This is a genomic window from Tritonibacter litoralis (assembly GCF_009496005.1).
In the GTDB taxonomy this organism is placed as follows: Bacteria; Pseudomonadota; Alphaproteobacteria; order Rhodobacterales; family Rhodobacteraceae; genus Epibacterium; species Epibacterium litoralis.
This window is the reverse complement of the sequence record NZ_WIBF01000008.1, coordinates 114,177-171,847: the sequence shown is the minus strand read 5'-3', so window position 1 is coordinate 171,847 and position 57,671 is coordinate 114,177. Positions and strand designations below refer to the sequence as shown.

50 protein-coding genes (2 of these 50 cut by a window edge) are annotated in these 57,671 nt (G+C 56.1%); 10 read left to right on the top strand and 40 right to left on the bottom strand.

Annotated elements, in window-relative coordinates; all coding sequences use genetic code 11:
- The 7 genes from GFB49_RS13695 to GFB49_RS13660 form a co-directional block, all read right to left on the bottom strand.
- A protein-coding gene (locus GFB49_RS13695) for a TniQ family protein (protein ID WP_153216450.1) crosses the window boundary here: on the bottom strand, positions 1-98 show its 5' end (the start). 1,744 nt of this gene lie to the left of the window's left edge; the window shows 98 of its 1,842 coding nt (coding positions 1-98); the start codon lies at positions 96-98; the stop codon falls past the left edge of the window.
- Positions 95-1,078 (bottom strand): TniB family NTP-binding protein, encoded by a 984-nt coding sequence (locus GFB49_RS13690; protein ID WP_153216449.1) that lies wholly within the window; start codon positions 1,076-1,078, stop codon positions 95-97. The genes GFB49_RS13695 and GFB49_RS13690 overlap by 4 nt, the downstream gene beginning before the upstream one ends.
- On the bottom strand, positions 1,079-3,190 hold the full coding sequence (locus GFB49_RS13685) for a DDE-type integrase/transposase/recombinase (RefSeq protein WP_194269347.1): 2,112 nt from the start codon (positions 3,188-3,190) through the stop codon (positions 1,079-1,081). It abuts the gene before it with no gap.
- The gene (locus GFB49_RS13680; protein WP_194269346.1) at positions 3,187-3,774 is read right to left on the bottom strand and encodes a PDDEXK family nuclease; all 588 of its coding nucleotides are present in this window, start codon (positions 3,772-3,774) and stop codon (positions 3,187-3,189) included. The genes GFB49_RS13685 and GFB49_RS13680 overlap by 4 nt, the downstream gene beginning before the upstream one ends.
- Positions 3,775-5,465: 1,691 nt before the next feature.
- Positions 5,466-5,855 (bottom strand): hypothetical protein, encoded by a 390-nt coding sequence (locus GFB49_RS13670; RefSeq protein WP_153216445.1) that lies wholly within the window; start codon positions 5,853-5,855, stop codon positions 5,466-5,468.
- A 258-nt stretch (positions 5,856-6,113) separates the two neighbouring features.
- The gene (locus GFB49_RS13665) at positions 6,114-6,968 is read right to left on the bottom strand and encodes an ImmA/IrrE family metallo-endopeptidase (RefSeq protein WP_153216444.1); all 855 of its coding nucleotides are present in this window, start codon (positions 6,966-6,968) and stop codon (positions 6,114-6,116) included.
- Positions 6,955-7,290, bottom strand: a complete 336-nt coding sequence (locus GFB49_RS13660) for a helix-turn-helix domain-containing protein (RefSeq protein WP_153216443.1) — start codon at positions 7,288-7,290, stop codon at positions 6,955-6,957. The genes GFB49_RS13665 and GFB49_RS13660 overlap by 14 nt, the downstream gene beginning before the upstream one ends.
- Before the next feature lie 158 nt (positions 7,291-7,448).
- Between GFB49_RS13660 and GFB49_RS13655 the strand changes: the two genes are divergently transcribed.
- Both GFB49_RS13655 and GFB49_RS13650 read left to right on the top strand, forming a co-directional pair.
- Positions 7,449-7,670 (top strand): DUF2188 domain-containing protein, encoded by a 222-nt coding sequence (locus tag GFB49_RS13655; protein WP_102856492.1) that lies wholly within the window; start codon positions 7,449-7,451, stop codon positions 7,668-7,670.
- A 281-nt stretch (positions 7,671-7,951) separates the two neighbouring features.
- Complete coding sequence (locus GFB49_RS13650) at positions 7,952-8,434, top strand: toll/interleukin-1 receptor domain-containing protein (protein ID WP_343032578.1); 483 nt, start codon at positions 7,952-7,954, stop codon at positions 8,432-8,434.
- A gap of 287 nt (positions 8,435-8,721) precedes the next feature.
- Here the strand turns inward: GFB49_RS13650 and GFB49_RS13645 are convergent, their stop codons facing one another.
- Positions 8,722-9,120 carry a hypothetical protein gene (locus GFB49_RS13645; protein ID WP_153216441.1) on the bottom strand — a complete coding sequence of 133 codons (399 nt, stop codon included), beginning with the start codon at positions 9,118-9,120 and terminating at the stop codon, positions 8,722-8,724.
- 618 nt (positions 9,121-9,738) lie between these two features.
- On the opposite strand from GFB49_RS13645, the gene GFB49_RS13640 reads away from it, so the two are divergent.
- Positions 9,739-10,554 carry an SAM-dependent methyltransferase gene (locus tag GFB49_RS13640; protein WP_153216440.1) on the top strand — a complete coding sequence of 272 codons (816 nt, stop codon included), beginning with the start codon at positions 9,739-9,741 and terminating at the stop codon, positions 10,552-10,554.
- Positions 10,555-10,898: 344 nt separating this feature from the next.
- On the opposite strand, the gene GFB49_RS13635 is transcribed toward GFB49_RS13640, so the two are convergent.
- From GFB49_RS13635 to GFB49_RS13615, 5 genes are all read right to left on the bottom strand, one after another.
- Entirely contained in the window at positions 10,899-11,846 is a 948-nt protein-coding gene (locus GFB49_RS13635; RefSeq protein WP_153216439.1) for a hypothetical protein, read from the bottom strand.
- A gap of 1 nt (position 11,847) precedes the next feature.
- Positions 11,848-13,662: an ORC-CDC6 family AAA ATPase gene (locus GFB49_RS13630; protein WP_153216438.1), complete on the bottom strand. Its 1,815-nt coding sequence runs from the start codon at positions 13,660-13,662 to the stop codon at positions 11,848-11,850.
- Complete coding sequence (locus GFB49_RS13625; RefSeq protein ID WP_153216437.1) at positions 13,662-14,900, bottom strand: metallophosphoesterase family protein; 1,239 nt, start codon at positions 14,898-14,900, stop codon at positions 13,662-13,664. The genes GFB49_RS13630 and GFB49_RS13625 overlap by 1 nt, the downstream gene beginning before the upstream one ends.
- Positions 14,901-15,701, bottom strand: coding sequence for a DNA adenine methylase (locus GFB49_RS13620; RefSeq protein WP_153216436.1), 801 nt, complete (start codon positions 15,699-15,701; stop codon positions 14,901-14,903).
- A 343-nt stretch (positions 15,702-16,044) separates the two neighbouring features.
- The gene (locus tag GFB49_RS13615; RefSeq protein WP_153216435.1) at positions 16,045-18,330 is read right to left on the bottom strand and encodes an adenosylcobalamin-dependent ribonucleoside-diphosphate reductase; all 2,286 of its coding nucleotides are present in this window, start codon (positions 18,328-18,330) and stop codon (positions 16,045-16,047) included.
- Between the two features lie 186 nt (positions 18,331-18,516).
- On the opposite strand from GFB49_RS13615, the gene GFB49_RS13610 reads away from it, so the two are divergent.
- Entirely contained in the window at positions 18,517-18,948 is a 432-nt protein-coding gene (locus GFB49_RS13610; RefSeq protein WP_343032577.1) for a DUF1489 family protein, read from the top strand.
- Positions 18,949-19,017: 69 nt separating this feature from the next.
- A complete protein-coding gene (locus tag GFB49_RS13605) occupies positions 19,018-19,545 on the top strand; it encodes a DUF3291 domain-containing protein (RefSeq protein ID WP_153216433.1) in 528 nt (175 codons plus the stop codon).
- On the opposite strand, the gene GFB49_RS13600 is transcribed toward GFB49_RS13605, so the two are convergent.
- From GFB49_RS13600 to GFB49_RS13550, 11 genes are all read right to left on the bottom strand, one after another.
- Positions 19,542-20,645, bottom strand: a complete 1,104-nt coding sequence (locus tag GFB49_RS13600; RefSeq protein WP_153216432.1) for a cystathionine gamma-lyase — start codon at positions 20,643-20,645, stop codon at positions 19,542-19,544. The two genes, GFB49_RS13605 and GFB49_RS13600, sit on opposite strands and share 4 nt — an antisense overlap.
- Positions 20,646-20,828: 183 nt before the next feature.
- Positions 20,829-21,521, bottom strand: coding sequence for an ATP phosphoribosyltransferase (gene hisG, locus GFB49_RS13595; RefSeq protein WP_153216431.1), 693 nt, complete (start codon positions 21,519-21,521; stop codon positions 20,829-20,831).
- The gene (locus tag GFB49_RS13590) at positions 21,518-22,606 is read right to left on the bottom strand and encodes an ATP phosphoribosyltransferase regulatory subunit (RefSeq protein ID WP_153216430.1); all 1,089 of its coding nucleotides are present in this window, start codon (positions 22,604-22,606) and stop codon (positions 21,518-21,520) included. Before GFB49_RS13590 ends, hisG begins: the two co-directional genes overlap by 4 nt.
- 2 nt (positions 22,607-22,608) lie before the next feature.
- Positions 22,609-24,099 carry a histidine--tRNA ligase gene (gene hisS, locus GFB49_RS13585; protein WP_153216429.1) on the bottom strand — a complete coding sequence of 497 codons (1,491 nt, stop codon included), beginning with the start codon at positions 24,097-24,099 and terminating at the stop codon, positions 22,609-22,611.
- Positions 24,100-24,279: 180 nt separating this feature from the next.
- On the bottom strand, positions 24,280-26,349 hold the full coding sequence (locus GFB49_RS21260) for a methyl-accepting chemotaxis protein (RefSeq protein ID WP_246149724.1): 2,070 nt from the start codon (positions 26,347-26,349) through the stop codon (positions 24,280-24,282).
- Between the two features lie 371 nt (positions 26,350-26,720).
- The gene (locus GFB49_RS13575; RefSeq protein WP_153216427.1) at positions 26,721-27,131 is read right to left on the bottom strand and encodes a F0F1 ATP synthase subunit epsilon; all 411 of its coding nucleotides are present in this window, start codon (positions 27,129-27,131) and stop codon (positions 26,721-26,723) included.
- 11 nt (positions 27,132-27,142) lie between these two features.
- Complete coding sequence (gene atpD, locus GFB49_RS13570) at positions 27,143-28,567, bottom strand: F0F1 ATP synthase subunit beta (protein ID WP_153216426.1); 1,425 nt, start codon at positions 28,565-28,567, stop codon at positions 27,143-27,145.
- 21 nt (positions 28,568-28,588) lie between these two features.
- A complete protein-coding gene (locus GFB49_RS13565; protein WP_153216425.1) occupies positions 28,589-29,464 on the bottom strand; it encodes a F0F1 ATP synthase subunit gamma in 876 nt (291 codons plus the stop codon).
- 14 nt (positions 29,465-29,478) lie between these two features.
- Entirely contained in the window at positions 29,479-31,020 is a 1,542-nt protein-coding gene (atpA, locus tag GFB49_RS13560; RefSeq protein WP_153216424.1) for a F0F1 ATP synthase subunit alpha, read from the bottom strand.
- Entirely contained in the window at positions 31,021-31,581 is a 561-nt protein-coding gene (locus tag GFB49_RS13555; protein WP_343032576.1) for a F0F1 ATP synthase subunit delta, read from the bottom strand.
- Between the two features lie 332 nt (positions 31,582-31,913).
- Complete coding sequence (locus tag GFB49_RS13550) at positions 31,914-32,693, bottom strand: class I SAM-dependent methyltransferase (protein ID WP_153216423.1); 780 nt, start codon at positions 32,691-32,693, stop codon at positions 31,914-31,916.
- 61 nt (positions 32,694-32,754) lie between these two features.
- Between GFB49_RS13550 and gloB the strand changes: the two genes are divergently transcribed.
- From gloB to GFB49_RS13535, 3 genes are all read left to right on the top strand, one after another.
- A complete protein-coding gene (gene gloB, locus GFB49_RS13545; RefSeq protein ID WP_153216422.1) occupies positions 32,755-33,522 on the top strand; it encodes a hydroxyacylglutathione hydrolase in 768 nt (255 codons plus the stop codon).
- A gap of 194 nt (positions 33,523-33,716) precedes the next feature.
- Positions 33,717-36,047: an ATP-dependent Clp protease ATP-binding subunit ClpA gene (clpA, locus tag GFB49_RS13540; protein ID WP_343032575.1), complete on the top strand. Its 2,331-nt coding sequence runs from the start codon at positions 33,717-33,719 to the stop codon at positions 36,045-36,047.
- A gap of 4 nt (positions 36,048-36,051) precedes the next feature.
- Positions 36,052-37,020, top strand: coding sequence for a M23 family metallopeptidase (locus tag GFB49_RS13535; RefSeq protein ID WP_153216421.1), 969 nt, complete (start codon positions 36,052-36,054; stop codon positions 37,018-37,020).
- A gap of 104 nt (positions 37,021-37,124) precedes the next feature.
- Here the strand turns inward: GFB49_RS13535 and GFB49_RS13530 are convergent, their stop codons facing one another.
- From GFB49_RS13530 to GFB49_RS13520, 3 genes are all read right to left on the bottom strand, one after another.
- A complete protein-coding gene (locus tag GFB49_RS13530; protein WP_153216420.1) occupies positions 37,125-39,500 on the bottom strand; it encodes a peptidoglycan -binding protein in 2,376 nt (791 codons plus the stop codon).
- A 3-nt stretch (positions 39,501-39,503) separates the two neighbouring features.
- Positions 39,504-40,679 (bottom strand): biopolymer transporter ExbB, encoded by a 1,176-nt coding sequence (locus tag GFB49_RS13525; RefSeq protein WP_153216419.1) that lies wholly within the window; start codon positions 40,677-40,679, stop codon positions 39,504-39,506.
- Between the two features lie 89 nt (positions 40,680-40,768).
- On the bottom strand, positions 40,769-41,299 hold the full coding sequence (locus GFB49_RS13520) for a gamma-glutamylcyclotransferase (RefSeq protein WP_153216418.1): 531 nt from the start codon (positions 41,297-41,299) through the stop codon (positions 40,769-40,771).
- A 64-nt stretch (positions 41,300-41,363) separates the two neighbouring features.
- On the opposite strand from GFB49_RS13520, the gene GFB49_RS13515 reads away from it, so the two are divergent.
- Positions 41,364-42,365 carry a DUF2125 domain-containing protein gene (locus GFB49_RS13515; protein ID WP_153216417.1) on the top strand — a complete coding sequence of 334 codons (1,002 nt, stop codon included), beginning with the start codon at positions 41,364-41,366 and terminating at the stop codon, positions 42,363-42,365.
- A gap of 109 nt (positions 42,366-42,474) precedes the next feature.
- Here the strand turns inward: GFB49_RS13515 and GFB49_RS13510 are convergent, their stop codons facing one another.
- From GFB49_RS13510 to GFB49_RS13490, 5 genes are all read right to left on the bottom strand, one after another.
- Positions 42,475-43,197: an extensin-like domain-containing protein gene (locus tag GFB49_RS13510; protein ID WP_343032574.1), complete on the bottom strand. Its 723-nt coding sequence runs from the start codon at positions 43,195-43,197 to the stop codon at positions 42,475-42,477.
- A complete protein-coding gene (locus GFB49_RS13505) occupies positions 43,194-44,108 on the bottom strand; it encodes a prephenate/arogenate dehydrogenase family protein (protein ID WP_153216416.1) in 915 nt (304 codons plus the stop codon). The genes GFB49_RS13510 and GFB49_RS13505 overlap by 4 nt, the downstream gene beginning before the upstream one ends.
- Positions 44,105-45,202, bottom strand: a complete 1,098-nt coding sequence (gene hisC, locus GFB49_RS13500) for a histidinol-phosphate transaminase (protein WP_153216415.1) — start codon at positions 45,200-45,202, stop codon at positions 44,105-44,107. The genes GFB49_RS13505 and hisC overlap by 4 nt, the downstream gene beginning before the upstream one ends.
- A 73-nt stretch (positions 45,203-45,275) precedes the next feature.
- Complete coding sequence (locus GFB49_RS13495; RefSeq protein WP_153216414.1) at positions 45,276-46,925, bottom strand: peptidoglycan-binding domain-containing protein; 1,650 nt, start codon at positions 46,923-46,925, stop codon at positions 45,276-45,278.
- A 94-nt stretch (positions 46,926-47,019) separates the two neighbouring features.
- Complete coding sequence (locus GFB49_RS13490; protein ID WP_153216413.1) at positions 47,020-48,441, bottom strand: aminotransferase class V-fold PLP-dependent enzyme; 1,422 nt, start codon at positions 48,439-48,441, stop codon at positions 47,020-47,022.
- Positions 48,442-48,543: 102 nt separating this feature from the next.
- Here GFB49_RS13490 and GFB49_RS13485 point away from each other — a divergent pair, with 102 nt between their 5' ends.
- A complete protein-coding gene (locus GFB49_RS13485; RefSeq protein WP_153216412.1) occupies positions 48,544-49,005 on the top strand; it encodes an Lrp/AsnC family transcriptional regulator in 462 nt (153 codons plus the stop codon).
- A 12-nt stretch (positions 49,006-49,017) separates the two neighbouring features.
- Here the strand turns inward: GFB49_RS13485 and GFB49_RS13480 are convergent, their stop codons facing one another.
- From GFB49_RS13480 to GFB49_RS13445, 8 genes are all read right to left on the bottom strand, one after another.
- Entirely contained in the window at positions 49,018-49,587 is a 570-nt protein-coding gene (locus tag GFB49_RS13480; RefSeq protein WP_153216411.1) for a PA14 domain-containing protein, read from the bottom strand.
- A gap of 197 nt (positions 49,588-49,784) precedes the next feature.
- Positions 49,785-50,405 carry a 30S ribosomal protein S4 gene (gene rpsD / locus GFB49_RS13475; RefSeq protein WP_153216410.1) on the bottom strand — a complete coding sequence of 207 codons (621 nt, stop codon included), beginning with the start codon at positions 50,403-50,405 and terminating at the stop codon, positions 49,785-49,787.
- A gap of 215 nt (positions 50,406-50,620) precedes the next feature.
- Positions 50,621-51,682 carry a Hint domain-containing protein gene (locus tag GFB49_RS13470; protein ID WP_153216409.1) on the bottom strand — a complete coding sequence of 354 codons (1,062 nt, stop codon included), beginning with the start codon at positions 51,680-51,682 and terminating at the stop codon, positions 50,621-50,623.
- A gap of 150 nt (positions 51,683-51,832) precedes the next feature.
- Positions 51,833-52,339, bottom strand: a complete 507-nt coding sequence (locus GFB49_RS13465; RefSeq protein ID WP_153216408.1) for a flavin reductase family protein — start codon at positions 52,337-52,339, stop codon at positions 51,833-51,835.
- A 209-nt stretch (positions 52,340-52,548) separates the two neighbouring features.
- Positions 52,549-54,384 carry a 3D-(3,5/4)-trihydroxycyclohexane-1,2-dione acylhydrolase (decyclizing) gene (gene iolD / locus GFB49_RS13460; protein WP_153216407.1) on the bottom strand — a complete coding sequence of 612 codons (1,836 nt, stop codon included), beginning with the start codon at positions 54,382-54,384 and terminating at the stop codon, positions 52,549-52,551.
- 5 nt (positions 54,385-54,389) lie between these two features.
- On the bottom strand, positions 54,390-56,321 hold the full coding sequence (locus GFB49_RS13455; RefSeq protein WP_153216406.1) for a bifunctional 5-dehydro-2-deoxygluconokinase/5-dehydro-2-deoxyphosphogluconate aldolase: 1,932 nt from the start codon (positions 56,319-56,321) through the stop codon (positions 54,390-54,392).
- A gap of 201 nt (positions 56,322-56,522) precedes the next feature.
- The gene (locus GFB49_RS13450; RefSeq protein ID WP_153216405.1) at positions 56,523-57,344 is read right to left on the bottom strand and encodes an ATP-binding cassette domain-containing protein; all 822 of its coding nucleotides are present in this window, start codon (positions 57,342-57,344) and stop codon (positions 56,523-56,525) included.
- A 1-nt stretch (position 57,345) separates the two neighbouring features.
- On the bottom strand, positions 57,346-57,671 hold the end of the coding sequence (locus GFB49_RS13445; RefSeq protein WP_153216404.1) for an ABC transporter permease. 781 nt of this gene lie beyond the right edge of the window; 326 of the gene's 1,107 nt are visible here — the last part of the coding sequence; its start codon lies beyond the right edge, outside the window; it ends in the stop codon at positions 57,346-57,348.

Here is a 57,671-nt window from a genome sequence, read left to right as displayed (position 1 = left end):
AACGGACCACCAGTGTGAAAGTCTGCAAGACGACAAACCCAAGACGACGCGGTTTCCTGCTCCTTTAGAGGAAGTAGCGGATAAAGAACGCCAGTCACTTTCGCCTGCTCCTCTTCCGAACAGGCGCTTCCCCGGCGCGTTCATCCAATTCGATTTCGGCCCAATTTCGCACAAGGAATACGTTCTTGTCCGGCTTGCATCCTTCCTGCGCAGCCCAATACTCAGCGAAATCCTGGACATTCAGTGTGCCTTTTCCCGCGAGGAGAGCCCACTCGATGGCCCCGATTACGATTTCAACCGAAAGCCCAAATTGATTCCTGGCGGCATGTATAAGTCGCTGTATCAACTCCTCCGATGGGCTGGCCTCCAAGCCCACTCGTTGAGCATAGGCTGTGGTCAGCCTCGCCAACTGCTCACCATCGGTAGCCAAGGTCACCTCAGGCAGATAGATTTTCGCAAAACGCCTTCCAACCTGCCTGTCTTCTTTCAGGATATCCGACAGTTTCTCAGTTCCGGACAATACCACAACAACGGCCTTCTCACCCTGCATCAGCGATTTCAGGGTATTCAACAGATCTTCCCGTTCCTGCGGTTTGTAGAGGTCATGTGCCTCGTCGATCCACAAAACTTGGATCTCGGCTTTGCTCAACCGAAACTTAACGAGGTCCCATATCTTCCACTTCTCGCTACGATCAGAAACATTCGGATAATGAAGCAACTTAAGGCACTCAAAGCCAAGGCTCTTCAACGTTGCCGGGCTTGGAACCGTAACATGCAAGTAGCGCGACCACTTTTCACCAGGAGCGGCCTGAAGCGAAGGATGACTCTTGAAATAGTGGTGAAGCAGTTCAGTCTTGCCACTCCCTGAAGCGCCAATAATAGCAATCCCATGGGTTTCCAGACCATCGCTGAAACGGCGCGGTTTCAGCCGATCGCCAATACCAGTATCAGCACGGAATAGTCGCTGAAACGCGGTCGACAACTGCCTAATTCTTGGTGTTTCCACATGAGTGCGGGCGAGCATGTCGATAGCTTCCGCCACATCATCCGAAACTGTACCGAGTTGGTCGTGTGACATTTAGAATTTCCAATCCTCGTTGCTGGTAGGCAGGACTGGACGGGTGGATTCGTTCCCCTCCAACTTTGGGCCGTCAGGAACCTCTACTCGCGCTCCCAACAAACCATGTTCTGAAGTCGAGGAACTTGGATCTCCGACTTGGAATCCGAGGAAAGAATTTTCCTCCAACTTCTCGATCAAGTCGCTGGTCCATCCTTCATTTACGATCCCAGCTTTTTCACCCGCAGCAGTATTCCAATGTTTGATTTCCTTGAGCGCCGTGGAAATCGCTTCTTCGGATACCTTCCTCGCCTGCGGGTTTCCTTTCCTGATCCTCTCGCAAGCGGCAAGCCAGTTGCTCGCTTTTACGCCTTTGAACCCCGGTAGAACCGCAGGGACCGAATACCAGTCAGCCCCCAGCTGCACCTCTACCTCACCGATGTCTTCGGCCAACCATTGCACATTGAGCGTGCGATTGGTTTCGTTACGCATGTATTGCATCAAGCGATCACTGTTGTAGTGGACCCCCAATACCTGAACTCCCTTTTTTGAAAGCTCGCGTTTCTTAGTGACACCGAAAGCGATACGGCGGCTTCGCCGGTCTGGCATTGGGCGAACACCATATTCCTCGGATAGACGTTTCCAGCACTCCAGTGGTGTCTCTCCAGACAACCCTGCGTGTGGAGTGTTGTGATAAACATCAACAACCCACCGCACCAAAATCCGAGAAAAATCATGCACGGACAAAACGGCACGTTCTTCTGACGGATAATCGCCCCGCTGCATCACATTTGAAAATGACCGCCCTGACAATCTTGGCAACAGGTTGCTTCCGATTGTCTCAAACAAACGTTCAATCGTTGCTCGCAACTGTGGAAGGCCTTGCGGCGGGATATCTGCCGTTATGCCAAGGTCATGAACGGCTACTTCAATGCGCGCATTGTCAAATTGGGATCCAGCATCCGTTACTAAGAGCTCTGGCAATCCACCCATTTCCCATGGAGAAGTTGCGCCAACGGCATCAGCCCACTGTTCCTTTTCACGTACGACCATATGGAGGCACTCAAGAGCGGCCTGTGTCGCCGGTGAGCTTGAAAGAGTCATTCCGAGGATGCATCTGGTGGTGCCGCAGATAGCAACGCAAAGGTGCCATCTGCTCTTCTTTCCATCAAGTGCAATGGCCTCCTGCAACTCTGGTGGCAATAGCGGGAAAATGCCCATCTGCTTTGCGATGGTGAACAAATCCACAGTCCAATCGTCCATCTCCAATCGCTCAAGGGGCCTACTGCGGACGAGCCCCCTGCCGACGGGATAGAATTCGGAAATGGCTTGTGCACGACCATGTCGACAGACGGCAGCCTCAAAGGGAGGTATGCTGTTAATTCGCCGCATGATAGTGTTTCGCGATGGAATTTTTAGAGGTGCAAGACCATCCAAAGCCCGCTTTTCGTTGGCAGCCATGACCGCATCTTGCGTGTCTTGAATCACTTGCTCTTTTGTAGGCCGGTCTGGATTTTTGTACGCGCCAACGCACTCTAACATAAGTTTGTTCACTTCAGGGTGTAGGCGGCTACCTCGCTGACCCGACCTTGACCGTTTATCAACAAGGCCAGCAACCCCAAAGTCCCTGTAGGCCGTGTACCAGTTCCAAACGGTTTTTGAACACGGTTTTTCAAGACTCGTCCTCTTCCCTCCAGCATATTTTCTTTTCTTGCGTTTTTCCTCTCGCAGCTCATCAGCCAACATCATGATTTCTGGCAAGGCTGACTTCAAAGACCTATGAGAAAGGCTAACCTTTCCCCGGCTTCGCAACACGCGAACGGCTTGAACAACAGCCAACTTATTGGAAACAAATTCCAAATGCTCTTTGCTCAAGAGCCCCAAATCAAAGTCCTGGTTGGCTTTCAATTTCGCTTGGATGTGTGGAGCAAAGAAGTGTTGTTCAACCTTTACATCACCGACTTTTGCTCTGGCGTGAATCTCAGCATGTGTGAATTTCTGTGAAAGCTTGTTCCCTTCGATCTCTTGAAGAACAAACCCGTCGACGACAGCCTGATGGACGCGATATCGCACATTTCCGATCGAAACTCGATCAAATGCGCCAATGAATGCAGCAGGTGAAGCGAATGTCATGTGTTGCATTCCCTGCTCTTCGCGACTTCCAGACTACGTGAAATGGATACCCCCTCGTCATACTCCAAAGATCCGGTTCCAATCTGCCGCACGACAGCGCGAAACCCCCTGGCCTCAAGACGCGAAGCAGCCACCAACTCTTGGATCCTGACATTCCCTTGGAGCCCTTTGATTAAGTCAGCCACCACCCTATCGGCTTCAATATCAACCTCGCGAACGCTCCGGATCAGCTCCGCATTTCTTAGCTGAACATCTGAGAAGCTCTCATCTGTGTAGACAAAGACCTCTTCAACCACACCAATTTGAACAGCCTGCTCAGAAATCTCTCTGACTTCTTTCAGAAAAGCCGGTTTGTGGGCTCGCTTCTCCGGTTTAACAATAAGAGCTGCACGCCCCCCACTTTTTTTGGTAACCACAAAGTCAAAGTAGTGAGTTCGCGCGGCTCCCCTGTCGAGCCAGCCAAAGGCGACCTGCTCATGAATCCGCAGAATTGCCGGGCTTGCATCCATGATTGTGGCGCAACACCGTTCCAATTTAGATTCGTAATATAGGACCCGGTATCCGTCGTCGTTCAATACCGTCATAGATCCTGAGGAATGACCTCTGGAAGACCGTGCAGGCTTTCGCTCCGCAATAGATGGCGCCGGTCTCTTCAGCCCACCCGTTTCTGTAAAAGTGATCAATGTAGCCTCATTTGGCATGACGCCACTGTTCACCGCATAGCTAAAAGCGGTGTCAGTTGTGTCGTGTTGTCTTCTGCCAAAGGAACTTGAGGCTGCGTGTGTTTGGTGGCACACAGTCTTTACATTGCGAGTCGCCTTTGGCAGTTCCTAAAGACGCGTGGACTGTTGGCGCAGTTCGCGCGTTTTTTTGTTGAGATTGTAGCGTCTTGAGGTTGCCCCTTCTTGTTTCGGGCGCGGGTATGCACCCTACAAAACCAATCAACAAACAATAAATTTGACTCGGGGCGGAACATGGTTTGAATCCCCAATTTCAGGGCGATTTATAGGGGTTTTCCCCTATACCCTCGCCTTACCCTACCATCCCGGTCTTTCGGCGGCTTTTAATAGAAACGCTGCGTGAACCAATAAGTCGTGCCGAATCAACGCATTGATTCGTGCATTCCTGAAGCTAATTTGCTTAGTTACGACTGATGGTCTGGGTCGACATAATACCGGTTTTCATATGGCTCGAGCTGAACGGTGAACCTGGTAACAATCAGCGGTTTTCCTTTGCCGCGAGGTGAGCTCACCACGACAGCTGGGCAGCATCATCTTACCCCCCCAAGCTTTTGTCGTGGAGTAAAGGACCTTTGCTGGATACGAATGCGGGGTTTACCCGCGCTCCACTGCGCATAAATGTTGCCTGCAAACGGCGCCGGGTTCGTTTGCGCTCAGATCCGCTCTTTCCGTCAAGCACAGTCAGTGTTGGCGAGTAGCCCCGCTGGAGGTTTCAAGCAGATGGTATGGCGCGGTTTCGAGAAACCGCTTAGCACGCTCTGGATCGTCAATAGGGTCGCGACCAGAGGTTCTGACCAAGCCGCGCAAATATAGCAAAATAGCAGCAGTAGTGAACGCCACGCAGACACTGAATGCGATTTCGAAACCTGTCATTCTCTAACCTCCTGCAAGGCATCCGTGGCACAGATCAGCGATCGCATCCTTGCTCGATATAGTTGTTTCGGCTTTGCCCAAGACTGCCGCCAAAAGCACGTTACCAAAATCTTTACTCTGCAGCGCAAGCCCATCAAAGACGGGTTTCCAGCCAGCGCTCAATCTGCATCACCGCCCCCCCTGGCTTCGCTCCTGAAACTCGTTTGATTTCAGCAGATCGGTCCGTAAAGTACTTGTCGCCATTTTCGGGTCGGCATTTAGGAGAGAACCCGATCTTCTTCTTGGCAAATCCCGAGGCCTTGATGAACGCATTCTATTTGCGCAGCTCTGATGAGGTGACGTCCCCAGAATTGAGCCGGGCCTCATCTCGAGCACGGCTAAACGCTTTCTGTTTCACTCGGTCTGAAAACTTGAATCTCTCATCACTCATGTGAAATCTGTATCACATGCCGATGACGGGCAGAAGCGACACCGCATGTTCCATGGCCAGATCTCCATCCTTGGAGGCCAATGATGACGACCGCTGATTGCAGATTTCTCCTGCCATGCGCCAGACGCAGGTTTGCTGACGCTTTGCTTCTAAGCGGCATAACGGTGCAGTTGCGTCCCGAAAAACCTACGGATGAATAAGTATTCACGGCGCCATCACTCTCACCGTTTCATTATCCCGCGGCCAGCATACCCATTTCTTCCAGCTCCAATGGTTTTGATTTGACGGAAGTTACAGACCAGCCTCTCCGTTCGCAAAACTGGAAAACCTTCTCAGGCGCAAGTCTCTCTTGAAGTAAATCATACCAATAGGATGCGCGCTCGGGGTGCTCATGAAGAAAGGCCGCTGAGATACAGTCGCCTGACATCAAGCTCACTCGGTCGATAACTGGCATCACGCCTGGCGAACATTCGGCCCAATCCTGCCGAACGTTCAGCGGCCCACACACCGCGCATTCCTTGGTAACCAGTTTGAACCAAAGCGAAGCTTCCCTTTGTTCAAATAGCAGGGTCCCTCGTGCGATGGCGTCGCGGACAATCGTTGTTTGGATTCCTTGGGGCATTTATCCTGTCCTCTGTTTGTTGCCTGGAAAGGACTTGGTCACTACTCCCAAAAACAAAAATGCAAGTTTGGTGGGACTCTCTTCAGCGATCGCTGCCGTTGTGAAACAAACAGATTGGGAGCGAGACAATCAGCACCTTTAGAGCTTCCGACACCGTCGAGAGGACCGGAGGTGCTTTAACGATGAGGGGAGAGAGACCTTCGCCGCAATCTGCACACTGTCTGCTTCTGCGCAACATGGACGCGTTGCGACCCTGTGTCAGAACGATGGGGCTACCCATTCGTCCTCGACTTCTTCGATCTCAGCCGTAAGCAATGTCATTCGGAAACCGTTTTGTTGTGCCAGCGTTTGCTCGAACAAGGTTACTCCGGCTGACTTTTGCAGCCAGGTATGCGCTGCAACCTCAATGCAACCCGTTATCTCTCCAATTTCGGCGTTTGAAAGAGCGGAGACACTTTGGTGCGGAACCTGGCCTCCTCTGCAAACGGATAACTTGGGAAAGAACTCGTTGTTCCGCGCATACCGGATAACGCCTCCTTTCGAAAAAACTATGGCAGCAGGATCGCCAATCCGGGGAATATAGCGTCTCGCTGCTGCCTCCCTGCTCACGTCATGGCGTCGAGCCAGTTCCAGAATGTGGGACAGATCAGCCTCGCCAGTGTCTCGAACGAAGGACGCGACAGCTCGAGCTGGCATGAGCAGTTCAGCAGCGAATTCGTTGGCCTGCTGTTCCATCCGCGAGTGTGGATCGTTTGGCTTAGCCTTCGTGATTGCCAGATCGTTCTTCTTACAGCGGAAGCCATCTGGGCTATTGGCTCGATGGAACGGATGTACGTAGTGCCCAAGCTCATGGGCAATCGTGTAGCGTTTTCGGCTTTCGTGGCGATCTTTGTTGATCAAGATCGCCCCTTCAGATTTCTCTTTGGGAACAATGAGCGCTCCCTCAAGGCCGCTCAACTGTTCCTCGCGGATCTCGTAGATATCTATGGCTTTCGCGATATCTCTGACCGGCACCATTACCGTATCGTCTGGAAGTTGATCCAGAATTGCCGTCGCGAGCCTCTTCGGATCGCTCCCAGCATCATCAATTTCCATGCGGTCAATTTGTACCATCTGCCCCCTTTCGGCGGTTTCGAAGCGACTGGATCATATCGTCAATGATCGCCCGGTCATTTTCTTCTAAATCGCCGACCTGCCTGAACATACGTGCCATTTCATCGTTCTGTTCGTTCTCAAAATCTTCGCCAACCAGATGCCGGATCGACACCTTGAAGTAGTCCGCAATCTTGGTCAACAACTCAAGCGATGGGTTGTCCGTTCGGCCTTTTTCAAGCTCCCAGATATGAGTCTTGGAAACTCCGAGTGCGTCTGCAACTTCCTGCAGCGATTTTTTCTTTTTTACTCGGAGTTCGTTCAGACGGACTGCAAATGTCATGGTTCTCTCCCTGAATCATAGCGGCGCAGCTCATAAGCGAGCGCGTCGTAAGATGCAATGATATTATCACGTGCCGGTCAGCTTGACAAAGTCTTCCGTAAGATCATATGATACGATATCGGTCACCAATGGTGGGGCCGTGTTAAATGGAGACAGCAATGTCTAAGAACCAATATGTCGTTCGCAATGGCGACAAATGGGGCGTCCGTGGTGAAGGCAACGAACGTCTTACACGTAGCTTCGACACTCAGCGCGAAGCTATCGACCATGGGCGTGATATCGCCCGCAACCAGGGCTCTGAGCTCCGTATTCAGGGGCGGAACGGACAGTTCCGCGAAGCCTGGAGCTACGGCAACGATCCCTATCCTCCGAAAGGCTGAACCGCGTCGCGATTTATCCCGCCTTTCCAGCGCCCCCGAACAAAGGAGCAAATTCAATGGCACAATGTACAGCACCCGTGAACGGTCATCGCACGGCAAGTGGGGCCGCAAATTGCCCTGCTTGTCGAGGTGGTGCCCGTGGTTACAGGTCCTCTTTTTCTTATTCACCGTATCGCAGCCCATCCTATTCCTCATTGGGAGGTAGCAGCAGTTCACGTAGCGGTAGCGGTTCCAAATCTGGCGGAAGCACAAAACCGCGTTGGTCTAAGGCTGGCTCGACGGTGATTTACACACCAGTCGAAGTGCGAACACTCACTCCAGTGCGAGAAAACGTCGAGAGGCGAGCATCTATCCCCGACATTCGTGACGTTTTTCTCTGTCATGCATGGGACGACCGAGGAGGCCCGGCGAAAGAGCTACACGATTTCCTGGAAGCAGCTGGCGTTTCAGTTTGGTTCAGTGAGAAAGATGTATTGCTTGGTTCGAACCTTCTTCGTGAAATCGACAAAGGGCTTGTGAAATCGCGCGTTGGCATCGTTTTGGTCACCCCAGCACTTTTGCGCCGCCTTCAGGCCGAAGGAATTGCCGATAAAGAGCTTTCGGCATTGCTGGCGCGCGATCTTCTTGTCCCAATTGTCCATGAGACGACTTACGAAGAGCTACGCGAAGTGAGTCCCTTGCTTGGTTCACGAAGCGGCTTAAGCACTGCTGAAGATAACATGACAAATGTGGCGGCAAAGCTTGCGGAATTGGTGACGCTTTGATGAATTCAAAAGATGATACGGATCGGTAGCTGCCAACACTAATTAGGGGACGGGTCGTTCACCGTGCCGTCCCAAAAAGCCGATTGGGTTCCATAGGCAGACATTCGTTACAGCCACAAAGGAATGCCCAGTATGGGCTGTTCACTTCACTTTGCAAAGGTCGCTATCTGCCCATTGCCGTCGACCGCCCAAAGCGCCGAGATGGTCAGTGAGGGCTCAAACCAGGCTCTTACTTCGATGAGCCAGAATGACCAGATAAGGCCAGGTGCGCCTGCTAAGAGCGCGTCTTACCACTTTCGCCAACTTAGCCCCATTGTTGCGGCGATGGCTTCAGGGCAACCAGCCTGCACACGGCTGCGAAATGCACGGACAGATAGCCCGTTCTCAAGCGCAATTACTTCCCATTCATCATCCGGATTATGCGCTATCTCCCGTACTCCTTCGGTTGCTGCTCTTTCGCCCGACCAGCCTCGTTTGAGCCGTTGTTTGAAGGTTTGGAAGGCTATCCCATTTTCTTCAGCAACCGGCCATGCTGGAAGGCCGTTCTCTAATGTAGCTAAGCCGTCACGACGCCGATTTTCAAAGGCAGCACGATCATATGGGTATTGGGTATGCTCGCAGGGAACAGTCCACACCTTCGCTCCATTCTCAGCATCCTCTAAACTTACCGCTGAAGCGTCATTCAAAGGAAATGGCCTTAGGCCATAGCGGCATCAAAGCCACCAGGCATCTTCGCGACTTGCGGCTTTGCCGATTGTCTGACCGCCCAATGGAGCAACATCGTTGATCATCAATTCTCTCCGTTTCAAAAATGGTGTGAGTGGCTCGCTTGGAGTGCTCTGTTTGACTACATGTAAGCATTGCGGATCGCTGGTAAAACAGGTACGAGCGGCCATTTTTTACGCGATAGCAAACGGCTAATACGTCCTCGACCTGTCAATTCGACCAAGTAGGGGTTTCGGGTTTGCGGCGAACGTCCAGAAAGCGGGCTAACCACAGAAACCGAACGACGCTCCCAAAGTCGGCTCTGGGCCTCTCATGCCATTTGCCAGAGGAGCGGAACTCGGACATTCCCTGGCGCTTAGCCGGCGTCCACAGTCTGGTTTTTCTGGTCTTTTGCTGGATCGCGGCTCTGCATTTTCCGGGCGCGTCCCAGATACAACAGAAGCGGTAGATTTCGGTCGGCTTCACCATGATCTTCAGCTTGCAGAAATGCAGTTCCCTAATCGGAGCAATCCAACTCAGCGTTTCTGAACTTAGTATTTCGGACCGACCTCCTGAGCTCAGAACTCAGGAGACCAACCGTGACCACCAGCTCAACCGACGCCCGCAGCCTCGACCAATTTTACACCATCCCGACTATCGCCCGCCAATGCATTGCATTTTCCGAGGACCAGTTAGCGCATCACAAGTTTGATACTGTTTTGGAACCTTCAGCTGGTACCGTAGCATTTTCCAGCCAACTTGGTGAGGCTTGCCTTGCTCTCGACATCGCGCCTCGCGGACCAAAAATAACTCAAGCAGATTTTCTTCATTGGGCACCACCTCATGACCTGGGCAGCACCGTAACCATTGGGAATCCGCCATTTGGTCGGGTGGCACGAAAGGCGATTAAGTTCTTCAATAAGGCAGCGACTTTTGCAGATGCTATCGCCTTCATTGTGCCCCGTAGCTTCCGTAAGGATAGCATCCAGAGACAATTGGATCGGCGTTTTCACTTCGTCAACGAGCTTGTGCTGCCGGACGAAGCCTTTGTTTTCGAAGGTGCAGTGTATTCGGTGCCTTCTTGTTTTCAAGTCTGGGAGCGTCGCACGGATTTACGGCCAGCCTCACGTAAACCTACCACACATGCCGCATTCGCTTTTTGCACCCCCGAGGAAGCGGACTTCGCTCTTCAGCGCGTCGGCGCAAACGCCGGACGCATCAAATCCCTTTCCGAGGCCGGAAGCAAGAATTCGCACTACTTTCTGCGAGCGAACTACGACCCTTGTCTCCTGCGAGCACAATTCGAACTGATCGACTTCGATACAGTTCGGCAAAACACAGCGGGTTGCCCTTCGATCAGCAAGTCTGAGATTGTGCACCTGTTTTCTGAAATTCTGGGCCAAACAACTATGTAGGAGATATCCATAGGTGGCACTGATGAGGTTTGTTTTTTCAGCGGTGTCACAACCGTTATGGCAGTGTTGGATTGAACCGCACCGAGTCCTCCAAAGCTTCCAATTCGAGAGAAGATTGGAGTCACGGGAACCGCCGACTGAACCGACGGGGCTTCAACAATGAGCGGGAAACGGTAGGATGTTACAAATGTGAACCCGCAGATCCAGAGATGGGAACCAGACGTCGATTGCGGATGTCGCTCCCCTCGGCACGCAGTTCTTGGGTACTAAGTGAAAGCCATCAAATAGGAGACTATGAGATGCACGGCTCGGACTATGACAACCTTGAGCGTTCCCACAATGTATCAATCCTGAGGCTCTCCAAATATGGCAGCAGATGAGAACCTCAAAGCAATCCTTTGGCCAGAAGCAAATGCATTAGATATCTGAGGGTCGCCAGATTTGTGGGTCGAATAATGCCAAACTCTTACATCTGGATGAAACCGAACAGCAATAAGCAAACTAAAAACAGCAAGGATTTTAGGTCCCATTGGCAGTAGGAGCACTCGGTGGGTAGATTTCTTGTGCCTCACCAATTCAAACAATGAAGAAAAGGTCTCTTCGGGCTCGGAGAGATTGTAGTTGACAACGTTTTTCGTGTCACCAATGAACTCAAACTCGTAGTTGGCCTTTTTTACAGCATCCTCGAATTTAGGGTCTGTTCCTACCGGAGAAAAAACATACATCTCATCTGGCTCAAGACGATCTTGCGCGCCGATGACTTTCCCAAACTCATATCCAGCACCAACAATCATGCAGAGCTTTTGAGTGCTCGACCGAGACGACCCGGAAAACTCAGGCGAGATCGGTCCAAACTTGGTGACGGTTTCTAATTTCAGTTCTGGCTTTGAGAAAGTCTGTGGAAAGTACAGAACTTCCAACGATCTAATCACTGACCTGTTCCTATAGATCGCCAGTACCAAATCTGCAATCAAGCCGCGGTCCAAAGAGCTAAAGTCAACAGAAATTTCAAACCCAGAATCCCGGAAGGTTTGGCTAAGGCGCCCTATTTCCAGAACAATTTCAGACTTTGAGGAACACGCCTTGGCTCGACCTCCCAATAAGTTACTGTAAATCTCTTTGTTCTCTAAATAGCTATGAAGGTTTTCTGCTTCATAGTCGAAAACGAGAACTTCTTGGTAAACATCCAGATCCTCTGACAGCATAAACTGAGACGACCTGGCTTCGTATCCCAATGCCCCGACCAAAACTCTTGGAAGAGACTTTTCTGCGCACGAAATAGGTTCAGACATTTTAGTCCTCCCAGTCGAATAAAGCTGTCTGGGCAGTTGGCTTATGGAACCCAAGGTGGGAGATCTTTCTTTCACTGCCTGTCTGCGTTGGAAGGGGGTACCAAGGTGAAAGCTGGTAAGAAACTCTAAATCGTAAGCCTCGCAGATCCAAATGGAGCCCTCGCTGATTGGATTCATCGAGAATTATCGCTCCCGTGTTTACGGCAATTCCCAATATCTTAAGGGAATAGTCATCCATGCTCTGCGCAACTTTGAACGCGAGCTGCGGTTCAGGAGAAAACGCACTCGAGATCAGCTTCGTGTAAAGAGCTTCCCCAAAGTTGTCGACTACATCAAGAACATGCGACATTTTGTTGTTGATGGGATCAAATGGGACGGACTGGGTGGCAACAAGCGCTCTAAACCTGTTCACGTTTTTTTCAATGACACTTTTCAATGCACCCTGAGCCGGCTTGCCATCAGTCATACACTTAATGATGTCATCACAATAGAAGTGGACAGCTCTCGGGTTTTGCTCAGTCAACTTGAGGAGCTGATCGTAATTATTAAAGTAGTGGTATGATTTTCTGGAGAGCTTTCGGCCTTGCCCTTTAGTGAAAGACCGAAGGTAATGATTGCGAAACTCAGAAATCCCTCCCAATTTCCTAACTGAAGGTGCTCTATCGTGCTCCGTGTATTGTGGAATTCTTGGTATCTCTATCCCATTGTCGCTGAGGTGCGCGGCGAACGATGTATCTTTCTTTGCCAAGCTTCGAAAAATTGCCTGGTACTTCCTCTTGCGATGACCGTTCTTGTCAAACGCCAGTGTAGTCTGATCTGCTGCAGAGTTCACATACTCGATGAAATCAGTGGCCTTGAGTCCTTGCCCTTCGCAAATCCTGGAGACCAACTCAGAAGAAAACTGGTAGCTTTCGTTCTTGAATTTTCCACTCAATGTAATGGTTTCGAAGTCATGTCCTTCTCTTGGGCTGATGCGGGCACTCTCACTCTCTTTGACAAAGTCAATATACGGGAACAACGAGAACTTGATGACCGCACGCCTGTCAAACGAACGCAAACGCTCATAAATTGATGCCAAGATGAACTGCGGTGCAATTTCCATCTCGTCAAAATGGAGAGCCCACTTCCTAACGCCGGTCAGGTCTTCCATGATCGTAAAGAATCCCTGCAGCATGATAAACAAGTCCAACGGCTCTTCAGCCTCAATGCGGGAAAAGTCGGGATCATCAAGGGAGTTTATCAGGGCTGACCTTCTGTTTTGCCGCTTGAGGAGGGCAAGGCGTAGGCCCAAAAAGGACTTCGGCCTCGTTGGCAAACCCCAAAAATCGGCGCAGTTCTCGCAGATCTTTGCTTCGACCGAAGGAGAAATATCAATGCACCAATCCGGCTTTTCCGAACCATACTCGCATGCGATCTCTGCTGCATCTTGAACCGACGCGATAACTTCATAAAGACAGTAATCAACAAACAACGCGTTCTGAACAAACCGAACAGTTTCTGCGTTTATGCTTGAGCGGCCCAAACTTTGCATGCCTTCGAAGGCACTGGCTTCACCTTTCCAAAGTGTGTCAGCAGGAATGTATAACGGAACGTGGTCCAGCTTGAAATCTTTGAAAGCAGGGCGCTTCTTGAGTTCGTGGAGTCCCGAAGGCGTTAGGAGCTTGAGGATCGTTGTTTTTCCGATTCCCCTGGGTCCCACCAGTACCTTGCTTTGAAACCCGATGATCTTATCGAAATCAGTTGGCTTCACAAACGATCGAGCGATTTGTTTGGGATCACTGTTTCGCGCATTGTAAGCGGTCGAGGCTTCGGACATCAGTCATCCTCCGCATAAAAAGCAAACTTCTGAACGCCATGCGAGGCAATCATCTCAACGGAATGAGTTTCTTTCAGTAGCTTCTGAAGATCGAAAATATCATCTTGTGTCAGGTATCTTAGATCGGGGACTTCATCAAACGCACCCTTACCTCGCAGTGTCCCACCTTCCGAAACAACGGAGCTAATCTTTTCCGCCATGTCCTTGAGAGAGGATTGACGGCCAAATCCAATTAAATGGGTCATTCCTGTCGACCCAGCTTTTTCCCATTGACCTGCGACCCAGTCCCAGCTCGCTATCTGCCCGGATATTTCTTTAGTGTTTGGGTTCAATGCGAAATCCAGTATGTGGAACTGGCACTTATATCTTTCCTGCATTCCAGGATAAGGAGTGGCGGCTAAGCTGGATGCCGAGAAAATCCATGGCGAGTTTTGACGCTCATTATATCGTCGAAAATTCACAAAATGCTTGTGTCCATGGAGTAGGAAGCACGGCTTACCAGTATCCTGAAGCATCGTAAGGAAGTTATCACCGTTTTCGATGTAATCTGTTTCAACATCCTGGAGCTTGTGCACTCTCGTGGGGTGATGGTGCATTGCGATGACGAACGCGCTACAGTCTGAAGAGGTGATGCTCGCTCTTATTCCGCTAATTAACTCGTTACTGATAAAGCCTTTGTTCCACAGGTCAGCTTTCCTTTGTCCTTGGTATCCAATTAGCGAAGTAGTATCGACAAGAACCAATCCCACATCCCCCTCTTCGATAACCGCGAATTGGTTGCCATGGTAATCCCTTCGAAGTTCGGGATCAGCCATCGGGAAAGGAGGGCGCAAATTCTTCAGTATCGAATCTGGCGATCCGTTCTGAAAATCGACTTCATGTGAAGCAACATCATGGTTTCCACTGACCGCGCAAATATTTGATATACTAAGATCATTGGCGATGTCATTCAGCTGCTGCCAAATTAACTGAAGTACCCCTCTCTTGCATTGATGAGCCATGTCACCGAGGCAAATTAGAAAGTCGATGTCCTGATTCAAGCCAGCATCTATCAGGTATTCTGGGACAGCGAGTAGCCGGTTTGCCTTTGTCGTGCGATCTTCAATGTAGACACTGCCCCGCGTAGATCCATTGTAGCCGCCGATACTGCTGCTGCCAGGTTTCGATTGGGAGCTTTCCGTTAAGTTGAGAAGATCCTTTGACATTGCATGGATGTCGCTAATTATGAGAAATTTCATTTACGCCAACACTGCAATAAGTTCTTTTTGACTATTTCGCCTACTCTTAAAGCCCCCCACGTTTCTGGAAACGCTGACTTCCTCCTGAATACAATCACCAAATAAATCGCGAAATTCAGGACATTCGCGGTAAGAAACAACAACGCGACATCCTCTGTTGGCCCATTTTCTCGCTGAATCCGACAGACGAATTAGATCATCGTGCGAAAACGTCTTGGGCCCATATTCGCGGAAAACTCTTTGCCCTTCGGTGTAATATGGCGGATCCATATAGACTGTTCCGCTTCTGGGTTTCACCAACGTCAAGAAATTCTCAAAGTCAAGGCTGTGAAATTCCACATCTCGGATCAGCTCTGAGAAGCCAAAGAAGCTTTCTTGATCAATCAGTTTGAGGCGACCTCCGCCAAACGGCGTATTAAACTGGTTTTTTAGGTTTGTCCGATAAATACCGTTGAAGCAAAGGTGGTTGAGGTAGAGAAAATAAGCAGATCGCCGAACACATTTCCTCAGTCGATTGAATTCAGATCGCACCCAATAGTACGTCTCTTTGTCGGCGGGAAGCGTTGAGTAAGTTTTCCAGAGTTTCTCAGGGTGGGTGCGCGCATCGCGATAGAAGTCGACCAAAGAACCATTGAGATCATTGAGGTAAGCGTCTCGCGGACTGTTACGAAAAAACAGCACCGCGGAGCCTGCAAATGGCTCATAGTATTCCTTGTCAAAATCAATATAGCGTTCCAAGCGGGAAGCTATTGGAAGCTTGCTGCCTGCCCAGCGTATCGGTTTCGTTTGGTGAGCCTTCAACGCAGTCTTCTTCTCTTCAAATCTAATATCTTACAACACTTCGGTAGCTTGTTGGGATCACCATAGGCCCCATGATGTTCGATGCCAAGATTGTTAGTTGTGCTGTCGCGCCCCGCAGCGTTCTAAAATCCTGGTTCGTGGCGGCAATGGACCGTTTCACTAAATGCAACCGTCAGAACGGAAATAATCGCCAAACACCTGATCGGTCTTGCTTCACTCCCAGAAAGGTATTTGCCACCGACCGATAGGGGCGATGGCAAACTTTTAGTGGTCAGAGTTGCAATTTATGCTGGTCAAATTGCAAACTGATGTGGGTTTTCACAGGAACGCCAAACGCGTCAGATCACCCGCATTTTGAATAGCCGCAGCTGGTGCAGGTCATGCACCCTTCGACCATCTGCAAAGTGAATTCGCCGCACGACGGGCAAGCTTTGCCGGGGCGCTGATCCAGGTTCACAACCTCGGCCTGCGGATCCGATTTAAGCCCCATGCCCTCGCCTTCGATAAAGCCGATCTTGACCATATGGGTCTCGATCACACCGCCGATGGCCGCCAAGATCGATGGGATGTATTTCCCTTTTACCCAGGCTCCACCGCGCGGATCAAACACGGCTTTCAGCTCTTCCACCACAAAGGACACGTCCCCACCTCGGCGGAACACAGCCGAGATCATCCGTGTCAGCGCCAGGGTCCAGGCGTAATGTTCCATGTTCTTGGAGTTGATAAAGACCTCAAACGGGCGGCGATGCCCGCCGATGATGATGTCATTGATGGTCAGGTAAATCGCATGTTCCGAATCCGGCCACTTGAGCTTGTAGGTCGATCCTTCCAAGGACTGCGGACGGTCCAGCGGTTCGGACATGTAAACCACTTCCGCGCCTTCATCTGATTGCGGCGTCTCGGCCCCCTCACCCGGTGCCTTTTCGCTGCTCTCCGACACAGACAGAACCGAGCCGGTCACATCGTTGGGTCGATAGGTCGTGCAGCCCTTACATCCCTGATCCCAGGCCTGCATGTAAACATCCTTGAAATCATCAAAGGAAATGTCTTCCGGGCAGTTGATGGTTTTGGAGATCGAGCTGTCGATCCATTTTTGTGCCGCCGCCTGCATCTTCACGTGCGCGGCTGGTGCCAGCGTCTGTGCATTCACAAAGTAGCTCGGCAGGGCCGCGTCCGCGCCGAATTTATCGCGGAACATTTTGACCGCATAATCCACCACTTCTTCTTCGGTGCGGCTGCCATCCTTCTGCAAGACCTTCCGGGTGTAAGCATAGGCAAAAACCGGCTCGATCCCGGATGACACATTCCCCGCATAAAGGCTGATGGTGCCGGTTGGCGCGATGGAGGTCAGCAGCGCATTGCGGATGCCGTGTTCACGGATGGCGTCGCGCACGTCCTCGTCCATGTTCATCATATTGCCGGACGCCAGATATTTTTCCGCGTCGAACAAGGGAAACGCCCCCTTCTCCTTGGCCAAATCCACCGACGCCAGATAGGCGGCGCGGGCGATCGCGTGCAGCCAGCGATCCGTCTGACGCGCCGCTTCGTCGGTGCCATATTCCAGCCCCAGCATCAAAAGCGCATCCGCCAGTCCTGTCACCCCCAGACCAATCCGGCGTTTGGCCTGTGCTTCCTGCGCCTGTGCGTCCAACGGGAATTTGGACACATCCACCACATTGTCCATCATCCGCACAGCCGTCGCCACCAGCGCTGACAGGGCTGTGGGATCCAGCTCCGCGTCCGCGTCAAACGGGTTCTTCACCAAACGCGCCAAGTTGATCGACCCCAACAGGCAGGCGCCATACGGCGGCAGCGGCTGCTCGCCGCAGGGGTTTGTCGCGCAGATATCCTCGACATAGTTCAGGTTATTGGCCTTGTTGATCCGGTCGATAAAGATCACCCCCGGTTCCGCATAGTCAAAGGTCGCCTGCATGATCTTGTTCCACAGATCCCGCGCCTGCACGGTGTGGTAAACTTTATCCGCAAAAACCAGCTCCCAAGACCCATCAGCTTTGACGGCTTCCATAAAATCATCGGTGACCAGAACCGACATATTGAACATCCGCAAACGTGCGGGGTCGGATTTCGCGGAGATAAAGGCCTCAATATCCGGGTGGTCACAGCGCATCGTCGCCATCATCGCCCCACGGCGCGACCCCGCAGACATGATGGTACGGCACATGGCGTCCCAGACATCCATAAACGACAATGGCCCCGATGCATCTGCGGCCACACCCTTCACATCCGCCCCCCGTGGACGGATGGTCGAGAAGTCATAGCCGATCCCGCCACCTTGCTGCATTGTCAGCGCCGCTTCTTTCAGCATGTCAAAGATGCCCGCCATGCTGTCCGGCACAGTGCCCATGACAAAACAATTGAACAGTGTCACCTGACGGGCCGTGCCTGCACCGGCTGTGATACGTCCCGCAGGCAAAAATTTGAAATCTTCCAGCGCGGCATAAAATGTCTCTTCCCAGGCCTCAGCGTCCTGTTCCACACGCGCCAGGTCACGCGCAATCCGGCGCCAGCTGTCTTCGACACTTTGGTCAATCGGCGTGCCATCCGCTTCCTTGAAACGGTATTTCATATCCCAGATTTGTTCAGCAATGGGGGCAGCAAAGCGGGTCATTCAGTGGTTCCTATGAATCGGGTGCCTGGAAGAGACGGGATCGATACTACAGGGCTCGTGAAAATCACAATGCGAAAAAAGCCACTCAGCAGCAATTTACTGACGAGCATACCACAAGACCTTGCCCCCGCCAAACCGTGACCTACAATATACCGCAATTTCTTGGGACGACTCTGTGGGGAAGCTGTGGATAAGACAGTCAATCTGGTGAAACTTTCGGTTGGCACGGAAAGCGTGGAAACTTTGGCGGCCTGGCAGGCGGAATATGCGGCGCGTTGGCCGGATGGGCTGCCGCGCCACGTGACCCGCATGTGGCCCAAGCGCGAGACTGAAATCCTGAATGGCGGATCTATTTTTTGGGTGATCAAAGGCCAGATCCAATGTCGCCAGCGCATCCTACGGATGGAGGAAGTCATTGGCGAGGACGGTGTGCGGCGCTGTGCCATCGTCTTGGAGCCGGAGATCCACATGACCCAAACCGCGCTGAAACGTCCCTTTCAGGGGTGGCGCTATCTGAAGGTCGAAGACAGCCCGGCGGATCTGTCAGGCACTCGCAAACAAGAAGAGCCTTTGCCAGCAGAACTGTCACAGGCGCTCGCGGAAATTGGTGTGATCTGACAAAGCGGCGCGCGATTTGACAGATCAATGGTAAGGCTGTTTCACCCCGCGCGCTGAGAGGTCACGCCCATGCCCCTTGCCCTTTACACGTTTGGTCTGTTTCGCAAACCCGCAGATGATCCTGCCAATGACGGGTTTTATGCGCTGAATGACCGCGTGTTTGACGAGGTGGATCAGGCCCCCGGTCTGATCGCGCGCTCTGGCTATGCCTCGGATCCGGGCCCCGCGCCCTGGGGCGATGAAGTATACCCGCCCTTCTACACAGAAAAGGGCGATGGGTGGTCACCCGCCACCCTATCATTGTGGGAGGATTTGGAGAGCATCCTCGCCTTTACCTATGGTGGGCTGCACAAGGTGGCATTGGACCGTGGCGGCGACTGGTTCCAATCTGGCGCGTGGCCGCCGCTGGTGATGTGGTGGCATACGGGGGCTGCAGACAATCCCACCTGGAGTGAGGGCGTCACCCGTTACATGCAGCTACACGAGGCAGGCCCAAGCCCCGCGGCATTCTCATTTCAAACGGCATTTGACCGAAACGGCGCAGTGCTGCGCCCGGACCCGGCCCGGATCAAAGCGATGAAGCGCCCTGCCCCTTAGAGCGCGGCTTCAATCGCTGCCCATAACTCCTCCGCCGGTTCAATCCCAACCGACAAGCGCACAAAGCCCGGATCCACCGCATCGCCCCAACGTGCACGCCGTTCAGCCGAAGAATGCACACCGCCAAACGAGGTTGCCGGGCGGATCAGAGGGCAGTCATTGATGAAGGCCTCTGCTGTGGCCTCATCTGCCAGCGTAAAGCTGATCAGGAAGCCAAACCGGCTGCATTGCGCGCGCGCCAGATTATGGGCCGGATCCTGCGGCAGACCTGGGAAACGAAGGGTTTGGACGCTGGGATGTTCGGCCAGCCGCGCGGCAAGGGCTTCCGCGTTGTGGCACATGCGGTCAAAACGCACCTCCAACGTCTCTAACCCTCGATGCAACAGCCAGGCGGCGTGTGGACCTGGAATGGCACCAGAGTAAAGCCGCCAGTCCGTTATGGCCTCCATCACATCATCATTGCGGCTGGACACATGGCCCAGCAGCAGGTCCGAATGCCCGCCCATCGCCTTGGTGTCAGAAGAGACCACGATATCGACGCCCAAATCCAATGGACGCTGCCCCAGCGGTGTCAGCGTGGTGTTGTCGGCGATGGTGATGCCGCCCGCCGCCCGCACGGCCTGAGCCGTTGCCGCAATATCCATCATATCCAGCCCCGGATTGGAGGGGCTTTCAAGGAAAACCACATCAAACCCGTCAAAGCCGCCATCCTCAAAGGCCGCCGTTGGGCGCTCCACCACCGTGACGCCGAGCTGTGCCAGAAACCGATCCGCCAGCAGCCGCGTGGTGTAATAGCCATCAGATGGCAGCAACAGCCGGGTCTTGCTGCGGCAGGTGGCAAAAAGTGCTGCTGAAATTGCCGCCATGCCCGATGGGAAAAGGCGCGTCGGCGCCTGTTCGAGCACGGTGAGCTGTTTTTCAACGTCATTCCAGGTGGGATTGGTGGCCCGTCCATAGAAATCAGAGCCATCGGGCTGCCCGGGCAGGTGAAACATCGAGGCCGTGGTGATGGGCGGGGCGATGGGGGCACCTTTTGCCAACTGGTTTGCGCGCAGATGCAAAAAGGCTCCGGGGGCGAAGGGTTTGGGCGTGTCAGTCATGGGGCCTCTCACGGTCTTGGTCGTGGCTACTGAGGCAGAGCCGCCTGTCAAAGGCAAGAGGCATCGGGCAGAGAAACATCAAGGCCAGGGCTCCCGCCCCGAGATCGGGCATTAAAATGCCCGTCCTCGCGTTGGGCATGGCCCGCGCGTAAAGCGCGCGGGCGGTCGCGTTCGATGGCGGGCTTAGCTGTCCAACAGATCCCGAAGTTGGTTCAGCGTCGCCTTATCCTCGGCCTCGTATTTGGCCGTGCGGCTGCGCCACAGGGTGGCTTGTGATTTGAGCACCAGGCCATCCGAGAGGATTTTGAGGTGATTGGCGCGCAGAGTTTCACCGGTGGAGGTAATGTCTGCTATCATCTCAGCCGTTTCGTTTTTGACGGTGCCTTCGGTTGCCCCTTGGCTGTCGACAAGCTGGTAATCGGCAACACCGGCATCGCCCAGAAACTCGCGCACCAGACGGTGGTATTTGGTTGCGATGCGCAGGCGGTGGCCGTGATCGACGCGAAACCGGGCTGCAACGGCATCCAAGTCATCCAGCCCATCCACATCGATCCAGAACTGCGGGACCGCAAGGATCAGATCGGCAAAGCCAAACCCCAGCGGCGCGACCTCTTCGACCTGTTGCTCCCAACGTGGCAGTTTCTCCAACAACAAATCCGTACCGGTCACCCCAAGGTGGATACGGCCTGCTGCCAATTCGCGCGGCACTTCGCTGGCGGACAACAGCACCAGTTCAACCCCGTCAATACCGTCTACGCGGCCTGCGTATTCCCGCTCGGACCCTGTACGTGAAAGTGTCAGCCCGCGTTTGGCAAACCAGTCAAACGTCTTGTCCATCAGACGCCCTTTAGAGGGCACACCCAGTTTCAGGCTCATTGTGCACCCTCCTCGAGCTGCAGCATCAGATCGGGACGCAGAACCGCACCGACGGCTGGAATTTCACGGCCGTTGCCCAGATACCGCGTCAATGCATCATAGCGACCGCCGGTTGCGATTGCTGGCAGATCGGGACGGTTGTTGGCATAAAAGCCAAAGACAAACCCATCGTAGTATTCCATCGAGGTGCGCCCATAAGACGCTTCGAATTCCAGGTTATCCACGTCAATGCCGCGCGCGCGCATCGCAACAACCCGTGCATCCAGCCGGTCAAGCGCATGTGAAATGGTTGGCAGATCAACGGCAACATCCCGCAGTTGCTCCACCGCAAAAGGGATCGTCTCACGCACCGCAAGCAGCGTTTCCAGTGCCGAGATCTCATTCTCCGAGATCGGAGCCACTTTTGCATCGGCTCGCAAAGCCTCCATCCGGGCGTCGATATCAGCGGCGCGGCGTTTGCCAATTTCGGGTGCCGAGGCTGACACGGCCCCTTCGGTGCTGAGGAGTTTTTCGCGGTGTTCGCTGACCGTCGTACGTCCGGCGAACCGATCCAGCAGCGATTTGAATCGGCGGGGTCGCCAGATGTGGCGCATCAGGGCGGATTTGCGTAGATCAGAGGTGTTCAAACCCTGAACCGCAGCCGTCAAGATACCGATGTCGCCACAAGCTGGACGCACCGGAAGATCACGCAGCTGCATCGAAATCAATGCAAAAACTTCGGCATCCGCAGCGGCAGGATTGGCGCGGTCAAACACCTCATATCCCACCTGCACATATTCATTGGCGCGATCAGGGTCATGTTCCTGACGGCGAAACACCTCGCCCGCATAGGTGTAGCGCGCAGGCTCAGCGCTTTGGCGCATGTGCCGCTCGACCACGGGGACGGTAAAGTCCGGACGCAGCATCTGTTCACCACGCAGCGCATCCGAGGTCACATAGGCGCGGGCCCGGATATCTTCGCCATAAAGGTCAAGCAGTGTTTCCGCCGATTGCAGGATCGGCGGTTCAACCAGTTTGGCGCCTGCTGCCTCGAAATTCATCCGCAACCGCTGGGCGCGGGCTTGAATGTCAGACGTATTGGCCATTGTTACTGTTCCTGACTCTCTAAGATTTCACGCACCTTGGCCACCAGTTCCCCGCGCGCGACTGTGAATTGGCTGGGGCGTTCTTTCCACTCTTCCAACGTGGCGTTCTCGGCGATCTTGGCCCCTAGGATCAGATCTTTGATCTGAATGATGCCTTGCGCTTTTTCATCGCCGCCTTCGATTACAGCAATGGGAGAGTTGCGTTTGTCCGCATATTTCAGCTGGTTGCCAAAGTTCTTGGGATTGCCCAGATAAACTTCGGCCCGAATGCCTGCTTTGCGCAGCTCGGCCACCATGGCCTGGTAATCGGCCATCCGGTCACGATCCATGACGGTCACCACAACCGGGCCGGTTGGCGTCGCGGCCAGACGTCCCTTTTCGCGCAGCGCGGCCAGCAGACGATCGACGCCAATTGAGACCCCCACCGCAGGCACTTCCTGTCCGGTGAAGCGTTTGACCAAGCCGTCATAGCGGCCCCCGCCCGAGACAGAGCCAAACTGACGTTTGCGACCTTTTTCATCCAGGATTTCAAAGGTCAGTTCAGCCTCAAACACGGGCCCCGTGTAATAGCCAAGCCCGCGCACAATGGAGGGGTCAATCAACACGCGGTCCGCGCCATATTGCGAGGCGGCCAACAGTTCGCCGATCTGTTCCAGTTCCGCAATACCATCTTGGCCAACCTTGCTGTCGCCCACCGCGTTGCGCAGGTTTGCCATGGTGCCTGCCACGTCGTCCGCCTTGGACGTCAGGAACGCAATCACAGGATCAGCCTGCGCTTCGCCCAGACCAACACCGTCGATAAAGGCACCCGAGGCGTCCAGCCGCCCTTTGGTCAGCAGTTCGCGCACGCCGGCCTCGCCCACCTTGTCGAATTTGTCGATGGTGCGCAGAACATCATCACGCTTGGGGTCGTCCTCGGCCAGGCCCATGGCCTCCAACACGCCATTCAGAACCTTGCGGTTGTTCACGCGCACCAGATAATCGCCGCGTGGAATGCCAACGGTTTCCAGGGTGTCCGACAGCATCATGCAGATCTCTGCATCCGCCGCCATGGACGCGGTACCAACCGTGTCCGCATCACACTGATAGAACTGGCGATACCGTCCCGGTCCCGGCTTTTCGTTGCGCCAGACCGGCCCCATTGCATAGCGACGATAGGGCGACGGCAAATCATTGCGAAACTGAGCATAAACGCGCGCCAACGGAGCGGTGAGGTCATACCGCAGGGCCATCCAGTCGCCCTTGTCGCCCTCCTCCGCTTCCTGCCAGGCAAAGACGCCTGCATTGGGACGATCCACATCCGGCAGAAACTTGCCCAAAGCTTCCACTGTTTCCACAGCAGAGCTTTCGAGCGCGTCAAACCCGTAATGATGGTAGACACCCGCAATGGCCCGCAGCATCTCTGTGCGTTGGGTCACCTCTTCACCAAAATAGTCACGGAACCCTTTGGGCGTCTGCGCCTTGGGGCGGGGCTGTTTCTTGGTCTTGGCCATAGTGGCCTCCTCGCAGGTGTCGTTATGTTACGACCGGCGGAATAGCCCATGCGCCGACGCGCGGCAAGGCAGAGCGTCGGAGGTTTTCCACATCCAGCGGCAATCCCCCTGCCCAGCAAACAGGAAAACGACCCGCGCCTTCATCAAAAGGCGCAGGCAATTGTCATTGTAACAGCAGCTCTAGGCCGCCTGTTGCGCCAGACCACTCTGGCCAACAGTGGCGTCGCTGGGCAGTTTGAACCCTTGCACCATCTCGGACAGGCCAGATGCGTCAGAGGCCAGCAAATGCCCCGCTGCGGTTGTCTCTTCCACCATGGCCGCGTTTTGCTGGGTCACCTGATCCAGCTGGGTCACGCCGACGTTGATTTCATTCAGACCTGTGGACTGCTCAGACGCACCGGTTGCAATATCTGTGACCAGTTCAGAGATATGGTTGACCTGACCCACAATATTGTTGAGCGCTTCGCCCGCCCGTCCCACAAGATCCACACCTTGGCGAACCTGGTTGGAACTTTCACCGATCAGCTCTTTGATCTCGGTTGCGGCCTCCGCAGAGCGCAGCGCCAAGGCCCGAACCTCAGAAGCCACCACCGCAAAGCCACGGCCTGCCTCTCCGGCACGCGCGGCTTCAACGCCCGCGTTCAACGCCAAAAGGTTGGTCTGGAAGGTGATGTCATCAATCACGCCAATGATCTTGACGATCTGGTCCGAGGATTGCTCGATCTCATGCATGGCTGTGACGGCATCCTGGACAACCACGCCGCTGTTTTCAGCTTCTTGGCGTGCGTCAACCATGATCCCTTCCACCCGGCGTGCACCTTCGGCCGAAGAGGCAACCGAAACGCTGAGCTGTTCCAGGGCAGCGGCGGTTTCTTCCAACGTTGCGGCCTGGCTTTCGGTGCGATGCGACAGATCATCTGCCGCCTGGCTGACTTCGGTTGCTCCGCTTTGAATGCTGGTTGATGCCTGGACAACCTGCTGGAGCGAGCTTGCCAAAGTGCGAACAGTCGAATTGAAGCTGTCCCGCAGGGCGGCGTATTCGGTCGGGAAATCCGACGTAATGATACAGTTCAGATCCCGATTAGACATGCGCCCCAATTGCGTATCCAGTTCGGAAATCACCAATTTGCGATCCCGCTCTTTGGCGACCAGAATTTCTTCGGCCTCCTTCAGCGCGACGCGCGTGGTGTCCATGGACCGGCTAAGCTGACCCATTTCGGTTTGCGCATCCACATAGGCCGGGCGGAAATCAAATTCCTTGCGCGCCAGGCGATCCAGATCTCCTTGCACGGTGTCCATCTGCGTATTGAACGTCCGCAACAGTTTGAAACCAAGGCCCAAACAAGCGAAGGCTGAGAGGAAGATCAAGACGCTGTCAAAAATCAGACCGGTCAACGCAGCTTTCTTGGCCTTGGTCGCCTTGGTGATCAGGATATCTGCCATGTCCACTTCGACATCGTGCAGGTAATTGACCCATTCGGTCGACAGGGCAAACCATTCCTCCGCAGACATATATGGGCGGTCAAGGGCCGGGCCTTCGGTGTCCACACGATAGATCACGTCCTTCAGGCCGATTTCAACAGCGCGTGCCTCAAGGTCCAGCCCCGGCAGATACTCACTCAATACGGCTTGGGCGCGGTGCAATTGTTCAAATTCAGCTGCACCATAGGCAACAAAATCATGGTAATCCTTCAGATCGCCGCCACCTTCCGTGAAGACAGCAACACCCGCAGCCCGCTGTTTGCCCGCCGCTTCCTTGGCCAGGTCCAGCGCAACAACGCCGGAAGAGATATTGACCAGTTCCGAGTTGGACTGGTGCAGCAGCTCGGCCGCGGATTCATCCAACAGAGCTGTAATCGCTTTGGAAAACGCCTGCTTGATCTCGCGCGCTTCAATGGCACCACGGTCAACTTGGTCGCGCATCACCGAAAGCTCCATATTGCTGCGCAAAATATTTTGCGCCAGCTCATGGGTCAGACGGAAATCTTCGTCCACCTTACCGCGGGTTTTGTCCAGTTCCGCTTTCAATTCAGGTGACTCTTTTTTGAGGTAGCGCACACTGAGACCGCGCTCCACCTGCAGATAATGCACAAGGTCCGCAATCAGCAGCGCTTCTTCGGTCGTATGCAATGTCTTGTTCGCATTTCTGAGATCAGCGAAATCGCCGAACGCCTTGAGCCCCCCAATCATAAGAAGGGCGAATGTAGGTACCGCAATCAGCAACAGTACAAAATTCCGTAACGTCATCATCAACATCCCCTGTTGAACTTCACCATTTAATAATCGTGCACCCGACACGCGAGCGATCACGCCTTTCAGCTGCTGGATGCAGGCTCATTCGGAGCTTCTGGGATTGTTGGTTCCACCCAATCCGTCTTCTCCCAAGCGCTACAACACGCAAAACAGTCGCAATACCGTGGTTCACATTTTGAAACGGTATCTGTGCATCGTATGAAGAAGACCTTTCAACTCAATTAAGTGATCGTAAAATGTATGAATATCAAAATATTAGCATTTAACTTTTGCAAAAAAGATAAGTTGAAAACTCACCTTTATGCACAAAAAAAAGGCCCCCGAATTGGGGGCCGATTCGTTTGTCTCTTTTATGCGATCTGAGCAGGTCAGAGACCGATATGGGTGCCCAGGGCTTCCATATCTGCCAACAGTTTTGCCGCGTCGCTGACGAGGTCGTGCTGTTCGTTGTCCACTGCTTCCTTGTGTGCCGCGCGTGCCTCTTCGATAAAGGCATCCAACTGCTCACGTGTCAGCTCAGAGGTCGGAACCGCTTTTTCGGCCAAGACCGACAGGCCCTCGACGCCGATTTCAGCAAAACCGCCGGTAACCACATATTCCGAGTTTCCTTCCGGGCTTTCGACCTTCAGGAGACCCGGGCGCAGGGTGGTGATGGTCGGCGCATGCATCGGCATTGCCGTCATGTCGCCTTCCGCGCCTGGGATCACAACCGCGCTCGCCTGGAGCGAAGCTAGGCTTCGCTCGGGGCTTACGAGGTCAAATTGCATGGTGTCAGCCATCGGGATACTCCTTAGGCCGCTTCAGCAGCCATTTTCTCGGCTTTTGCGATCACTTCGTCGATGCCGCCAACCATGTAGAAAGCGCCTTCGGGCAGGTGATCGTATTCGCCAGCAACAACCGCTTTGAACGACGAGATGGTGTCTTCCAGCTGAACCTGAACACCGTCAGAGCCGGTGAAGACTTTTGCAACGTCAAACGGCTGCGACAGGAAGCGCTGAATCTTACGCGCACGTGCCACGGTCAGCTTATCCTCTTCGGACAGTTCGTCCATGCCAAGGATCGCGATGATGTCTTGCAGCGACTTGTAGCGTTGCAGGATCTGCTGAACGTCGGAGGCGACTTTGTAGTGCTCTTCACCAACGATCTGCGGGTCCATCAGACGCGAGGACGAGTCTAGCGGGTCAACCGCCGGGTAGATACCCAGCTCAGAGATCGCACGGTTCAGAACGGTTGTCGCGTCCAAGTGAGCAAAGGTTGTCGCAGGCGCCGGGTCGGTAAGGTCATCCGCGGGAACGTAAACAGCCTGGATCGAGGTGATCGAGCCGTTCTTGGTCGAGGTAATACGTTCCTGCATCGCACCCATGTCGGTTGCCAGTGTCGGCTGGTAGCCCACAGCAGACGGGATACGACCCAGAAGCGCGGACACCTCGGAACCCGCTTGGGTAAAGCGGAAGATGTTGTCGACGAAGAACAGAACGTCGGTACCGGATTGGTCACGGAACTGTTCCGCCAGGGTCAGACCTGTCAGAGCAACACGGGCACGCGCTCCCGGAGGTTCGTTCATCTGACCGTAAACCAGAGCCACCTGAGAATCTTCCAGGTTGTCAGGCTTAATAACGTTGGATTCGATCATCTCGTGGTAAAGGTCGTTACCTTCACGCGTACGTTCACCAACACCTGCGAACACCGAGTAGCCCGAGTGCACTTTTGCGATGTTGTTGATCAGTTCCATGATCAGAACGGTTTTACCAACGCCCGCACCGCCGAACAGACCAATTTTACCACCTTTGGCGTAAGGCGCCAGCAGGTCGATAACTTTGATGCCTGTTACCAGAACTTCGGATTCGGTGGACTGTTCGTTGAATTCCGGCGCTTCCTGGTGGATCGCGCGAGTCTCGGTCGCGTCTACAGGCGCGCCTTCGTCAACGGGCTCACCCACAACGTTCAGAATACGACCCAGGGTCGCGTTCCCAACGGGGATGGTGATCGGCGCGCCGGTGTCGACAACTTCCTGGCCACGAACCAAACCTTCGGTCGCGTCCATCGCGATGGTACGAACGGTGTTTTCACCCAGGTGCTGGGCAACTTCCAGAACCAGTTTCTTACCGTTGTTGTCGGTGGTGATGGCGTTCAGGATCGCGGGCAGTTGGTCGTCAAACTGGACGTCTACAACGGCGCCGATGATCTGGGTCACCTTACCTTTTGCATTTGCCATTTTATGGTCTCCGGTTGTCTCTTAGAGCGCCTCAGCGCCCGAAATGATTTCAATCAGTTCGCTGGTGATCACAGCCTGACGCGAGCGGTTGTACTCGATGGTCAGCTTGTCGATCATTTCGCCCGCGTTGCGGGTCGCATTGTCCATCGCACTCATCCGGGCACCTTGTTCAGATGCACCGTTCTCCAGCAGCGCCGAGAAGATCTGAGTGGCCACACCACGCGGCAGCAGGTCAGCCAGAATGGCTTCTTCGCTGGGCTCGTAGTCGTATTCAGCCGCAAGACCTTCGTCTTCGCTTGCCTCATAAGAGGCCGGGATGATCTGCTGCGCGGTCGGGATCTGGGTCACAACGTTCACGAACTCCGAGAAGAAGATCGTTGCAACGTCGAATTCACCCGCATCAAAACGCGTCAGCACGTCTTTTGCGATGTCCTGTGCATTGGCATAACCCACAGCCTTGAGGCCGGTGAGGTCTACGTGACCAACGAACAAGTCTTCGAAATCGCGTTTCAGGGCGTCGCGGCCTTTTTTGCCAACCGTAAGAACTTTTACGGTTTTGCCTTGGGCCTTCAGCTCATTGGCTTTTTGACGCGCCAGTTTCGCGATGTTGGAGTTGAAGCCGCCACAGAGGCCGCGCTCCGCCGTCAGGACGACCAGGAGATGAACCTGGTCGCTGCCGGTGCCCGCAATCAATTTGGGCGCGGTATCGCTGCCGCCGACCGAAGCCGCCAGCCCCGCCATCACAGCGTTGAACCGCTTGGCATAGGGACGTGCGTCTTCAGCAGCTTCTTGGGCGCGGCGAAGTTTCGCCGCGGCCACCATTTGCATGGCTTTTGTGATCTTCCGAGTGTTTTTCACACTCTGGATCCGGTTTTTAAGGTCCTTGAGAGAAGGCATGTCCTACTCTCTCCTTATGCGAAGTCAGCTGCGAATTCGTCGAGAACAGCCTTCATCTTTTCAACGGGCTCGCCCTTCTTGAACTTCGGATCTTCGGTTTGGATCCAGTCCAGGAAATCCGCCTTTTTGGCGCGCAGGAAGGTCAGAAGCTCTGCTTCAAAACGGCCTACGTCCTTGACGTCGACTTTGTCCAGGTAACCGTTGGTACCCGCAAAGATGACGCAAACGATTTCTGCGTTGGTCAGCGGCGCGTACTGCGGCTGTTTCATCAGCTCTGTCAGACGTGCACCACGGTTCAGCAGCTGCTGGGTTGCGGCGTCAAGGTCGGACCCGAACTGAGCAAACGCAGCCATCTCGCGGTACTGAGCCAGCGACAGTTTCACCGGACCGGCAACCGAAGACATCGCATCAGTCTGAGCCGAGGAGCCCACACGCGAAACCGACAGACCGGTGTTCACAGCAGGACGGATACCTTGGTAGAACAGTTCGGTTTCCAGGAAGATCTGACCGTCGGTGATCGAGATCACGTTGGTCGGAATAAACGCGGAAACGTCGCCACCTTGGGTTTCGATGATCGGCAGCGCGGTCAGCGAGCCAGCACCGAAGTCTTCGTTCAGCTTCGCAGAACGCTCCAGCAGGCGGGAGTGGAGGTAGAAAACGTCACCAGGGTAGGCTTCACGGCCCGGCGGGCGGCGCAGCAGCAGGGACATCTGACGATAAGCAACCGCTTGCTTGGACAGATCATCATAGATGATCAGCGCGTGACGGCCGTTGTCACGGAAGTGCTCGGCCATTGCGGTCGCCGCATAAGGCGCCAGGAACTGCATCGGTGCCGGGTCGGACGCGGTTGCGGCCACAACGATGGAATATTCCATCGCACCAGTTTCTTCGAGCTTTTTAACCAGCTGCGCAACAGTCGAGCGCTTCTGACCAACAGCAACGTAAACGCAGTACAGTTTCTTGTACTCATCGTCGCCTGCAGCTTCGTTGTAAACTTTCTGGTTCAGGATCGCGTCCAGAGCAACGGCAGTTTTACCGGTCTGACGGTCACCAATGATCAGCTCACGCTGGCCACGGCCGATCGGGATCATCGCGTCAACGGATTTCAGACCGGTTGCCATCGGCTCGTGAACCGATTTACGCGGGATGATGCCAGGCGCTTTGACGTCTGCAACGCCACGCTTGTCCGAAACGATCGGACCTTTGCCGTCCAGCGGGTTGCCCAGACCGTCAACAACGCGGCCCAGCAGACCGTCACCTGTAGGTACGTCCACGATGGAGTTGGTGCGCTTAACGGTGTCGCCTTCTTTAATGTCACGGTCAGAACCGAAGATAACAACACCAACGTTGTCGGCTTCCAGGTTCAGAGCCATGCCCATGATGCCACCGGGGAATTCGACCATCTCGCCGGCTTGGACATTATCCAGGCCGTATACACGAGCGATACCGTCACCGACGGACAGCACGCGACCGATTTCGGCCACCTCTGCTTCTTGACCAAAATTCTTGATTTGGTCTTTCAGGATCGCAGAAATCTCTGCAGCTTGGATACCCATTTATCCGACCTCTTTCATTGCATTCTGTAGAGAGTTGAGCTTGGAGCGGATCGAGCTATCGATCATCTTCGAGCCCACTTTTACGACGAGTCCGCCGATGATGCTTGCATCGACGCTTGCGTTAATCGTGACTTTCTTGCCCACGCGTTCGGCCAAAGTCTTGGCCAGCTTTTCGCTCTGGGTTTTTGTCAGCGCTTTGGCTGAGATCACTTCGGCGGTGACTTCACCGCGGGCTTCGGCCAGACGCGCACGCAGCGCATCAATCAGCGCAGGCAGTACAAACAGGCGGCGTTTTTCAGCCATCAGCGCCAGCGTGTTGCGAACAATGGGATCAACACCCATCTTTTCCGCAACAGCAATGATCGCTGCACCTTGTGCGTCACGTGAAACGACCGGGGAGTTGATCAGCTCAGACAGCTCAGCGCTGTCAGCCAATGCGGTGGCCAGGTCGTTAATGCTGGTTTCAAGACTATCGAGAGACTTGCTCTCTTCCGCGATCTCAAAGATCGCGGTGGCATAGCGCGCGGCAATGCCTGCGGAAATCGAAGCTGGTTCGGACACGTCCACCCTTCCGATACTTAGGCCCCGGTTGGCAGGCTTTCGCGCGCGTCCGGGGGCGTGAGTGAGCCCCCCGGTGTCGGCAGGGCATCAAAATCAGCGTGGATGTAGCAGAGCGTTACCAACCTATCAACTGCCTTAAAATCTTATTTCATTTATGCGACACACGTGTTTTCAAGGGCTTACCCAAACTGCGACGCTTTTACCCAAGATAAAGCCTTGAAAAACGTCACACGCATCCGACATTTTTCGTGATCTGTGTTCGCTAACACGCCTGAAAAACATGCAACCGGTCGTGAAACGCGTTCAAATCTCGCGCAATCCGGGAATCACATTTACAGGTCGCCCCGAACCTCTTCGCGCGCTTTCCACGCCAGTTCCGGTAGCGGATTTGACAATCCTTCAAGAACACGAATGCGGCCAGGGTTTCCAGATTTGATACGATTGCCCGACTGAGGATAGGATTGTTTGCGGACCTCGACCAAAAACACACCCCCGGCCAGAACCGTGGGCAGCCGACGCCCGACCCGTTCAAAGAGGCGCATCGACCGCAACCAGAATCGCTGCTCACTTGGTGGCAGATACAGCGCGGCGATATGGCTTTCGATCTCAAACTGATGGCTGCGCAGCTGGCTTTCCAATTGGCCCAACGTGTAAGGGCGCCCAAAGCCGAACGGCGTTTGATCCGAACGCACCCAAAGCCCCGCACGGTTCGGCACAATAAAGACGGCGCGCCCCCCCGGCCCCAGAACGCGAAAACATTCTTCCAGCAATTGGGTTGGCCGCTCGGAGGTTTCCAACCCGTGCATCACCACAAGCCGATCCACGTGACCTGTGTCCAATGGCCACTGGGTCTCTTCGCACAGGACAGAAACATTTGGTTGCCCCGCAGGCCATTGCATCACCCCTTGGGGGCCAGGCATTAGGGCGACAACCCGCCGTGCTGATTTAAGGTAGGGACGCAACAACGGCGCAGCAAAGCCAAAGCCCGCAACCGTTTCCCCTTCGACGTCCGGCCACAACTCCATCAGGCGCGTTCGGATGGAAGCCTGTGCGGCACGCCCCAATTTGCTTCGATAATAGAAGTTCCGCAAATCTTGAACGTCCAGATACATTGCAGCCGCGCACTCCTTTGGCCAAACTGGGCGCAGTTTAGCAATCTTGAGACGAAACACCATGCCCCTGGAAATCGTAACCCTGCCCTGTCGTACCGACAATTACGCCTTTTTGTTGCATAACAACGAAACTGGCGAAACTGCTTTGGTCGATGCACCCGAAGCCGCGCCACTGGAAGCTGCCTTAAAAGCACGCGGCTGGGGGCTCGACTATATTTTGATCACTCATCATCATGACGACCACATCATCGCCGTGGCGACACTGCGGGACCAATATGGCAGCACAGTCATCGGCGCTGCCGCTGACGCCCACCGCCTCCCCCCCTTGGATCAAGAGGTCGCGGACGGCGATGTTCTGAAAATCCTGGGCGAAGACATGCATGTTCTGGATGTCTCTGGTCACACAATTGGCCATATCGCGTTTCATTTCCCGGCCTCGAACGCCGCGTTTACCGCCGACAGCTTGATGGCCCTTGGGTGCGGGCGGCTATTTGAAGGCACCCCGGAACAGGCTTGGACCAGCCTTTGTGCTCTTGCCAGTCTGCCAGAAGCAACTATTGTATATTCAGGGCATGAATACACTCAAGCAAACGCAAAATTTGCCCTCACAATCGAAGCAGATAACCCGGCCTTGATCAAACGCGTCGCTGATATTGATGAAGCACGTGCCCAAGGTCGCCCAACAGTGCCATCTTCACTGGCACTTGAACGTGCCACAAACCCGTTTCTGAGGGCCGCTGAGCCTTCGGTAAAAGCGGCGTTGGACATGACAGATCAAGAGCCGTTGGCCGTGTTTACAGAGATACGGCGGCGAAAGGATAATTTCTGAGCCTCCGCGATCTGACGTAATGAAACCGGAGGTTTTGTGACCGCAAAATGAAAGAAACCTCTTGAAGCCGCCGCCAGATCAACCAAACTCTAATAATATGGAGACAAGGTTGAACGAAGGATCCTTGGTTAATAGATGCCAGAAGGCTTCAAACCGGCCAGGGATCCAGAAACCCAAGACAGAGGAGCACGCCCGTGCCTTCATTCTCGAACACGCTCGAACAGGCCATTCACGCAGCGCTGGCGCTGGCGAATGATCGACGTCATGAATTTGCAACGCTGGAGCATTTGCTGCTGGCTCTAACAGATGAACCTGACGCGGCCCGTGTCATGCAGGCCTGTAGTGTTGATCTCACGGAATTGCGCGCGGCTCTGTTGGAATTTGTGGATGAAGAGCTGGCCAATTTGGTCACCAGCGTCGAGGGATCCGAAGCTGTGCCCACCGCTGCTTTTCAACGGGTTATCCAACGCGCGGCGATCCATGTGCAATCCTCTGGCCGCACCGAGGTGACCGGTGCCAATGTGCTGGTTGCGATCTTTGCGGAACGCGAAAGCGACGCGGCCTATTTCCTGCAGGATCAGGAAATGACCCGTTATGACGCGGTGAACTTCATCGCGCATGGCGTGGCCAAGGATCCCGCCTTTGGCGAGAACCGCACCGTCAGTGGTGCCGAAGACTATGAAGAGACTTCGCAGCAGCCCCCACAATCCGAGGGCGGCGAAAAGAAAGAGAGCGCGCTGGCCAAATATTGCGTCGACCTCAACGAGAAGTCCCGCGATGGCGATATCGACCCGCTGATCGGCCGTTCACATGAAGTTGAACGTTGCATTCAGGTTCTGTGCCGTCGCCGCAAGAACAACCCGCTTTTGGTGGGCGACCCCGGTGTTGGTAAGACCGCCATTGCCGAAGGTCTGGCCCGCAAGATTGTCCAAGGTGAGGTTCCAAGTGTTCTGTCCGGCACCACCATCTATTCCCTTGATATGGGCGCGCTTCTAGCAGGCACCCGGTATCGTGGCGATTTCGAGGAACGGCTGAAGGCCGTCGTGACCGAGCTGGAAGACCATCCCGACGCGGTTCTGTTTATCGACGAAATCCACACTGTCATTGGGGCTGGTGCCACCTCGGGTGGGGCCATGGATGCCTCAAACCTCCTGAAGCCTGCGCTTCAAGGCGGCAAGCTGCGCACCATGGGCTCCACCACCTACAAAGAGTTCCGCCAGCATTTTGAAAAAGACCGCGCCCTGTCCCGTCGTTTCCAGAAAATCGACGTGAACGAACCTTCTGTGGAAGATTCGATTGCGATCCTCAAAGGTCTGAAGCCCTATTTCGAGGATCACCACTCGATCAAATTCACCTCGGAAGCGATCAAAACCGCGGTTGAGCTGTCGGCCCGTTACATCAATGACCGCAAGCTGCCGGACAAAGCCATTGATGTGATCGACGAAGCCGGTGCGGCACAGCATCTGGTGCCCGAAAGCAAACGCCGCAAAACCATCGGCGTCAAAGAAGTCGAGGCCGTCGTGGCCAAAATCGCCCGCATCCCGCCCAAGAGTGTCTCTAAGGATGATGCCGAAGTGTTGAAAGACCTGGAGAAAACGCTGAAACGCGTGGTCTTTGGTCAAGATGACGCCATCGATGCGCTGTCGAGTGCGATCAAACTGGCCCGTGCGGGTCTGCGGGAACCCGAAAAGCCCATCGGCAACTATCTGTTCGCGGGCCCAACCGGGGTTGGTAAGACCGAGGTGGCCAAACAGCTTGCGGATCAGCTGGGTGTGGAACTTCTCCGCTTTGACATGTCCGAATATATGGAGAAACACGCGGTCTCACGCCTGATTGGTGCCCCTCCGGGCTATGTCGGCTTTGACCAAGGTGGCCTTTTGACAGATGGCGTCGACCAGCACCCGCATTGTGTGCTGCTGTTGGATGAAATCGAAAAAGCCCACCCGGATGTGTTTAACATCCTGTTGCAGGTGATGGATAACGGCCAGCTGACTGACCACAACGGTCGCAACGTAAACTTCCGTAATGTGGTTCTGATCATGACCTCCAACGCCGGTGCCTCTGATATGGCAAAGGCTGCGGTCGGCTTTGGTCGCGATCGTCGCGAGGGCGAAGACACCGCCGCGATCGAACGCACCTTTACGCCGGAATTCCGCAACCGTCTGGACGCGGTGATCTCCTTCGGTGCCCTGCCGAAAGAGGTGATCCTGCAAGTGGTTGAGAAATTCGTCCTGCAGCTCGAAGCACAGCTGATGGACCGCGATGTCTCGATCGAGCTGACCCGCCCAGCTGCCGAATGGCTCGCCGACAAAGGCTATGATGAGAAGATGGGCGCGCGCCCCTTGGGCCGGGTGATCCAGGAACATATCAAAAAGCCGCTGGCCGAAGAGTTGCTTTTTGGCAAACTCACCAAAGGTGGCTTGGTCAAAGTTGGCATCAAGGACGGAAAACTGGATCTGCGCATCGAAGGCCCCGCCAAACCGCGCATCTCCGGCAAAAAGCCCCCCCTGCTGACAGCGGATTAAGCGAATGAAACAGGCTTGGGCAATTGCCTTTGCAACAACGCTCGCGCCCCCCTTGGGCGCGAGCGATTTTTTGTTGCACTGGCCCGTTGACTGCACCCTGGGTGACAGTTGCCACATCCAGCAATACGTGGATCACGACCCTGGCCCCGAGGCACAGGATTTCCGCTGCCAGGGCCTGACTTATGACGGCCACAAAGGCACCGACATCGCCCTTCCCACACTATTGGAGATGCACGCAGGCGTAGCGGTTCTGGCCGCAGCACCCGGAGTTGTGGCGGGCGTGCGCAATTCGATGGTAGATCAGCGCTACACGGACGCCCATGCTGACCAGATCCAAGGACGCGAATGCGGCAACGGTGTGGTTCTGAAACACAATGACGGCTGGGAAACCCAATATTGCCACCTGAAACAGGGATCCGTCTTGGTGGAACCGGGCCAGACGGTCGCCGCTGGCACCCCTTTGGGGGAGATCGGGCTGTCTGGGCAAACCCAGTTCCCCCATCTGCATCTCTCGGTGCGCAAGAACGGCGCGGTTGTGGACCCTTTTACACCTGAAGCCCTGGGCACAAGTTGTTCACAAAGCGCCGACACCCTCTGGTCGGACCCAGTTCCCTATACCCCCGGTGGCCTCCTTGCCACGGGTTTCAGCGCCACTTTGCCCGATTACGACGCTATACGCGCGGGCACTGCGGCGGCGGACACATTATCACCCGCGGCACCTGCTCTTGTATTTTGGGGCTACGCCTTTGGAGGTCGCCTTGGCGATCAATTGGAATTGCAAATTACTGGCCCGCAGGGCGCGTTCATTTCCCACACTGAAGAGCTCCCCAAAGCCCAATCGCAGTTTTTCCGCGCCGCAGGGCGTCGCCTGCGAGAGACCAACTGGCCCAAAGGGGAATACACCGGCACCGCCCGCCTTGTACGAGCCGGACAAGTGATCGATCAGGCTGTTACAAGCATCCTTGTGAACTAACGCGCGCCATCGCGCCTTGTGCGACAGCACAAGGCGCTACGCCCAACCAGTGCGTGACCCCCGCCAGGGAGTCAGCCGCACTGGGCGGGAGCGCCCCGCCCCTTTTATCGCTCGGTAAATTTCAACTCAATCCGCCGGTTCTGGGCCCGCGCTTCAGGCGTGTCCGCCGCGTTTACCGGTTGGAATTCGCCAAACCCATTGGCCGCCAGACGTTCCGGTGGCAGGCCCAGGCTCTCCACCATGTACCGCACCACGGACAATGCCCGCCCTTGGCTCAGCTCCCAGTTATCGGCGAATTTGGGGTGATTGATCAGCGGATCATTATCCGTGTGCCCATCGACGCGGATAATCCAGCCCAGTTCTGGGGGGATTGCAGCCGCAACGCTTTGCAGGATCTGCGCCACTTTTGCAATCTCTGCACGTCCCGCATCCGACAGATCCGCGCTGCCCGCGTCAAACAGAACTTCCGAGGCAAAAACAAATCGGTCGCCCTGGATCCGGACCCCATCCTGATTGCCCAGAACATCACGCAAACGCCCAAAGAACTCCGACCGGTACCGCGCCAGATCTTCGCTTTCCGCTTCCAAAGCCTCTGCTTTCAATGCCAGCGCCGCCGCCTCTTCTTCCAGACGTTTGCGTTCTTCTTCTTCCAGCAACCGCCGTTTGCGCTCCTCAGAGGCCGCGCGCGCCAGCGCCGCATTCAGGTCTTGGCCCAGGCTCTGCAGCTGTACGGACTGCGCCGCATCGCGCGCCTCATAATCATCCAAAAGCGCCTGCAGCCCCCCCAATTGTTCCCGCAGGGCCGACACTTGTTGGTTCAACAAGGCGGTCTGACGTTGGGCTTCGGCCGAAATATCCTGCTCTTCCGCCAGTGCCGCACGCGCCTGCGCCAACAAATTCGCGCGCTCCTGTGCCAGATCGCGGTTTTCTGCGGCAGCGGTCTCTGCGCTTTCTTTGTCTTCCAATGCAGCCAGCAAACGGCTTTGCAGCACATCCTCATCCCGCGCGGCCGCATTGGCACGTTCCAACTCTTCCAGGGCCATCAGTAGGCGAGCTTCCACTTCGGCCCGCTGGTCCTCGGTTGTTGTGGTGGAGGCGCGTGCAGCTTCCAAATCCGTTTTACTTTGCGCCAATTGCGCTTCAAGCCCTGCTTTTTCGGACTGGAACGCACGTTCCGCATCCGCGAGTTGCGCCCTGACACGGGCTTCCAAAGCCGCTTGCTCAGAGGCCGCATCTGCCAGCGCTTGCTCATAGGTCCGCGCGGCCGCATCCTGCGCATCCCGCAATCGGGCAATTTCAGCATCAAAGGCGCTTTGTGTCTGAACCGATTCCTCCGCCTGCTGTTGCAACTGGCGTTCCAGCTCTTGTTGGGTGCGCAAGGCTTCGGCTTGGGCCGCCCCCAAAGCGCTGCTCAAAGATTTCTGCGTCTCAGCCGCGCTCGTCCGGACCCGGTCCAATTCGGCTTCCAGACCGGACACCCGCGCAGCCGCTTCTGATTGCGCCACATCCATCTGCGCCAGCACCCGGGTCAAGCGCTCCGCCAGGATATCCCGCTCCTGTGCCTGGGCTTTGGCGGCTTCCAAGGTTGCCAAAGCCTCTTCCAGCTGTGTGTTCAACTGCGATTGCGCAGCCTCTGCGGCGGCCAACAACGTCAGCGTATCCTCTGCCTCCTGGCGCTGGCCTTCCAAAGCAAGCGTCATCGCGGTCAGTTCCGCATCTGCGTTTTTAAGTCGATCCTGCAAGGCCTGGGCTGCGGCGGCTTCGGCCAGGCGCGCGGCCGCTTCGCTGTCCAATTGTTGCTGCAGGTCCGCGATGGCCGCCGTTTGGGTTTCACCTTCCTGTTCCAAATCCGCGATCAGCGCCTCAAGCGCCTCCCGTTTGGCTGCGGCCAGCCGGGCAGCTTCCACTTGTGCATCAATCTCTTGCCGTGCCGAAGCTAATGCCAGATCCAGCGCTTCTTGCTCATTCAGCAATTCGGCCTGACGGCTCTGCAAATCATCGCGTTGTGCCGTCAGCGCCGACACTTGACGTTCCGCATCATCGCGGCTGGTGATCAAGGCGGCCACCTGCGCCTCAAAGGCGGTGATCCGCCCTTGGGCAATTTGCAATTCAGAAGCCGTAAGGTCCCGCTCAGCTGAAACCGCGGCCAGCTCCTGTTGGGTCCGGGTCAACTGCCCCTGTGTGCTGGTCAATGTCGCATTCAAAGCGCCCAATTGGGTCTGCAGCGCCGCGTTTTCGCTTTCTTCAAGCCCCAGCGCCTGCGCCAGCGCGCTGACCTCGCTCGCCAATTGTTCAAGCTGGTTTTCCTGACCAGAAATGGTCTCTTCCTGGCCTGAAATCGTCTCACGCAGCACAAATTGCACCATCATAAAAATGGTGAGGACAAACATCAGCACCAGCAAGAGGCCGGTCATGGCGTCCACAAACCCGGGCCAGATCGAGGCCTGGAACCTTTGGCCGGTTCGCCGTGACAGGGCCATGGGTTATGCTCCCTCGCCCGGTGTCGGACGTGGGCGCACACGCGGGCTGGCAAAAGCTTTGACCATCAAGTCGATATCTTTGCGCAGCTCTGCCAGACTTTCCTGACGGCCTGCGGAAATCTCTTCGAGGATGCGCAGCATCTGCACATCAATTGAGCGCAGACGCATCCGGCTTTCGGCGTCGATCCCGACGTCGCCCTGCGCCCGCATGATCTCAGCCAGCGCCTCTTGTCCAACAGCCACCCGTTCGATGGCGGCGGATAGAGATTCGGTCCGATCTTGGCGTTGATTCATGTCCGAAATCACCGTGATCAGCGCATCCATTTTCTGGTCGACCTCAGCCCGCGACTGCGCGGTGTCCATGAACATCACCTGCAGCGCTTCCATCTGCTCGGCCATTGTGTCCAGCACTTGGCTGACCGCACCCCCCTCTCCGGTGGCGTCCTCAGACGACAGGCTCACACGGGTGAAGGAGGAGAGCCATTCTTCCAGCTCACGGTAAAACCGGTTCTGACCGTGACCCGCAAAAAGCTCCAAGAGGCCCACAATCAAAGACCCTGCGAGGCCCAAAAGCGAGGATGCAAAGGCCACACCCATACCGCCAAGCTGAGATTCCAGACCGCTCATCAGGCGATTAAAGACGGCCAAGCCTTCTTCGCCTTCTTGTGGTGCAAGACTGCGAATGGTGTCCACAACCGCGGGAACCGTGGTGGCCAGACCATAAAACGTCCCCAGAAGACCCAAGAAAATCAGAAGATTAACAATATATCGCGTGATCTCACGCTCTTCATCAATTCGGGTGGCGACAGAATCCAGAATGGATCGTGTGGAGGACGAGCCCAGCTGCATCCGCGCGCCCCGTGAGCGCAACAGCGAGGCCAGCGGCGCCAGCATGGATGGCGGGCTGTCATCTTCATATGTTTGTTCGCTGGCAAAGCGTTCAATCCAGCGTACCGAACCGATCAGCTGTCCCACTTGCCAAAAACAGGCCAGCACCCCGATGACAAAGACAAACAGGATAAACCCGTTGAGCCAAGGATTGGCCTCGAACACGGGCAGTACCCGTGGCAGGGCGACAAAGGCCCCAAATCCAGCAAGCCCCAGTGCGATCAACATCATGATCACCTGGCGAACGGGTTGAGAAAACTGCGGTCTCGCCTCGCGCCCTGTTTGCGCCATAGGTTGTGGCTCCTGACACCTGTTACTGCTCGTTGTCAGGGGGCAGACTATAAGGAAAGACCTAAAAGCGCCAAGTGTTTATGACGTGTTTATGCGGTCAATCCGCGCACCCGACGTGCCAGCCAGTTGAGATCCTCGTCTTCCAACCCAATTTCCGCCAGATGCGCGGCTGTGTTGTAGAGATATTCGGTATTGGGGCCGCGCTGTCCGATAGCGCGGGCGATCACTTTGGCTTGTGTTTCAAGCGGCATGCCACCGCAATACTGTACATGGGCGGGATCCACCACATAAGTCACCGCTTGAACTGTGCGCCCATCGGCAAGTCGAACATCCAGATTGCGCTCCAAGTAGGCCGATGAAATCAATTCCCGCTCACGCAGTTCTGCCAACGTCACCTCTTCGTGGCCCGGTTCCACTGCCAATGCCATACCACTGCATTGCGCGTCCGTTACCTCGTCCAGGGCCAAAACAAGCCCTGGGTTTTCTTCCGTTCCACGATGATGGATTGACCACATGCAAAACGACCGCGCATAACCGTGCAAAACAGCAGTGCGCTGTTCGGCCACCGGGAACCCCGGGTTCCACAACAAAGATCCGTATCCAAATACCCACATCGTCATGTCGCTGGTCCTTTCTGACCGCTCCTTATAAACAACATTTCTGAACTGCGAAAAGAGGGCTGTTATGCGCAAACTGCTGAACTGGCTGGTGGTCGGGGCCATTTTGTGGAGTGGCTATTGGGGCATCGCCGCCTGGGCTCTGCACCAAGGGGTCTCTGCGTGGTTCATTGAACGCACGCGTCAGGGTTGGTTGGCCGAACATGATGGCCTGGGCAGCAGCGGCTACCCCCTGCACCAAAAGCTTGAAATGACAAGGCCAGTTCTTGCGGATCCGGGCACCGGAATCGCCTGGCGGGCGGATTGGCTGTCCCTGAACAGCGCGGCCTTGTCGCCGCTGCAGCAACGGTTGCAGTTTCCCTCAACTGCGCAGCGGATATCCTATTTTGATCGGACGCTGGTTCTGACTGCTGCTGATATGAAGGTCGCGCTGGATCTGGCTCCTGGTCAAGCCCTGGCCCTTGACGATCTGAACCTTCAGACCGGCACTTGGCGAGTGCAGGAGGCCGGGCTGGACCTGGCGGCCGCGCAATCTGCCGAGCTGCGGATGACCAAAACCGCAGCGCCCGAAACCTATGCGCTCACGTTAGCACTGCCTGACTTGTCTCTTCCTGCGCTGCAACGCTCTTACCTAAGTGGCAACGACGGTCTGCCCGACAGGTTTGAGGCCTTCGAGCTGAGAGCAACAGTGCAATTTGACACCGCCTGGGATCGTCGCGCCCTTGAGCTTCACAGGCCACAGCCGCAGCGGGTCGAACTGGACAGCGTCCGCGCCCAATGGGGGCCTATGCATTTGCGTGCAGCCGGGTCTTTGACGGTGGATACCGGCGGCATTCCGACCGGAGAGATCATGATCCAAGCTCAGGATTGGCAGCAAATGCTCACCTTGGCCGAACATTCCGGCCTGTTGGCTGCTCATATGCGCGGCACTCTGGAACAGGTGCTTGCGGTTCTGGCCGGACGCGGCGGGCATCCGGACCGGTTGGAAATGCGCCTGACCTTCGCACGGGGCAACATGATGCTGGGGCCACTGCCTTTGGGCCCCGCCCCCAGGTTCATTATTCGCTAATCGGTAATTGTGTCGCGCACATTGCGCCGCAAGGCGCGATGCTTGGCCCAAGGCTGTAATGGGCCGCAAGGCCCCTTCAGGCGCGGGAGCCCCCCCGCCTTCATGGGGGTCACCGGCAATAGGGTCCCCCCCGGTGACGGGCGGTATCCAGATGGAAGTGATCCAGATGATAGCGATCTGAACGCGGCCCCAAAACGGTCCCAAACGGACCACAGGCTGCGCGCCAGGCTTTTTCCAGCCGTTTCCGCGTCTTACGGCTTTTCCACCCGTCCAAAACGGTCACAACCTCGCCACCCTTTAATATAAAGCCCGAGATATCGATTGCCTTGGCGCGCCCATGTTCCGACAAACGTGCACCGGGCCGGTTGTTGCGCGTGCGACAGGCATAATGCGCGGCAACCCGCAGCCCTACAACATCCTTGCGAAACGCCGGCTGCACACCATTTTCCACCCAATCTTTCAACGCTGCCGCCGTCTCACATGTCATTACAGACTGTTGGCTGAGGGCCACACCAGAGACCGAACGCACGCGAACCGCATCGGTTGCGCCGCAGCCCTGAATATGTCCAGAAACGGCGCCAACCGGCTCCCCTTGTAGGTCCGGATCCCCGCAAATTGCCGCCCGGCGACGTTTGCGCCTGCCAAACAACACTGGCTCCAGCACGCCACCTTGCCCGATCGTCTCACTCCAGTCAGCTGCACCAATGTCAGTAGGCAAGGCCCAGGCGACGTGGGCGCGGTTTGATGCAGCCGGCTGCGCGTGGGTGATGTCCGGCAAGCCCAGTGCGAGAACTAGGCCAAAGAGGCCACCGTGACGCCAGACCCTCTTCACGATTCACGCCCAAAGTTCGGCGCATCGGTGTCCTGCCCAGCTTCAATAATGCCGCGGCGAATGGCACGGGTACGCGTGAAATAGGCGTGCAGATGATCACCGTCGCCCGTGCGAATGGCGCGCTGCAAGGCAAACAGCTCTTCGGTAAACCGCCCCAAAATCTCAAGCGTGGCGTCTTTGTTTGTCAGAAACACATCGCGCCACATGGTTGGGTCCGAAGCTGCAATCCGGGTGAAATCACGAAACCCAGCCGCCGAATATTTGATCACTTCACTGTCCGTGACCCGTCGCAGATCATCGGCCACGCCAACCATCGTATAGGCGATCAAATGTGGCGCATGCGAGGTCACGGCCAGGACCAGATCATGATGATCGGCGTCCATCTCATCCACATTTGCGCCCATCCCCTCCCACAGGCTGCGCAAGCGTGCCGTGGCCTTGGGCTCGGTGCCTTCCACTGGCACCAGAATGCACCAGCGATTGTCATAAAGCTCGGCAAAGCCCGCCTCTGGCCCCGAATGCTCGGTTCCCGCCAAAGGGTGCGCAGGGACAAAATGTACCCCATCTGGCAAATGCGGCGCCACCGCCTCGATCACATGTTTCTTGACCGATCCCACATCTGACACAGTTGCGCCGGGTTTTAGGTGCGGCGCAATCTCTGCCGCAACCGCGCCCATGGCACCAACAGGCACACACAGCACCACCAGATCCGCGTCTTGGACCGCGTCAACCGCACTGTCACAAACCCGGTCACACAGGCCAATACGGCGTGCGGTTTCGCGGGTCTCCGCGCTGCGGGCAAAGCCGGTCACTTCACCGACCAGCCCCCCGCGTTTCATCGCCCAGAACATCGAGGAGGCGATCAGCCCCAGGCCAATCAGCGCCACGCGCTTATAGATCACTTCGCTCATGCGCGCGCGCCTTCTTTGAAGTCTTTGATACCAGCGGCAACGGCGCGGCTGCCTTCCTCGTCTCCCACGGTGATCCGCAGCGCTTCGGGGATGCCATAACCTGCAACTTTGCGCACAATGATGCCGCGCGATTGCAACAGCGCATCACAGGCTTCGGCCTCGTCCTGGTCTGCAAATCGGGCCAGAATGAAATTGGTCTGGCTTTGATCACAAGGCACCCCAACAGCCGCCAGCTCTGTCACCAACCAATCCCGCCACTTTGCGTTTTCAGCAACGCAAAACGTCAGATACTCCCGGTCGCGCATCGCCGCCTCGGCCGTGGCCAATGACAAATTCGACAGGTTAAAGGGCTGACGCACCCGGTTCAGCACATCAATGATGTCCCGCGCGGCATAGCCCCAGCCAACCCGCAGGCCGCCCAGGCCGTAGGCTTTGGAAAACGTCCGCGTCATCACCACATTGGGGTGTTTGTTAACCAAGGCAACCCCGCCGTCAAAGGACACTTCGGGGCGCACAAATTCTGCATAGGCCCCATCAATGACCAGCAAGATATGCTTGGGCAGGCTTTCCGCCAGACGGGCAACTTCGCTTTCTGGCAAAAGCGTACTGGTTGGATTGCCGGGGTTGGTCAAAAACACCAGCCGCGTGCGATCTGTGACGCCGTTCAGGATCTGGTCCACATCCACCTGACGCTCTGTTTCGGGAACACAAACCGGTGTGGCCCCGGCCTGACGGGCCAGGATCGGGTACATCGAGAACCCATGTTCCGTATAGATCACCTCATCGCCCGGCCCCGTGTAGGACTGGGTCAGGAACTGCAGCACCTCGTCACTGCCGACGCCACAGATCAGACGGTCCGGGTCCAGCCCATGCACCTCAGCAATGGCAGCACGCAACGAGGCATGGTCGGTCGACGGATACCGATGCAGATCCGGAGCTGCCGCCTGCGCTGCGGCAATTGCCTTGGGGCTGGGGCCAAACGGGTTCTCATTCGCGCTCAGCTTGAGCACCCGCGCCTGGCCCGCCACATGAGACTTGCCCGCCTGATAGAGGGCAATGTCCATAATTCCGGGCTGCGGTGTGATCTGCGTCATATGCTTGGGCTCCTTTTATCGCACCAGTCATATCGACACCACAACAAATGGAAAACCCGCAAGACTGCGCGTCCTACCCCGCTTTGGCCATTTTTTTCAGTTCCGCATCCGCTTTTTTCTGGATCATCGCCGCAATCTCCTTGCGCAGGTTGGCGTCTTTGCGCATCGCCTCTTCCATGGATTTCTGCATGGATTTGCCGGATTTGCTGCCGTCAGATCCACCCAGAATATCGTTGGCGAATTGGATGATCGTTTTGCTGTTCACGGAATCCGCAATGTCCTTATAGATCTTGGGCCCGTGTTTTTCCGCAAATGCGTCTACGACATCCGCGCCGTATTTCTTGGCCAGTTCCTTTTTGACCATGCCATCCATTGTCGAAGGGATCAGTTTTTTCAGCATCCAGTTCTGCGTGTTTGACATATAATTGCCTGCAAACTCGCTGACGTTTTTCATTGGTGCCGCTTTCATCAAACCACCGGTCAGCGTTTTGACAATGCCATCCAGAACTTCTTTCTGATTGGGGGGGCGGCCTTTTTCGACCAAAGGTTTGAACAGCATGATGGTTTCTTTGGCTGCGTTATTGATCAGCTCTTGGCCAACCGCAGTTGTGAACATCTTCTCCATAAATTGGGTGAGCGCTTTTTGCGAAAAGGTCTGGAACGCTTTGGACGGCAATTGCGCCGCAACCTTGCCCGCAACCCCTTTGAGGAATGCACCGCCCAGCTTTCCGCCCGCGGCACCGGCCAAAGCCGCAAAGAAGGTATCGGTGGCAACCTTCTTGGCTGCGCCCTCCCATGTCACCTTGTTGCCTGCCAAATATTCACCAAGCTGACCGGCGCTCGATTTCATCGCTTCGGTTCCGGCGCTCGCAATGGCATGGGCTTTCCAGGGGTCCATCCCCTTGGTCGCCATCAGACGGGCGGTTGCATAGACCTCGATCACGGTAAAGGAGGTCTCGCGTACAATTTCTAGCGTAAAGATCGCATTGCTTGCGGTGCCGATCCGGGCGTCGATGAACTTCTTGAACGCCTTTTGCCCGTCATTATAGGCTTTGGTCGCCTTGGCATCCTGCTTCTGGACCTTCTTCCAGTCCGGCCGGTCCCGTTTCACCAAAGATTGCAACGAAGAAGCTTCGGACCGCGCTTTCAAAATGGCGCTCCACGGCGGATCGGTGTCACTGTTGACGGTCGACATGGTGAACTCCACGATCGCCATCATCATGCCTTCCTCGGCCTGGCGGGTTTTCTCAACATCGTTGCAGAAATCCACCCAAGTTTCGGCCTGGCCATACATCATATTGGCTTTGGACAAGACCTCATGCCGCAGGGCTTTTTCTCCGGCCAGGAATTCATTGACCTTGACCTGTTTGGTCTTGCCCTCTTCCTTGATCTCATAAACCTCGACTTTCTGATCCTCAGCCAGCTGTTTTTGCAGCTTGGGCAGACCCGTTTTCCAGGTGCCAAGGCCCGGATCAACAATTCCGTCGGGTTTCTTGTATCCCACTTTCTTGGACTGAAAATCCCGGATCAACTTGATCAGCCCAGCATCACATTTGCCGGAAATCTGAATATTGGAATACCCGTTCGCTTTCAGCATCAACTGCACCAGCTTAACATCAGCCGGTGCGTTTTTAACCGGCTTGAACTTACTGGTGCCGGTCTTGGGATCACTTTTGGTAATACGTTTCTTATCCCCCACAGGGGCGGACAGACTGAGCGCCATAACAATGCTCCACACAAAAACAACATGGAAACTCTGCCATGGCGCATACAGGCTGTCATCACTGTGTTACGGGGAATTTCCCGCCTGATGCGGCCTAACCCGCCGCTTTGAAGCGTGCCGTTGTTGGATCCGCCTGATAAAATTGAACATGGTGATGCGCAGTTTCCGCCAGTTCGATCACACTGTCGAGAATGTATTTCACTGTGTCTTCAGACATCAAATAGGAAAAGTTCAACCGCACCCAGCCGGGTTTATCCAGTTCACTTCCGGCATCAAGACGGGCAATCAGCAAGTTTGAGCTCTGCGCGTCGATGTTCAACAAACGATGCGCATAGGGTCCCGCACAGGCGCAGCCACCGCGGGCCTGAATACCGTAGATATCGCTCAACATGCGCGTAAACAGCTGCTGATGAATCGCAGCCCCGTCACGATCACTGATCTGGAAGGAAAAGATCGGCAGCCGCGGGGCCGTCTCATGGCCAAGAATCGTAATCTGAGGATGGTCGCCCCAGGCGTCGCGGGTCATCTGGACAAATCGGGCCTCGGTTGTGGCAATTGTTTTATGGCCCACCGCCTCTTTCACCAAAAAGGCAAGCGCCGCCCGAATGTCGCCGATCACATTGGGCGTTCCCGCCTCTTCTCGCGCGGCAAGATCGTCGCTGTAGTCATGCCGCCACGGCGAGACAAACCGAACCGTTCCGCCGCCGGGCCAGCTTGGCGTTTGCCGCCGCACCGCAGATTGATTCACGATGAACACACCCGATGCCGCCGGCCCTCCCGGAAACTTATGAGGAGAGATCACCACCGCGTCTTTGCGCACCGCACCCCTGCCCCCCATATCGATGGGCAGATAAGGCCCCGCCCCTGCATAATCCCAGATCACGCGCGCGCCATACGTGCGAAGCAGCCGGGACACGGGATCTGGATCGGTGATGATCCCGGTGACATTCGAAGCTGCCGAGAAGCTGCCGATCATCAGATCGCTCGTCTTATGAGCCTTCAGAGCCTGCTCCAACGCAGCCAAATCCACGCCGCCACTTTCACCTTCGGGAATCTCAACCACTTTGGCCCGGCTTTCGCGCCAGGGCAGGATGTTGGAATGATGCTCATATGGCCCGATAAAGACGACCGGGTTCTGCGCCTCATTCACACCAAAAAGGTTCACCAGACGGTTTAAACCAGCTGTCGCCCCCGATCCGGCAAAGACCACCACATCCTCCTCCATCGCGCCGCAGGCTGTCCCAATCTCTGCCCGGGCGGCGCGGCGCAACTGGGTGACGTATTCACCGCAAAAGGACGCCTCTGTATGGGAGTTGGCGTAAAACGGCAGAACCTTCGTCGTGATAAAATCCTCCACGACCTTCATCGCACGGCCCGATGCCACATAATCCGCATAGACCAAGGGCACATCCCCGGTAAGGCCGGGGATCATCACACCTTCACCGATGAGATCATTGCTGAGGGTCTCTGCCGAAACATATTGCGCAAGCTTGGCCTTGAAGGCGGAAAAGGGCATTGGGGCACTCCATCGTGTTTCCCTCATTCTGATCGCCAAAGACGCAAATAGTTCCCTCAATTTCATATTGCTTTTCGTATTTGTTCGTTCATATGATTGGGAATGCCCGAGAATATCGATCATATCGACCGCGCGCTTTTGAAAGCGCTGCAAGCGGATGCCAGCCTCTCCCAACGGGAATTGGCCGATCAACTCAATCTGTCACAGAATACCTGCTGGCGACGGCTGCGCACATTGGATGAGCGTGGCGTGTTGCAGGGAACCACAGCCCGCATTGACCGGCAGGCTTTGGGATTGGATCTGGTCGTCTTTGTGATGTTGCGCACCCGCCATCACTCAGCAGATTGGCTGGCCGCCTTCCGCCGCCATGTCCTGACCATCCCTGAGGTGGTGGATTTCCACCGGATCGGTGGCGATTATGACTATCAGTTGAAAGTCGTGACGCAGGATATGCCCAGTTATGACCAAGTCTACCAGCGGCTCATCGCGGGTGTTGAGCTGGACAGCGTCACGTCCTATTTCGCGATGGAAGCCATAGCGGAAGGGCGTCCCCTTCCGCTGTGACTGGAAGGTGGCTTAGTGACCAAAAGCTGAATCGGGCATCCACTTTGGACGTTTGCCCTCAGGTCCCATGCGCATATGCAAACAGGCTGTATTCATGCGTTGAAAATACAGCGCTTGCAGTGGATACCATCCCGCTTTTGGGACCTCGACCTCAACCGCAAAGGTTTCTTCGCAGGGCTGACGGCCATCAAACTCGCCTACGACCTGCCCACCGATCGTGGCCCGCAGCCCGTCGTTGGTCAGGAAATCGATGGTATAGCGACCCGGCGCATCAAAACGCACGAAGCCGCTGATGTCGGCCACAACACGCTCTGACCGCGATGAAGTCATCACGTTTTCACCGATGTCCGTATCGCGGTGATCCAGCCCGGCCAACGGCGCTCCCTTCTCTACTTTGTACCGCAGAGCGTTTGCGGCCTGTTTCAGGTTTTTCACATCCGCAGGATAGGCATAGCGCACACCCAAGCCGGGCTTCAGATTGCTGGGCTGTGGGTTTGCCGGTTGCAGCACCAGCGGCGCAGCCATAGCCAATTGCGCGCACATACCAAACGCCAGGCTCAGCCCCATCGTCAAACGTTTCATCGTAACTCCCTAAATGTCTGGGCATTTTACATGCGGCGACGCCGCCAGGATGCCTCTAATCTCAATTGTCGAAAACTTTATGAAATTTAGAGTGGACTTTGCAATCCCGTTAATTTCCTGCCCGTGCCCAAGGCCTGTAACGCAAAAAGGGCCGCCCCAAGGCGACCCTTTCGAAACTCTGTCGATGTCGGCGAAGATTAGTTCTTCGCGTAGAATTCAACAACCAGGTTTGGCTCCATAACGACCGGGTAAGGAACGTCGGCCAGAGAAGGTGCGCGCACAAAAGTCGCGGTCAGCTTGGCGTGGTCAACTTCCATGTAGTCCGGAACATCACGCTCGGGCAGCTGAACAGCTTCCAGAACGATCGCCAGTTGCTTGGATTTGTCGCGAACCGAGATCACGTCGCCTTCTTTGACGCGATAGGACGGGATGTTCACTTTCTTGCCGTTTACTTCCACGTGGCCGTGGTTCACGAACTGGCGCGCCGCAAAAACGGTCGGCACGAATTTCGCGCGGTAAACAACAGCGTCCAGACGGCGCTCCAGCAGGCCGATCAGGTTTTCACCAGTATCGCCTTTTACGCGCTCAGCGTCAGCATAGATGCGACGGAACTGTTTCTCGGTCAGGTCGCCGTAGTAGCCTTTCAGCTTCTGTTTGGCACGCAGCTGGATACCGAAGTCGGACAGTTTGCCTTTGCGGCGCTGACCGTGCTGGCCAGGGCCATATTCACGACGGTTCAGCGGGGACTTCGGACGGCCCCAGATGTTTTCGCCCATACGGCGGTCAATTTTATACTTGGCAGCGGTACGTTTAGTCATACGCTGATCTCCTTCGATATATCGAGGCCCGAAAAGGCCACTATGAAGGGCGTTGTCCTCTTGAACGAACTCAAAGCTTGCGCCTTGAACCACATCCATGACAGGCATCCCCTTGCGGGGGCCACCAACACCAATGAAGCCGCGCTTCTAAAGGATTGCGAGCCGGAGTCAACCGGTTTCCGGACCAAAACCGCAATTTGAACCTCAGTCCGCGGTCACGCCACCTCTTGCAGCAAAATCGCCGCCTCGGAGCGGGTCAAATTGCGCCGCACAAAGGATCCAAACCCCATCGGGTTCTCCATCACATCCGGCAGCTCGGTCACAAGCCGTGCGCGATCTTTTTCGTCCAGCGCGTCAAGTGAGGCCGACGCCGGGTGAAAGCTCTCAGTCTCGACACCATTGGCCCAGATCACCTGATGCCCTTCCAAGAGCAAGTGAACATAGGTCACCTGCCGCACATCATGATCCACAATGACAGTGCGATCATTCACCAGATCACGGGCAGCCACCATAACTTCGGGCGTGCCAAACAAGGCCTGTACATTGCCGCCCTTGATCAAAAGCCGATGTTCGGGAGAGACCAGCAATTCTTCTTCGGGGCGGTCGATCCCCAGCGCCCCAGCGCGCAAACGAATGGGCCTGAGCGATGGCATGACGTACAGCCGCGCGCCGCTCATCCGTCGTCCGCCGACCCAACGCAAGGGCTGTGGCCCATTGTCCCGTGTCAGCAACAGATCACCTGCACGCAGGTCTTGCACCAACCTAGGCCCCGTTGGCGTTGCAATCTGTGTCCCAGGTGTAAAGCAGATGACGCCGTTTTGTTCGGGCGCTGCGCCAAACCGTATCGGGTCCAGGGCCACATGCACGACCCACAACTCGGTGTTACGCGGCGGCGCATCGCCAAAGAACAACAACAAGGGCGCGGTGTTGCGGCCAACGTCAATTAACGTGACCGAAAAGCTGTGAACCCCATTGGTGACTACAAAACAGCTGTCGCGCATCAGGGCATCATCCCGTGCGGTCTCCGCAGCTGAGGTTTGCCCCAAGGCTGTGCCCACTAGTTTGCGCACCACATGCGCCGCGCGCGTCCGGCGCTCAGTGTCTGCCTTTGCCTCATCCCATCGCAACGCAGAGGCCGGGCCATCGACCCGCACCGCATCGCCGTGCCACATCCAAGCTGCCCCAACTTGTAATGTGTCGGGGTTCGCCGCCGGAAGGCCATCGATATCTGTTTGCGACCAGGAGATAACAAACGCGCCGTCAAAGCCCGTTTCCATCTGCTCTTGTCCTGCCTCAGTTTTATTTATTAACCCTTTGTTAACAAAATTAACTGATTCCGACCATTGTCGCTTGTGATGATTTTATGGACCGTGTCGCCGAGGCCGCAGTAACAACACCGCCGTTTTACTGCTTTGGATGTTTCTGCCTTACGTGTCCCGCGCAAAAGTTCCGGCATCGCCATTAAAGAACGCCAGCGCCTGGCCCTCTTCACGCAGCGAGGCCTGTAAGACCTCTCCGACAAAAATCACGTGGTCACCACCGTCATAAGCCGCATATCGGCGGCACTCAAACCGGGCTAGGGCACCGTCCAAAACCGGCGCCCCTAGCGCGCTTTCACGCATCCCCTGCCCCCGCAGGCAATAGGCATCCCCAGCCACCTTCCAACACAGTTCTTGCTGGGTAGAGGCCAGAACATGCACAACAAAATGCTCTGCCGCTTCAAAATACGGAAACCGGCGGGCTGCACGATGCGCGGACCATAAAACAAGCGGCGGATTAAGTGATACGGATGAAAAACTGTTTGCAGTAATTGCAACAGGCCCATCCGCATGTCCAACGGTCACCACAGTCACCCCGGTTGCGAACCGACCAAACGCATCACGCAACAGGCGCGTATTTTCGCCGTTTGGCGTGAACTCGGTCTCAGAGGTCATTGGTTTTCTTGGCTCATACAAAGGGCTGCTGCTCCGGCACTGAATATCACTAATAGCCACCTAAATCAGAAATCATCCAAACTGACCAGAGCGGGTCCGTTCGAAACATACAAGAAACCACCGGAGCAATACCAATGCGCCGGTGGTTCTCCTTATGAAGGATCATAGACAGAAGGGATGTCTAGGCGCTTAACGCCTGTGTCGCGTGATCAATTCAATCGCCGCAGCATCGCCGCCTCATAGGCTTTGCGCGCCTCTTGAACCTCTTGGCGATTGGACACTTCGGGCACAGCCACATCCCACCAATGCCCGCCATCCGGCGTAGACGGATAAGGATTTGTGTCGATCACAACCACATATGGCCCGTCCGCAGTTTGGGCGCGGCTGAGCGCCTGTTCCAGCTCGGCGATGGTTTTGACCTTCTCAGACGTGGCGCCCATGGCGGCGGTATGGGCGACAAAGTCGATGTCGGAGGGGTTCACATGGTAGCTGTGTTCCAAGAGGTTGTTGAACTCTGCCCCACCGGTGCCCATCTGCAGCCGGTTGATACAGCCGTAGCCGCGGTTGTCGGTGATCACCAGGGTGATCTTGATCCCCATCATACAGGCGGTGGCCAGTTCCGAGTTGGCCATCATGTAGGACCCATCTCCGACCATGCAGATCACGTCACGCTCGGGCTGGGCCATTTTGATGCCCATGGCGCCTGCCACCTCATAGCCCATGCAGGAATAACCGTATTCCATATGATAGGCCCCGGGGCGCGGCGCTTTCCAGAGTTTGTGCAATTCGCCGGGCATGGTGCCTGCGGCACACATCACCACGGTGTCCTCGTTTGAGGCGCGCTGCACCGCGCCGATGACCTGCTGGTCGGTGGGCAGCGCATTGGCCGCCTCCCCTGCAGGCGCGTCACACAGCGGATCCACAGCGGCAAACCAGCTGGTTTTCAGCTCTGGCGACGGCGCCTTGAACACATGTGTTCCCAGGGCCGCGCTCAGCTCTGCAAGGCCCACTTTGGCATCTGCCTGCATGGGCAGAGCGCCGTGTTTCACCGCATCATAGGCCGCCACATTGAGGCTAACGAGCTGGCGCTCCGGGTTCTGGAACAGCGCCCAGGAGCCGGTGGTAAAATCCTGGAACCGCGTGCCCACACCCAGAACCAGATCCGCAGCCGCGCAGACCGTATTGGCCGAGGACGCCCCCGTCACCCCCACCGGGCCGAGGTTCAGCGGATGATCCCAGGCCAGCGCAGATTTCCCCGCCTGGCTTTCCACCACCGGGATCTGATGCGCCTCGGCAAAGGCTTTCAGATCCTCGGTTGCGCCCGCGTAATGCACGCCGCCCCCGGCCACAATCACCGGGGCTTTGGCCGCCTTCAGCGCCGCGGCCACACGGGCCAGCTCACCCGCATCAGGGCGGATGCGACGCTGATACCAGGTCTTGGGCTCAAAGAACGCCTCCGGGTAATCATAGGCTTCGGCCTGCACATCCTGACAGAACGCCAGGGTCACCGGGCCGCAATCGGCCGAATCGGTCATCGTGGCAAAGGCGCGCGGCAGCGCGGTCAGCAGCTGCTCGGGCCGGGTGATCCGGTCAAAATAGCGGCTGACCGGTTTGAAGCAGTCATTGGCGCTGATGGTGCCATCGCCAAAATCCTCGATCTGCTGCAACACGGGATCGGGGCCGCGGTTGGCAAATACGTCGCCGGGGATCAGCAGCAGCGGCAGCCGGTTCACATGGGCCAGCGCGGCGGCGGTCACCAGATTGGTGGCGCCGGGGCCGATCGAGGAGGTCACCGCCATGGCGCGCTGACGCCCCGATTGTTTGGCATAGGCAATCGCCGCATGGGCCATGGTCTGCTCGTTATGGCCACGCCAGGTCTGGAAGGTTTCGCGCGCGTCATAAAGCGCCTCGCCAATCCCGGCCACATTCCCATGGCCAAAGATCGCCCAACAGCCCGCAATAAAGGGCTCTCCGGTCTCGGTCAGCTGCGCCTGAAGATAGCGCACCATCGCCTGCGCCGCTGTCAGTCGGATCGTCTTGCTCATCGCTCTTATCCTTCGTTACTCGGCCACTGGGCCTTGCCCTCTGCCGTCTGACGCGCTGTGTCCCAGATCTCACAAAGACGCTGATATTTGCCCGCCATATCGGCCACCGCATCCGCGTCCGAGATCTCCCCGGTCATATAGGCCTTGGCCGCATCGCCAAAAATGGTACGCCCCACCGCAAAGCCCTTGACCAGCGGATAGGCCGCCGCCACTTCAAAACTGGCCGCCAGATCCGCCTCGGACGCCGCAAGCCCCAGGATCACAATACCCCGGGTGTTGGCATCATTGCGGGTGATCGCCGCCACCGTGGCCTCCCAGGCCGCAGATGTGGTCATCGGCTCCAGCTTCCACCAGTCAGGGTAGACGCCAATATCGTAAAACCGCTGGATCACCTCGGCCGTTGTGGTGTCATTCACCGGACCCGCCTTGGAGGGGATCACCTCCAGCAGCATCTCCAGCCGGTTGCGGCGACAGGCTTCAAACAGGCGTTTGATCGTGTCTTCGTGGTCGGCCTTCATCTCATCCGTGTCATCGGGGTGATAAAAACACAGAACCTTCACCACATGTTCCAGCGGCCATTCATTCAGCCCACCAAAATCGGCGCCGATCTCAGGCTCCAGCCGCAGCGGCCGTGAACCGGGCCATTCCACCGGGTGGCCGATCCACAACCCCTGGCCCGCCGCCTTATAAAGCGCATCGCGCCCCAGGCGGCTGTCACACAACAGACCATAGCCGGGCTGCCCTTTGGCCACCGCCGCGGTCGCCTCCAGACACAGCTCCTTGAAGCTGCCGATCTTGGCGTCTGTCGCACCCTCCAGCTCTTCCAGCTGCATGCGGTGGTCATAGGCAAAGACCCGCATGCTGGACCAGTCGCCCTTGCGGTTGGTGGACCAATGCAGCTGCTCCAGCTCGAGATCCTTGCGCAGCGCCTTCTCCTTGACCCCGCGCTTCAGGAAAAACTGCAACTCCTCCCAGCTGGGATAGGCCGGGGTACAGCCATGGCGGCTGACCGCAAAAGCGCCACAGGCATTGGCATAGGTCAGCGCGGTGGGCCAGTCTTCCCCCTCGATCCAGCCCTTCAGCAGGCCGGACATAAACCCGTCCCCGGCCCCCAGCACATTGAACACGTCGATCGGAAAGCCCGGACCGCTTTCGCCGTCATCCAGACTGTCGGGAATGTCACCGCCAAAGGCCACAGCCCCCATCGGACCGCGTTTGCACACCAGCGTCGCAGCCGACACCTGGCGCACCGCGCGCAGGGCCGCAATTGTATCGGTGGTGCCCCCGGCGATATGGAACTCTTCCTCGGTGCCCACAATCAGGTCAAACAGATGCAGCGTCGACTGCAGCTTCTCGGTGACCGCCTGGCTTTCGACAAACCGGCTCTCACCCTCGCCATGGCCCGCAACCCCCCAGAGGTTCGGGCGGTAATCAATATCCAGCGCCGTCTGCGCGCCGCTTTCACGGGCCAGGTGCAGCGCCTTCAGCGTCGCCGCCTCCACATTCGGATGGCTCAGATGGGTGCCCGTGGCCACCACCGCCTTGGCCGAAGCGATAAAATCCGGATCAATGTCATCCGCGCTCAGCGCCATATCGGCGCAGTTCTCGCGGTAAAAGATCAACGGGAACTGTTCCTGGTCGCGAATGCCCAGAAGCACCAGCGCCGTCAGACGCTCGGGGTCGGTGATCACACCGGTGGTGTCCACCCCCTCACGCGCCAGCTCCTCGCGGATGAAGCGGCCCATATGTTCGTCGCCCACCCGGGTGATCAGCGCCGATTTCAGCCCCAGGCGCGCCGTGCCCGCCGCAATATTCGTGGGCGAGCCGCCGATGTATTTGTTAAAGGAGGACATATCCTCCAGCCGCCCACCGATCTGCGCGCCGTAAAGGTCGACCGAGGACCGCCCGATGGTGATCACATCGAGATGCTTGTGCATGGTCTTTTCCTCTTCAGGACTTCAAAAGTTTCCGTATCCCAGGCGGTGCAGGCTGCGGGATCCGTCCCCGCTGCGCCCGCCCTGGCCCTCTTGTGCCGTCTTTGCGGCGGGGAGAAGCAGCACCCCTCCCCGCGCCCCCGCATCGCCTGCCCTTCGGGAGGAGGGGTCAGGCTGCGGGTTGTCTCTGCCCGATCCGCCGTGTCAGATCGTGCCCTCAAGCGACCCTTCCAGCTGCGCAAGCTCCTGCCCGCCCGCCATCAGATCCTGCAGCTCGTTCGGGGTGATCTCCCCCCGTTTGGCCGTGCCAAGCGTCTTGCCGCGATTAAGAACCGTAAACCGATCCCCCACCGCAAGCGCATGGCGCACGTTGTGGCTGATAAAGACAACGCCCACGCCCTGGTTGCGCACCTTGTCGATGGTGGCCAGAACATTGGAGGTCTGACGCACCCCAAGGGCCGAGGTCGGCTCATCCAGGATCAGAACCTTGGCGCCAAAATAAACCGCACGCGCAATGGCAACCGTCTGGCGCTCGCCCCCCGACAACGTGCCAACCGCCTGATCGGGACCGCGCAGGTTGATGCCCATCTTGCGCATCTCTTCCACGCAGACATCATTGGCGTGCTCCACATCAAAGCGCTTCAGCAAACCGCGCCCCTTGGTGGGCTCGCGCCCCATGAAGAAGTTGCGCGTCACGCTCATCAGCGGGATCATCGCCAGATCCTGGAACACGGTGGCAATCCCGGCCTCCATGGAATCGCGCGGACTGTTGAAGTTCATCGGCTTCCCTTCAAAGAGGATCTCCCCTTTGGTGGGTTTGTGAACCCCCGACATCGTCTTGATAAACGTCGATTTCCCCGCGCCGTTGTCCCCTAGAAGGCAGTGGCATTCACCGGGGCGCACATCAAAGCTCACCCCCGCCAGCGCGATGATATTGCCAAAATGCTTCTCGATGTTCTTCATCTGCACGATCGGAGCCGCAGCATCAGCCGCATCACCGTGGTGGAATTTGGTATCCTCAGTCATATCAGCGCTCCCCTGTCACACGTTTGCGGATCGCATTGTTGAACAGAACAGCAATCAGAAGCATCGCCCCCAGGAAGACCTGGAACCAGTCCTGGTCAAAATCCGTATAGGTCAAGCCAATCACAACCATGCCAAAGATGATCGAGCCAAAGAACGCACCGATCGCAGAACCATAGCCACCGGTCAGAAGACAGCCGCCAATCACCGCCGCGATGATCGCCTCGAACTCTTTCTGGAAGCCGCGCCGCGCATCGGTCGAACCGGCATCCATCACCGTGATGATCGCCACCAAAGCCGCACAGCAGGCCGTCAGCATAAACAGAGAGA

Excerpts from the sequence above, each read along its gene's own strand:
- GFB49_RS13690 (WP_153216449.1), bottom strand. The coding sequence starts at position 1,078 with ATGTCACACGACCAACTCGGTACAGTTTCGGATGATGTGGCGGAAGCT.
- GFB49_RS13685 (WP_194269347.1), bottom strand. The coding sequence starts at position 3,190 with ATGACATTCGCTTCACCTGCTGCATTCATTGGCGCATTTGATCGAGTT.
- GFB49_RS13680 (WP_194269346.1), bottom strand. The coding sequence starts at position 3,774 with ATGACGGTATTGAACGACGACGGATACCGGGTCCTATATTACGAATCT.
- GFB49_RS13670 (WP_153216445.1), bottom strand. The coding sequence starts at position 5,855 with ATGCCCCAAGGAATCCAAACAACGATTGTCCGCGACGCCATCGCACGA.
- GFB49_RS13665 (WP_153216444.1), bottom strand. The coding sequence starts at position 6,968 with ATGGTACAAATTGACCGCATGGAAATTGATGATGCTGGGAGCGATCCG.
- GFB49_RS13660 (WP_153216443.1), bottom strand. The coding sequence starts at position 7,290 with ATGACATTTGCAGTCCGTCTGAACGAACTCCGAGTAAAAAAGAAAAAA.
- GFB49_RS13655 (WP_102856492.1), top strand. The coding sequence starts at position 7,449 with ATGTCTAAGAACCAATATGTCGTTCGCAATGGCGACAAATGGGGCGTC.
- GFB49_RS13635 (WP_153216439.1), bottom strand. The coding sequence starts at position 11,846 with ATGTCTGAACCTATTTCGTGCGCAGAAAAGTCTCTTCCAAGAGTTTTG.
- GFB49_RS13630 (WP_153216438.1), bottom strand. The coding sequence starts at position 13,662 with ATGTCCGAAGCCTCGACCGCTTACAATGCGCGAAACAGTGATCCCAAA.
- GFB49_RS13625 (WP_153216437.1), bottom strand. The coding sequence starts at position 14,900 with ATGAAATTTCTCATAATTAGCGACATCCATGCAATGTCAAAGGATCTT.
- GFB49_RS13615 (WP_153216435.1), bottom strand. The coding sequence starts at position 18,330 with ATGACCCGCTTTGCTGCCCCCATTGCTGAACAAATCTGGGATATGAAA.
- GFB49_RS13605 (WP_153216433.1), top strand. The coding sequence starts at position 19,018 with ATGCCCCTTGCCCTTTACACGTTTGGTCTGTTTCGCAAACCCGCAGAT.
- GFB49_RS13600 (WP_153216432.1), bottom strand. The coding sequence starts at position 20,645 with ATGACTGACACGCCCAAACCCTTCGCCCCCGGAGCCTTTTTGCATCTG.
- hisG (WP_153216431.1), bottom strand. The coding sequence starts at position 21,521 with ATGAGCCTGAAACTGGGTGTGCCCTCTAAAGGGCGTCTGATGGACAAG.
- GFB49_RS13590 (WP_153216430.1), bottom strand. The coding sequence starts at position 22,606 with ATGGCCAATACGTCTGACATTCAAGCCCGCGCCCAGCGGTTGCGGATG.
- hisS (WP_153216429.1), bottom strand. The coding sequence starts at position 24,099 with ATGGCCAAGACCAAGAAACAGCCCCGCCCCAAGGCGCAGACGCCCAAA.
- GFB49_RS21260 (WP_246149724.1), bottom strand. The coding sequence starts at position 26,349 with ATGATGACGTTACGGAATTTTGTACTGTTGCTGATTGCGGTACCTACA.
- GFB49_RS13575 (WP_153216427.1), bottom strand. The coding sequence starts at position 27,131 with ATGGCTGACACCATGCAATTTGACCTCGTAAGCCCCGAGCGAAGCCTA.
- atpD (WP_153216426.1), bottom strand. The coding sequence starts at position 28,567 with ATGGCAAATGCAAAAGGTAAGGTGACCCAGATCATCGGCGCCGTTGTA.
- GFB49_RS13565 (WP_153216425.1), bottom strand. The coding sequence starts at position 29,464 with ATGCCTTCTCTCAAGGACCTTAAAAACCGGATCCAGAGTGTGAAAAAC.
- atpA (WP_153216424.1), bottom strand. The coding sequence starts at position 31,020 with ATGGGTATCCAAGCTGCAGAGATTTCTGCGATCCTGAAAGACCAAATC.
- GFB49_RS13550 (WP_153216423.1), bottom strand. The coding sequence starts at position 32,693 with ATGTATCTGGACGTTCAAGATTTGCGGAACTTCTATTATCGAAGCAAA.
- gloB (WP_153216422.1), top strand. The coding sequence starts at position 32,755 with ATGCCCCTGGAAATCGTAACCCTGCCCTGTCGTACCGACAATTACGCC.
- GFB49_RS13535 (WP_153216421.1), top strand. The coding sequence starts at position 36,052 with ATGAAACAGGCTTGGGCAATTGCCTTTGCAACAACGCTCGCGCCCCCC.
- GFB49_RS13530 (WP_153216420.1), bottom strand. The coding sequence starts at position 39,500 with ATGGCCCTGTCACGGCGAACCGGCCAAAGGTTCCAGGCCTCGATCTGG.
- GFB49_RS13525 (WP_153216419.1), bottom strand. The coding sequence starts at position 40,679 with ATGGCGCAAACAGGGCGCGAGGCGAGACCGCAGTTTTCTCAACCCGTT.
- GFB49_RS13520 (WP_153216418.1), bottom strand. The coding sequence starts at position 41,299 with ATGACGATGTGGGTATTTGGATACGGATCTTTGTTGTGGAACCCGGGG.
- GFB49_RS13515 (WP_153216417.1), top strand. The coding sequence starts at position 41,364 with ATGCGCAAACTGCTGAACTGGCTGGTGGTCGGGGCCATTTTGTGGAGT.
- GFB49_RS13505 (WP_153216416.1), bottom strand. The coding sequence starts at position 44,108 with ATGAGCGAAGTGATCTATAAGCGCGTGGCGCTGATTGGCCTGGGGCTG.
- hisC (WP_153216415.1), bottom strand. The coding sequence starts at position 45,202 with ATGACGCAGATCACACCGCAGCCCGGAATTATGGACATTGCCCTCTAT.
- GFB49_RS13495 (WP_153216414.1), bottom strand. The coding sequence starts at position 46,925 with ATGGCGCTCAGTCTGTCCGCCCCTGTGGGGGATAAGAAACGTATTACC.
- GFB49_RS13490 (WP_153216413.1), bottom strand. The coding sequence starts at position 48,441 with ATGCCCTTTTCCGCCTTCAAGGCCAAGCTTGCGCAATATGTTTCGGCA.
- GFB49_RS13485 (WP_153216412.1), top strand. The coding sequence starts at position 48,544 with ATGCCCGAGAATATCGATCATATCGACCGCGCGCTTTTGAAAGCGCTG.
- GFB49_RS13480 (WP_153216411.1), bottom strand. The coding sequence starts at position 49,587 with ATGAAACGTTTGACGATGGGGCTGAGCCTGGCGTTTGGTATGTGCGCG.
- rpsD (WP_153216410.1), bottom strand. The coding sequence starts at position 50,405 with ATGACTAAACGTACCGCTGCCAAGTATAAAATTGACCGCCGTATGGGC.
- GFB49_RS13470 (WP_153216409.1), bottom strand. The coding sequence starts at position 51,682 with ATGGAAACGGGCTTTGACGGCGCGTTTGTTATCTCCTGGTCGCAAACA.
- GFB49_RS13465 (WP_153216408.1), bottom strand. The coding sequence starts at position 52,339 with ATGACCTCTGAGACCGAGTTCACGCCAAACGGCGAAAATACGCGCCTG.
- iolD (WP_153216407.1), bottom strand. The coding sequence starts at position 54,384 with ATGAGCAAGACGATCCGACTGACAGCGGCGCAGGCGATGGTGCGCTAT.
- GFB49_RS13455 (WP_153216406.1), bottom strand. The coding sequence starts at position 56,321 with ATGCACAAGCATCTCGATGTGATCACCATCGGGCGGTCCTCGGTCGAC.
- GFB49_RS13450 (WP_153216405.1), bottom strand. The coding sequence starts at position 57,344 with ATGACTGAGGATACCAAATTCCACCACGGTGATGCGGCTGATGCTGCG.